At 52.7% G+C, this 57,021-nt stretch carries 55 protein-coding genes, 1 tRNA gene and 1 other RNA gene (2 of these 57 running past the window's edge); 43 read left to right on the top strand and 14 right to left on the bottom strand.

Annotation, left to right across the window (positions count from 1 at the left end):
• From hfq to E3U44_RS03045, 6 genes are all read left to right on the top strand, one after another.
• Positions 1 to 230, top strand: the 3' portion of a protein-coding gene (hfq, locus tag E3U44_RS03070) for an RNA chaperone Hfq (protein ID WP_134356613.1). The gene continues 37 nt to the left of window position 1, outside the view; only the last 230 of its 267 coding nucleotides appear in the window; its start codon lies beyond the left edge, outside the window; the stop codon is at positions 228 to 230.
• 47 nt (positions 231 to 277) lie between these two features.
• Positions 278 to 1,429 (top strand): ribosome rescue GTPase HflX, encoded by a 1,152-nt coding sequence (gene hflX, locus E3U44_RS03065; protein WP_134356612.1) that lies wholly within the window; start codon positions 278 to 280, stop codon positions 1,427 to 1,429.
• 129 nt (positions 1,430 to 1,558) lie between these two features.
• Positions 1,559 to 2,809 carry an FtsH protease activity modulator HflK gene (hflK, locus tag E3U44_RS03060; protein ID WP_134356611.1) on the top strand — a complete coding sequence of 417 codons (1,251 nt, stop codon included), beginning with the start codon at positions 1,559 to 1,561 and terminating at the stop codon, positions 2,807 to 2,809.
• Complete coding sequence (hflC, locus tag E3U44_RS03055) at positions 2,809 to 3,723, top strand: protease modulator HflC (RefSeq protein WP_206054875.1); 915 nt, start codon at positions 2,809 to 2,811, stop codon at positions 3,721 to 3,723. Before hflK ends, hflC begins: the two co-directional genes overlap by 1 nt.
• 74 nt (positions 3,724 to 3,797) lie before the next feature.
• The gene (locus E3U44_RS03050; protein WP_134356609.1) at positions 3,798 to 4,991 is read left to right on the top strand and encodes an ATP phosphoribosyltransferase regulatory subunit; all 1,194 of its coding nucleotides are present in this window, start codon (positions 3,798 to 3,800) and stop codon (positions 4,989 to 4,991) included.
• Complete coding sequence (locus tag E3U44_RS03045; protein ID WP_134356608.1) at positions 4,984 to 6,276, top strand: adenylosuccinate synthase; 1,293 nt, start codon at positions 4,984 to 4,986, stop codon at positions 6,274 to 6,276. The genes E3U44_RS03050 and E3U44_RS03045 overlap by 8 nt, the downstream gene beginning before the upstream one ends.
• 23 nt (positions 6,277 to 6,299) lie before the next feature.
• Here the strand turns inward: E3U44_RS03045 and E3U44_RS03040 are convergent, their stop codons facing one another.
• From E3U44_RS03040 to trxA, 3 genes are all read right to left on the bottom strand, one after another.
• Positions 6,300 to 6,656, bottom strand: coding sequence for a Rap1a/Tai family immunity protein (locus tag E3U44_RS03040; protein WP_134356607.1), 357 nt, complete (start codon positions 6,654 to 6,656; stop codon positions 6,300 to 6,302).
• 110 nt (positions 6,657 to 6,766) lie between these two features.
• A complete protein-coding gene (locus tag E3U44_RS03035; RefSeq protein WP_134356606.1) occupies positions 6,767 to 7,237 on the bottom strand; it encodes an RT0821/Lpp0805 family surface protein in 471 nt (156 codons plus the stop codon).
• A gap of 71 nt (positions 7,238 to 7,308) precedes the next feature.
• Entirely contained in the window at positions 7,309 to 7,635 is a 327-nt protein-coding gene (trxA, locus tag E3U44_RS03030; protein WP_013034589.1) for a thioredoxin TrxA, read from the bottom strand.
• 228 nt (positions 7,636 to 7,863) lie between these two features.
• Here trxA and rhlB point away from each other — a divergent pair, with 228 nt between their 5' ends.
• Positions 7,864 to 9,159 carry an ATP-dependent RNA helicase RhlB gene (rhlB, locus tag E3U44_RS03025; RefSeq protein WP_134356605.1) on the top strand — a complete coding sequence of 432 codons (1,296 nt, stop codon included), beginning with the start codon at positions 7,864 to 7,866 and terminating at the stop codon, positions 9,157 to 9,159.
• Here rhlB and E3U44_RS03020 read toward each other — a convergent pair.
• The 4 genes from E3U44_RS03020 to E3U44_RS03005 are packed head-to-tail and all read right to left on the bottom strand — an operon-like array spanning position 9,156 to position 13,524.
• Positions 9,156 to 10,412 (bottom strand): UbiH/UbiF/VisC/COQ6 family ubiquinone biosynthesis hydroxylase, encoded by a 1,257-nt coding sequence (locus E3U44_RS03020; protein WP_134356604.1) that lies wholly within the window; start codon positions 10,410 to 10,412, stop codon positions 9,156 to 9,158. The two genes, rhlB and E3U44_RS03020, sit on opposite strands and share 4 nt — an antisense overlap.
• On the bottom strand, positions 10,409 to 11,635 hold the full coding sequence (ubiH, locus tag E3U44_RS03015; protein WP_134356603.1) for a 2-octaprenyl-6-methoxyphenyl hydroxylase: 1,227 nt from the start codon (positions 11,633 to 11,635) through the stop codon (positions 10,409 to 10,411). Before ubiH ends, E3U44_RS03020 begins: the two co-directional genes overlap by 4 nt.
• Positions 11,632 to 12,963: a Xaa-Pro aminopeptidase gene (gene pepP / locus E3U44_RS03010; RefSeq protein ID WP_134356602.1), complete on the bottom strand. Its 1,332-nt coding sequence runs from the start codon at positions 12,961 to 12,963 to the stop codon at positions 11,632 to 11,634. Before pepP ends, ubiH begins: the two co-directional genes overlap by 4 nt.
• 24 nt (positions 12,964 to 12,987) lie before the next feature.
• Positions 12,988 to 13,524: a UPF0149 family protein gene (locus E3U44_RS03005; RefSeq protein WP_134356601.1), complete on the bottom strand. Its 537-nt coding sequence runs from the start codon at positions 13,522 to 13,524 to the stop codon at positions 12,988 to 12,990.
• 134 nt (positions 13,525 to 13,658) lie between these two features.
• Between E3U44_RS03005 and E3U44_RS03000 the strand changes: the two genes are divergently transcribed.
• The 3 genes from E3U44_RS03000 (at position 13,659) to ssrS (ending at position 14,402) form a co-directional block, all read left to right on the top strand.
• Positions 13,659 to 13,868 (top strand): TIGR02449 family protein, encoded by a 210-nt coding sequence (locus E3U44_RS03000; RefSeq protein ID WP_134356600.1) that lies wholly within the window; start codon positions 13,659 to 13,661, stop codon positions 13,866 to 13,868.
• Positions 13,865 to 14,176 (top strand): cell division protein ZapA, encoded by a 312-nt coding sequence (locus E3U44_RS02995; RefSeq protein ID WP_134356599.1) that lies wholly within the window; start codon positions 13,865 to 13,867, stop codon positions 14,174 to 14,176. The genes E3U44_RS03000 and E3U44_RS02995 overlap by 4 nt, the downstream gene beginning before the upstream one ends.
• A gap of 40 nt (positions 14,177 to 14,216) precedes the next feature.
• Positions 14,217 to 14,402: non-coding RNA, 6S RNA (gene ssrS, locus E3U44_RS02990), on the top strand.
• Here the strand turns inward: ssrS and aroE are convergent.
• Positions 14,400 to 15,227, bottom strand: a complete 828-nt coding sequence (aroE, locus tag E3U44_RS02985) for a shikimate dehydrogenase (protein WP_134356598.1) — start codon at positions 15,225 to 15,227, stop codon at positions 14,400 to 14,402. The genes ssrS and aroE overlap by 3 nt on opposite strands.
• Before the next feature lie 11 nt (positions 15,228 to 15,238).
• The gene (gene hemB / locus E3U44_RS02980; protein WP_240761800.1) at positions 15,239 to 16,201 is read right to left on the bottom strand and encodes a porphobilinogen synthase; all 963 of its coding nucleotides are present in this window, start codon (positions 16,199 to 16,201) and stop codon (positions 15,239 to 15,241) included.
• 264 nt (positions 16,202 to 16,465) lie between these two features.
• Between hemB and carA the strand changes: the two genes are divergently transcribed.
• From carA to E3U44_RS02855, 25 genes are all read left to right on the top strand, one after another.
• The gene (gene carA, locus E3U44_RS02975; protein WP_134359645.1) at positions 16,466 to 17,605 is read left to right on the top strand and encodes a glutamine-hydrolyzing carbamoyl-phosphate synthase small subunit; all 1,140 of its coding nucleotides are present in this window, start codon (positions 16,466 to 16,468) and stop codon (positions 17,603 to 17,605) included.
• 80 nt (positions 17,606 to 17,685) lie between these two features.
• Positions 17,686 to 20,916 (top strand): carbamoyl-phosphate synthase large subunit, encoded by a 3,231-nt coding sequence (carB, locus tag E3U44_RS02970; RefSeq protein ID WP_134356596.1) that lies wholly within the window; start codon positions 17,686 to 17,688, stop codon positions 20,914 to 20,916.
• On the top strand, positions 20,913 to 21,389 hold the full coding sequence (greA, locus tag E3U44_RS02965) for a transcription elongation factor GreA (protein WP_134356595.1): 477 nt from the start codon (positions 20,913 to 20,915) through the stop codon (positions 21,387 to 21,389). The genes carB and greA overlap by 4 nt, the downstream gene beginning before the upstream one ends.
• Positions 21,390 to 21,620: 231 nt before the next feature.
• The gene (gene rlmE, locus E3U44_RS02960) at positions 21,621 to 22,259 is read left to right on the top strand and encodes a 23S rRNA (uridine(2552)-2'-O)-methyltransferase RlmE (RefSeq protein WP_134356594.1); all 639 of its coding nucleotides are present in this window, start codon (positions 21,621 to 21,623) and stop codon (positions 22,257 to 22,259) included.
• Positions 22,260 to 22,336: 77 nt separating this feature from the next.
• Positions 22,337 to 24,274 carry an ATP-dependent zinc metalloprotease FtsH gene (ftsH, locus tag E3U44_RS02955; protein WP_134356593.1) on the top strand — a complete coding sequence of 646 codons (1,938 nt, stop codon included), beginning with the start codon at positions 22,337 to 22,339 and terminating at the stop codon, positions 24,272 to 24,274.
• Between the two features lie 91 nt (positions 24,275 to 24,365).
• Positions 24,366 to 25,238 (top strand): dihydropteroate synthase, encoded by an 873-nt coding sequence (gene folP / locus E3U44_RS02950; protein WP_134356592.1) that lies wholly within the window; start codon positions 24,366 to 24,368, stop codon positions 25,236 to 25,238.
• A gap of 1 nt (position 25,239) precedes the next feature.
• Positions 25,240 to 26,595, top strand: a complete 1,356-nt coding sequence (glmM, locus tag E3U44_RS02945) for a phosphoglucosamine mutase (RefSeq protein WP_134356591.1) — start codon at positions 25,240 to 25,242, stop codon at positions 26,593 to 26,595.
• 107 nt (positions 26,596 to 26,702) lie between these two features.
• Positions 26,703 to 27,455 (top strand): triose-phosphate isomerase, encoded by a 753-nt coding sequence (gene tpiA / locus E3U44_RS02940; protein ID WP_134356590.1) that lies wholly within the window; start codon positions 26,703 to 26,705, stop codon positions 27,453 to 27,455.
• 9 nt (positions 27,456 to 27,464) lie between these two features.
• A complete protein-coding gene (secG, locus tag E3U44_RS02935) occupies positions 27,465 to 27,923 on the top strand; it encodes a preprotein translocase subunit SecG (RefSeq protein WP_134356589.1) in 459 nt (152 codons plus the stop codon).
• A gap of 13 nt (positions 27,924 to 27,936) precedes the next feature.
• Positions 27,937 to 28,021: transfer RNA gene (locus E3U44_RS02930), tRNA-Leu, on the top strand.
• Positions 28,022 to 28,137: 116 nt separating this feature from the next.
• Positions 28,138 to 28,494: an NADH-quinone oxidoreductase subunit A gene (locus E3U44_RS02925; RefSeq protein WP_134356588.1), complete on the top strand. Its 357-nt coding sequence runs from the start codon at positions 28,138 to 28,140 to the stop codon at positions 28,492 to 28,494.
• Positions 28,485 to 28,961 (top strand): NuoB/complex I 20 kDa subunit family protein, encoded by a 477-nt coding sequence (locus E3U44_RS02920; protein WP_134356587.1) that lies wholly within the window; start codon positions 28,485 to 28,487, stop codon positions 28,959 to 28,961. The genes E3U44_RS02925 and E3U44_RS02920 overlap by 10 nt, the downstream gene beginning before the upstream one ends.
• 20 nt (positions 28,962 to 28,981) lie before the next feature.
• On the top strand, positions 28,982 to 29,677 hold the full coding sequence (locus E3U44_RS02915) for an NADH-quinone oxidoreductase subunit C (RefSeq protein WP_134356586.1): 696 nt from the start codon (positions 28,982 to 28,984) through the stop codon (positions 29,675 to 29,677).
• Positions 29,670 to 30,923, top strand: coding sequence for an NADH-quinone oxidoreductase subunit D (locus E3U44_RS02910; RefSeq protein WP_134356585.1), 1,254 nt, complete (start codon positions 29,670 to 29,672; stop codon positions 30,921 to 30,923). Before E3U44_RS02915 ends, E3U44_RS02910 begins: the two co-directional genes overlap by 8 nt.
• Complete coding sequence (nuoE, locus tag E3U44_RS02905) at positions 30,920 to 31,450, top strand: NADH-quinone oxidoreductase subunit NuoE (RefSeq protein WP_206054874.1); 531 nt, start codon at positions 30,920 to 30,922, stop codon at positions 31,448 to 31,450. The genes E3U44_RS02910 and nuoE overlap by 4 nt, the downstream gene beginning before the upstream one ends.
• Positions 31,447 to 32,730, top strand: coding sequence for an NADH-quinone oxidoreductase subunit NuoF (gene nuoF / locus E3U44_RS02900; RefSeq protein WP_134356584.1), 1,284 nt, complete (start codon positions 31,447 to 31,449; stop codon positions 32,728 to 32,730). The genes nuoE and nuoF overlap by 4 nt, the downstream gene beginning before the upstream one ends.
• A gap of 15 nt (positions 32,731 to 32,745) precedes the next feature.
• A complete protein-coding gene (gene nuoG / locus E3U44_RS02895; RefSeq protein WP_134356583.1) occupies positions 32,746 to 35,133 on the top strand; it encodes an NADH-quinone oxidoreductase subunit NuoG in 2,388 nt (795 codons plus the stop codon).
• A gap of 4 nt (positions 35,134 to 35,137) precedes the next feature.
• Positions 35,138 to 36,151: an NADH-quinone oxidoreductase subunit NuoH gene (nuoH, locus tag E3U44_RS02890; RefSeq protein ID WP_134356582.1), complete on the top strand. Its 1,014-nt coding sequence runs from the start codon at positions 35,138 to 35,140 to the stop codon at positions 36,149 to 36,151.
• 12 nt (positions 36,152 to 36,163) lie between these two features.
• Entirely contained in the window at positions 36,164 to 36,652 is a 489-nt protein-coding gene (gene nuoI, locus E3U44_RS02885; RefSeq protein WP_134356581.1) for an NADH-quinone oxidoreductase subunit NuoI, read from the top strand.
• 25 nt (positions 36,653 to 36,677) lie between these two features.
• Positions 36,678 to 37,283, top strand: coding sequence for an NADH-quinone oxidoreductase subunit J (locus E3U44_RS02880; RefSeq protein ID WP_134356580.1), 606 nt, complete (start codon positions 36,678 to 36,680; stop codon positions 37,281 to 37,283).
• A gap of 7 nt (positions 37,284 to 37,290) precedes the next feature.
• Positions 37,291 to 37,596 (top strand): NADH-quinone oxidoreductase subunit NuoK, encoded by a 306-nt coding sequence (nuoK, locus tag E3U44_RS02875; protein WP_134356579.1) that lies wholly within the window; start codon positions 37,291 to 37,293, stop codon positions 37,594 to 37,596.
• 5 nt (positions 37,597 to 37,601) lie between these two features.
• Positions 37,602 to 39,554 carry an NADH-quinone oxidoreductase subunit L gene (nuoL, locus tag E3U44_RS02870; RefSeq protein ID WP_134359643.1) on the top strand — a complete coding sequence of 651 codons (1,953 nt, stop codon included), beginning with the start codon at positions 37,602 to 37,604 and terminating at the stop codon, positions 39,552 to 39,554.
• Positions 39,555 to 39,557: 3 nt separating this feature from the next.
• Positions 39,558 to 41,072, top strand: a complete 1,515-nt coding sequence (locus E3U44_RS02865; RefSeq protein WP_134356578.1) for an NADH-quinone oxidoreductase subunit M — start codon at positions 39,558 to 39,560, stop codon at positions 41,070 to 41,072.
• A 49-nt stretch (positions 41,073 to 41,121) separates the two neighbouring features.
• A complete protein-coding gene (nuoN, locus tag E3U44_RS02860) occupies positions 41,122 to 42,561 on the top strand; it encodes an NADH-quinone oxidoreductase subunit NuoN (RefSeq protein WP_134356577.1) in 1,440 nt (479 codons plus the stop codon).
• A gap of 4 nt (positions 42,562 to 42,565) precedes the next feature.
• Entirely contained in the window at positions 42,566 to 43,564 is a 999-nt protein-coding gene (locus E3U44_RS02855; protein ID WP_134356576.1) for a zinc-dependent alcohol dehydrogenase family protein, read from the top strand.
• 49 nt (positions 43,565 to 43,613) lie between these two features.
• Here E3U44_RS02855 and rluD read toward each other — a convergent pair whose 3' ends face one another.
• Positions 43,614 to 44,576, bottom strand: a complete 963-nt coding sequence (gene rluD, locus E3U44_RS02850; protein ID WP_134356575.1) for a 23S rRNA pseudouridine(1911/1915/1917) synthase RluD — start codon at positions 44,574 to 44,576, stop codon at positions 43,614 to 43,616.
• 432 nt (positions 44,577 to 45,008) lie between these two features.
• Between rluD and E3U44_RS02845 the strand changes: the two genes are divergently transcribed.
• A complete protein-coding gene (locus E3U44_RS02845; protein WP_134356574.1) occupies positions 45,009 to 47,093 on the top strand; it encodes a thioredoxin domain-containing protein in 2,085 nt (694 codons plus the stop codon).
• Here E3U44_RS02845 and E3U44_RS02840 read toward each other — a convergent pair.
• The 4 genes from E3U44_RS02840 to E3U44_RS02825 all read right to left on the bottom strand — a co-directional run bounded on the left by E3U44_RS02840 (position 47,081) and on the right by E3U44_RS02825 (position 51,351).
• Positions 47,081 to 48,013: a carbohydrate kinase family protein gene (locus tag E3U44_RS02840; RefSeq protein ID WP_134356573.1), complete on the bottom strand. Its 933-nt coding sequence runs from the start codon at positions 48,011 to 48,013 to the stop codon at positions 47,081 to 47,083. The two genes, E3U44_RS02845 and E3U44_RS02840, sit on opposite strands and share 13 nt — an antisense overlap.
• Positions 48,014 to 48,213: 200 nt before the next feature.
• A complete protein-coding gene (locus tag E3U44_RS02835) occupies positions 48,214 to 48,579 on the bottom strand; it encodes a diacylglycerol kinase (protein WP_240761704.1) in 366 nt (121 codons plus the stop codon).
• Positions 48,572 to 50,029 (bottom strand): aminomethyl-transferring glycine dehydrogenase subunit GcvPB, encoded by a 1,458-nt coding sequence (gcvPB, locus tag E3U44_RS02830; RefSeq protein WP_134356572.1) that lies wholly within the window; start codon positions 50,027 to 50,029, stop codon positions 48,572 to 48,574. The genes E3U44_RS02835 and gcvPB overlap by 8 nt, the downstream gene beginning before the upstream one ends.
• A 1,139-nt stretch (positions 50,030 to 51,168) precedes the next feature.
• Entirely contained in the window at positions 51,169 to 51,351 is a 183-nt protein-coding gene (locus tag E3U44_RS02825; RefSeq protein ID WP_134356571.1) for a hypothetical protein, read from the bottom strand.
• Between E3U44_RS02825 and E3U44_RS02820 the strand changes: the two genes are divergently transcribed.
• From E3U44_RS02820 to E3U44_RS02790, 7 genes are all read left to right on the top strand, one after another.
• A complete protein-coding gene (locus tag E3U44_RS02820) occupies positions 51,325 to 52,638 on the top strand; it encodes a hypothetical protein (protein ID WP_134356570.1) in 1,314 nt (437 codons plus the stop codon). The two genes, E3U44_RS02825 and E3U44_RS02820, sit on opposite strands and share 27 nt — an antisense overlap.
• A gap of 121 nt (positions 52,639 to 52,759) precedes the next feature.
• Positions 52,760 to 53,680, top strand: coding sequence for a peptidylprolyl isomerase (locus E3U44_RS02815; RefSeq protein WP_134356569.1), 921 nt, complete (start codon positions 52,760 to 52,762; stop codon positions 53,678 to 53,680).
• 76 nt (positions 53,681 to 53,756) lie between these two features.
• Positions 53,757 to 54,209: a nuclear transport factor 2 family protein gene (locus E3U44_RS02810; protein WP_134356568.1), complete on the top strand. Its 453-nt coding sequence runs from the start codon at positions 53,757 to 53,759 to the stop codon at positions 54,207 to 54,209.
• Between the two features lie 35 nt (positions 54,210 to 54,244).
• Complete coding sequence (locus tag E3U44_RS02805) at positions 54,245 to 54,994, top strand: sulfotransferase domain-containing protein (RefSeq protein ID WP_134356567.1); 750 nt, start codon at positions 54,245 to 54,247, stop codon at positions 54,992 to 54,994.
• Positions 54,995 to 55,193: 199 nt separating this feature from the next.
• A complete protein-coding gene (locus E3U44_RS02800) occupies positions 55,194 to 55,907 on the top strand; it encodes a sulfotransferase family protein (RefSeq protein WP_134356566.1) in 714 nt (237 codons plus the stop codon).
• Positions 55,880 to 56,821 carry a glycosyltransferase family A protein gene (locus tag E3U44_RS02795; protein ID WP_134356565.1) on the top strand — a complete coding sequence of 314 codons (942 nt, stop codon included), beginning with the start codon at positions 55,880 to 55,882 and terminating at the stop codon, positions 56,819 to 56,821. Before E3U44_RS02800 ends, E3U44_RS02795 begins: the two co-directional genes overlap by 28 nt.
• A 61-nt stretch (positions 56,822 to 56,882) precedes the next feature.
• Positions 56,883 to 57,021 carry the 5' portion of a glycosyltransferase family 2 protein gene (locus E3U44_RS02790; RefSeq protein WP_166804987.1) on the top strand. Its footprint extends 938 nt past the window's final position, so only the first 139 of its 1,077 coding nucleotides appear in the window; its start codon is at positions 56,883 to 56,885; its stop codon lies beyond the right edge, outside the window.

The raw sequence follows: 57,021 nt of genomic DNA, 5'->3' as shown, positions 1-57,021 counted from the left end.
ATGCTTTGCGTAAGGAGCGGGTTCCAGTTTCGATCTATCTTGTTAATGGGATCAAATTGCAAGGGCAGATAGAATCTTTTGACCAATTTGTTGTTTTGCTGAAAAATTCTGTCAGTCAGATGGTATACAAACATGCCATCTCTACGGTCGTGCCTGCACGCAATGTTAAATTATCTAATAGCGAAGGAGGGAATATCCATCATATCGGAGGATCGCAATCTGCCGATTAGAGCGGCATTCTATCCCAGGTTAACTGAAAAATTCCAGGGGAATTGGATTGTTTGAGCATCCCAAGGGCGGTGGGAAATATAGCTATAGCGCTATTTTGGTCCATATCCACTTTCATGCCTCCGCTTATGCTTATCGTGAGGAGCAAGCAGAATTTAGGGAGCTTGTTTCTTCCACAGGCATAGAAGTCATCACGACCATCGCCGGGAGGCGCCATGCTCCCCATCCCAAGTATTTTATTGGCCGGGGTAAAGTCGATGAAATCCGTGGCTGGGTGGATGCCGAACAAGCAAATTTAGTCGTATTCAACCATAATCTGAGTCCAGCCCAAGCGCGTAACTTGGAGCAGTCTTTGCAATGCCGGGTATTGGATCGAACAGAGCTGATTCTTGATATTTTTTCTCAGCGGGCCCGCTCCCATGAAGGTAAGTTACAGGTCGAATTGGCCCAGCTACAGCATCTTTCCACTCGTTTAGTGCGTGGTTGGAGCCACTTGGAGCGACAAAAAGGAGGCATTGGTCTGCGGGGACCTGGTGAAACACAGCTAGAAACTGATCGCCGCTTAATCGGTAATCGTATCCGACAACTTCATAAGCGGTTGGGGCGAGTACGGAAACAGCGTGATCAGAGTCGGCGTTCACGGCACAAGGCGCAAGTGCCTACCGTTTCTCTGGTGGGTTATACTAATGCTGGTAAGTCTACTTTATTTAATCGCTTAACAACGGCCCAGGTTCTGGCGGATAACAGGCTATTTGCGACTCTAGATCCCATGTTACGGCGCTTGCGGCTGGCAATGGTACAGCCTCTCGTATTGGCGGATACCGTAGGTTTCATTCGCAATTTGCCTCATGATTTGGTAGAAGCCTTTCGCTCTACCTTAGAGGAGACCCGCGATGCGGCCTTATTGCTTCATGTCGTCGATGCTTCTTCGGAAGAGCGTCAGGTGCTTATTGCCCAGGTGAACAGAGTCCTTCAAACAATCGGTGCAGAGGAGGTTCCTCAACTGGAAATTTATAATAAAATTGATCAGATAGAGAGTTGCCAGCCGCGACTGGAAAGGGATGCTTCCGGTCGAATCTGCCGAGTGTGGTTGTCGGCTGCTAGCGGAGAGGGTATTGAATTGTTGCGGCAAGCGTTGGCCGAATATTTCCCGGCGAAGGAAACCATTGTGAACCCTCAGCAGGCGATTCGAGCTTGCTAGGGGTGAAACTTGCCGGCTAGAGTTATCTCCCTGTAGAATGAATGTCAAGTTACTGTCAATATTCTCCTTGTGAACAACCTGCAGGTATTGATTATAGATGCCCGCACAACAGTTGGAGTAGGTAGATTAATGGCTTGGAATGAGCCGAACGAGAACAAAGACAAAGATAAAGATCCTTGGAGCAAAGAAGGGGATCAATGGGGTAAAGGTGGTGACCAACAAGGGCCACCCGACCTTGATGAAGTCATCCGTAACCTGAAAGCCAAGCTTAGTGGGCTGTTCGGTGGTAGGGGTGGTGGAGCGCCAGGCGGTGGTCGCCCGCCCTTAGGTCGCGGCGGTAGTGTTGTAGGCGTGGGTCTGTTGGTGTTGATCCTTGCTGTGGTGTGGCTGCTCTCGGGCATCTATATTGTCGCCCCTGCCGAGCGCGGTGTGGTGTTGCGTTTCGGCGAATACGTTACCACGACTGAGCCAGGACCTCACTGGCACATTCCTTATCCTATTGAGGAAGTGGAGCTGGTTGATGTTTCCCAAATCCGGAGCTACGAGATTGGTTACCGCTCTACGGGTAGGGGCCGGGCCGGATCGCCGGTACCCACCGAAGCACTGATGCTCACGCAAGATGAAAATATAGTGGATGTTCGGATTGCGGTCCAATACCGGGTCAAGGATGCGGCCAATTATGTATTTAATGTGCGTAATGCGGATATCAATCTGCGCCAGGTGGTCGAAAGCGCTCTTCGGGAAGTCGTGGGTAAGAACACCATGGACTTTGTGTTGACCGAAGGCCGCGCTGAGGTAATGCTACAGACGGAGAAATTAGCGCAGCAAGTTTTGGACCAATATAATGCAGGGCTAATTGTCACCAGTGTGAACATGCAGGATGCCCAGCCGCCGGAGCAAGTACAAGAGGCCTTTGCCGATGCTATCAAAGCGCGGGAAGACCAACAGAGGTTAAGGAATGAGGCCGAAGCATACGCCAACGATATTATTCCTAAGGCCCGCGGTGCCGCTTTCCGTAGGGTCCAGGAAGCGGAAGCCTACAAGAATGAGGCTGTTGCCCACGCTGAAGGTGAGACGGCTCGTTTTGCCCAGGTGTTAAAGGAGTACCTCGATGCGCCGCAAATTACCGAAGAGCGGCTTTATTTGGAAGCCATGGAGTCGGTGATGGACCGCAGCCGTAAGGTGTTGGTGGATGTCCCCGAAGGCACGAATGTCTTTTATCTGCCTCTTGACCGTATGGTGCAGGAGGGAAGATCGGAGGAGGAGCAGCGTGCGATTTCCCTGGATCAATTGTCCCCCTTCGGCAAAGGAGCCTTGGAGAGAGAGGCGCGCACGCGCCAGAGCAGTGCTGACGAAAGCCGGAGTCGGAGGGCGCGGTGATGAGTAAAAGCTTTAGTATCTTGGCTGGCCTCCTGGTTGTCTTGTTAATCATCGGCTCGCAGAGCGTTTTCATTGTCGATGAACGGGAGCGAGCGCTCTTGTTGTGGTTGGGTAAAATCGAGCGGGCGGATTTCGAGCCTGGCCTCCACTTCAAAGTGCCGTTTTTTAATTCAGTGCGTAAATTTGATGGCCGAGTGCTTACCCTGGACACGGAGGCTGAGCGCTATCTTACAGTTGAGAAGAAAAACGTCATCGTTGATGCCTTTATAATGTGGCGGATTAGCGATGTGGCCCAGTACTACCGGTCCATGACAGGAGATGAGAGCCGCGCTGCCTTGCGTCTATCTCAAATTATCAAGGACGGCCTGCGGAGTGAATTTGGCAGCCGATCCATCCAGGAGGTGGTTTCTGGTCAGCGTGCCCTTATCATGGAAACCATGGCAAGGCGGGCGAATAACCAGGCCAAAGAGTTTGGGATTACGATTGCGGATGTGCGCATCAAGCGCATTGATTTGCCAAAGGATGTCAGCGATTCGGTTTATGCTCGGATGGAGGCCGAGCGGCAGCGAGTGGCCAGTGAGCTGCGCTCCCAGGGGGCTGAGATTGCCGAACGTATCCGTTCGGAGGCGGACCGACAGCGTACTATTATCCTGGCGAACGCCAAAAAAGAGGCTGAAAATGTTCGCGGTGCAGGGGACGCAATGGCAACTAAGGTTTATGCAGAAACCTTTGGCCGAGATCCAGAATTCTATGCCCTTTATCGTAGCCTAACCGCGTATCGCAAGGTTTTCGCGCAAGGGGGGAACAATCTCCTGTTATTGGAACCGAAAGGGGAATTTTTTCGCTTCTTTAATCCTAAACCAGAATTTGGGTCGGAACCCGACTCAAGATTTGCCAAACCAGAACTTGAATGATGTGGGTTTAGTGTGCGGGTGCGAAGCAAAGCACCCGCCGCTTACCTTCTCTCCGCAAAGCCTAGTTTACAACAATGCCGATAACTGAACGTTGGCTCCTGCCTGAAGGAGTAGGCGAGCTCTTGCCTGCTGAGGCAGAGCAGCTAGAGTGCGCGCGACGTGTGCTTATTGATCTTTTCCACTCCTGGGGCTATGAGCTTGTGGTACCTCCCCTCATTGAGTATTTAGAATCCCTGCTTACTGGTGTGGGGACTGATTTAGAGTTGCAGACTTTTAAGCTCACTGATCAGCTTACCGGTCGGCTAATGGGAGTGCGTGCTGATATTACCCCTCAGGTAGCTCGAATTGCTGCCCATCGCATCAAACGAAAAGGTATTATTCGGCTATGTTATATAGGCAGCGTATTGCATACCTTACCCCAGGGGCTGGGTGGCGCCCGTAATCCCATTCAGGTGGGAGCTGAACTCTACGGGCATGGAGGCATTGAAAGTGATCTGGAAGTTCTGCGGTTGGCTTTGGAGGCTCTAGAGAGTGTAGGCATTAAGCAAGCTCATCTAGATCTTGGCCATGTAGGGATATTCCGAGATCTTGTATCCCAGGCAGGATTGTCATCTGAAGAAGAATATATTTTATTTGATGCTCTGCAGCGTAAGGCTCAAGATGAGATGGACTTAATACTGCAGAATAATGGCGTGAGTTCAAAGCTTCGGCATATGTTTACGGCTTTAACAAACCTCAATGGAGGCAGTGAAGTCCTTGCCGAAGCGGAACAGGTTCTGACGGGGAGCGGAGTGGAGCACGCATTAATGACCTTAAAGAAGGTAGCTGTGCTGGCTGATAAGTATTTACCTCAAGTGCCTATACATTTTGATTTAGGCGAACTCCGAGGCTACCGTTACCATACAGGTCTTGTTTTTGCCGTCTATATTCCAGGTCGGGGACAGGCCGTTGCTCAGGGTGGGCGTTACGACGACATTGGAAAAGTATTTGGGCGCGCCCAGCCAGCAACTGGTTTTAGTATAGATTTAAAAGAATTAGTGACACTTAGTAGTCATACTTCAGCTTCCTGTCGAGGGATTTACGCCCCTTGGTCAGAGGATCCCGCCTTTGAGCAGGAAGTGGCTCGTCTGCGTCAGCAAGGGGAGCAGGTTGTTTATGGGTTTCCTGGTATCGCCAATGACTTCGAGGAATTAGATTGTAATCGAGAGTTGGTACTAGAAAAGGGGCAATGGCAGGTTACAGAAATAAGGAAGCGAAGGCGTGGCTAAAAACGTCGTGGTGGTAGGTTGCCAGTGGGGTGACGAGGGCAAAGGGAAATTAGTTGATCTCCTGACTGATCGCGTGGAGGCGGTTGTCCGTTTTCAGGGGGGGCACAATGCAGGCCACACTTTAGTTATCAAAGGTGAGAAAACTGTCCTGCATTTGGTTCCTTCTGGGATCTTGCGGGACAATGTCTTGTGTATGATTGGCAATGGCGTAGTGCTCTCTCCAAGTGCCTTAATGGAGGAGACTAGAATGCTCGAGGAGCAGGGGGTACCCGCTCGGGAGCGCTTGAAGATTAGTTCTGCCTGTCCCCTTGTTTTGCCCTACCATGTTGCCCTTGATAAGGCACGGGAGATAGCCCGTGGGGAGCGAGCAATTGGAACGACTGGCCGTGGTATTGGCCCTGCCTATGAAGATAAAGTCGCACGCCGTACGCTAAGAGTGGGCGATTTATCTGATGAAAGTAGTTTCGCAGCTAACCTGGCTGAGATTATGGATTATCATAATTTTATTTTGCGGGAGTATTATCGGGCTGAGCCCGTTAGCTGTGAGCAGGTATTAGAGCAGGCCTTGGAGTTTAAGGCGAAATTTAGCCATTTAGTCGCCGATGTGCCAATGTTGTTAGCCCAACTCCGACTACAGGGGAAGAATATTCTGTTTGAAGGAGCTCAAGGGGCTTTTTTGGATATTGATCACGGCACTTATCCCTTTGTAACTTCCTCCAATACGACTGCCGGTGGTGCATCGACGGGAAGCGGGGTAGGGCCACGTGATTTGGATTATATTGTTGGCATTACTAAGGCTTATACAACGCGGGTCGGCTATGGTCCTTTCCCGACGGAATTAGGGGATGATATTGGCACCTATCTGGCTAAGCGGGGGCAGGAATTCGGCGCAACTACCCATCGCCCTCGGCGCTGCGGTTGGTTAGACTTAGTGGCATTGCGGCGCGCAGCTATTATTAATGGCGTCTCCGGCCTTTGTGTAACGAAGTTAGATGTGCTTGATGGCTTGGAAAGGTTGCGCCTCTGTGTGGCTTACCGCTCTAATGGAGAGCGTTCTGAAGCACCCCCTGATAGCGCAGCTCTCCTTCGCTGTGAGCCTGTTTACATAGAATTATCAGGGTGGCAAGCGTCAACGGTGGGAATAACAGAGTACGACCAGTTACCGGAAAATGCCCGCCTTTATCTTAAAAAAATAGAAGAGCTATGCGGTATTCCTATTGATATTATTTCCACCGGGGCAGATCGGGAACAAACCATTATTTTGCGGGATCCTTTCGCAGAATAATTAATTAAATCCCTCTATAAAAGTTAAGGAGTGCAAGGGAAAGCTTTGGCAAGGGCATGGGCAATGATATCAGAAGCCCCCTCGCTGCGGACTGAAGGGTGCTTCTTAAGCCAATTAATAGCAATCTCAACGATCTCTCCCTGAGTGGCATGGCTTGGGAGACAGGCACGCCATCCCCCAATTTCTCCGTCTCCTGTACCTAAGATATCTGCAATGGCGGCCACATAGCCTACACAATAGGCGTTGGCCTGAATATCATTTTTTGTAGTACAGTTCTTAAGTAGCTGATTTCCAGTCTGGAAATCACTCCAGGCTATCTGAGGTAGGAGTAAATACAACCACAGGCCCAAGGTTAAAGTTTTAAACTTGTGGTTTGCCATGCTTTTGCCCCCTATTCATAACCCTGCCACTTCATAACCCTGCCACCCATGCTCTCTATATTCGCAGCAAAAATGCGCTACAAAGCTTAATAAATTGGTAACTTCAGCCCTTATTGGACCAGTTTCCAGCTTCCATCCGGTTGCCGGCAGGCTGTTCCATAGAGCCGATCGCTTCTGCCGCCAATGGTCACTGTCTGCTGGAATTCCCGGCAATAATTGCCAGAGCTGGAGTGCCCCTCACGTACTGGCGTTACCGAGCCCTGGTGTCCACTAGGCGGGTTATTCCAAGTAATAGTTTCTCCAATAGGGGCGTGGGTGGCTTGCTCTAGGGCTTGGCGGGCCTTCATGCGATCAACCTCGTCCATGGTGCGACCAATATTACTCCCCGTTAGGGCGCCCAGCAGGGTACCTGCAGCTGTGGCTGCCAGTTGTCCGCTTCCTGAACCAAATTGTGATCCTAAAAGACCCCCGCCTGCGGCGCCAAGAACCGTGCCGATGGTCTCTTTTTCCCCTGTAGTACTAGCACAGCCGACAAAGAATACAGCCAGGACAATCGCAGCGGTAAGGGATCTGAATGTCATAAGTTTATCTCATTTATTAAGTCGCGGTGGCTTCTAAAATAATCGCTATAATCGCTGCCATGAGAATTTACCTATAAATTACTATCGATAAAGGCTGCCAGTTGTGATTTTGACAGGGCGCCAACCTTTGTAGCCTCTACATTCCCGTTTTTGAACAACATCAAAGTTGGGATACCGCGGATTCCGTAGCGAGGTGGAGTTGAAGGATTCTCATCAATGTTGAGTTTACAAATTTTGAGTTTGCCTTCATATTCTTTCGCAATCTCTTCCAGAATAGGTGCAACCATTTTACAGGGGCCACACCATTCAGCCCAATAGTCTACAAGCGCAGGCTGTTCTGACTTAATCACTTCTTCCTCAAAGGTAGCGTCGGTTACTGATATGATGCGATCACTCATTGTAAATATAACTCCAACTGTTGGATTAAAACTGCTTAGAAATTTTATACGTTATTGTTCTTGCTGTAAGATTCTTACATAAAATTGAATTGCCTTCTTTTACGATTTACGCATAGGTTACCCTATATAGTGAGATATAATAATGCATATATATATACGATTTCAGCGCAAATTACGCCCATTTTCAAGCTATAAGCATAAAACCGGGTCTTTGGGTACCCAAAATTGATGTCCAATCCTCACTTTTCTGAAATTTCATTTGACGCCTTAAATCTGGCTAAGCCCCTAGTACAGGGAATTCAGGATGCCGGGTTTACCGTTTGTACGCCGATCCAGGCATTGACATTGCCTTTACTACTGGCCGGCAAGGATATAGCGGGGCAGGCCCAGACGGGAACGGGCAAGACGGCTGCCTTTTTGCTGGCGACAATGCAATACTTGTTGAGAAATTCTGATACCGAACAAGGTCAACAGCAACAGCCCCGGGCGCTAATTCTGGCCCCCACTCGTGAATTGGCCATTCAGATAAATAAGGATGCCCAACTACTCGGCCGGCATACGGGTTTACGATGTATTGTGGTCTATGGTGGAGCTAATTACCGTAAACAACGCCGCCTCCTAGAGCAAGGCTGTGATATCTTGATTGGTACACCGGGACGCCTCATTGATTATTACAAACAGCAGATAGTCGGTTTTAAGAAGGTCCGAGTTGTCGTTTTAGACGAGGCCGATCGGATGTTTGATCTAGGTTTTATTCGGGACATTCGCTACATTTTGCGCCGCCTGCCGCCACCCGATAAACGACTTGGGATGTTGTTCTCGGCCACCCTTTCCCTGCGAGTGACGGAACTGGCTTATGAGCATATGAACAATCCTCGCTTGGTCCAAACAGAGTCGCAGAAGGTAACCGCAGATAAAATTAAAGAAAAAGTTTATTTTCCTGCTAATGAGGAAAAAATTCCTCTATTGCTTGCCCTCCTTAAACGCCTAGCGCCCCAGCACGCGATTGTATTTGTGAATACTAAGCATGTCGCTGAGCAAGTCTGGGGTTATTTGGAAGGTAATGGTTTTAAAGCTGCTTTGCTTTCTGGTGATGTTCCCCAGAGTAAACGTCAGCGCCTGCTCAAGGAATTCCAAGAGGGAAGTTATCCCATTTTGGTTGCCACGGATGTGGCGGCACGTGGTCTTCATATCCCCACAGTGACTCATGTGTTCAACTATGATTTACCTCAGGACCCGGAGGACTATGTGCATCGCATAGGTCGTACTGCGCGCGCTGGAGCGAGTGGTTCGGCAGTAAGTTTTGCCTGTGAGGATTACGCCTTTTCCTTGCCTGATATTGAGGAATATATTGGCCATAAGTTGGCTTCTTTTTCGGTAGACGATGAGGAATTGGCCACACCAAAACAACCGGTATTGTTATCCCCTAGGAGCCATAAAAATCCTCGAAAGGGGGAACGTCATTCCCGCCAGAAGAGGGGGTCCCGGAAAGGAAGTCGTTTAGCGGGCAGAAATCGCATTTAGCCTGCATACTCTCCAGGATCAATCGATTTTGGCTTAGCAATCAGGGGTAAGTCTCCCGTTAAACCAGAGGCCCGGCGCATAATTAAGCATTTGATGGGAGTTGCAGCATCAGTGGCTGTCAGGCCAAGGTTGCGAATGAGTCGAACTGGAAATAGGGTATTACCAAAAAGACGTTTAAAACCATCCATAACCAGTTGGGTGGCAAAGTTATCTCCTTTCCGCCACCGTTCAAAGCGCCGTAAGGTGGCAAGGGCGCCCAGGTCCTTCTTGCGCTTTTTGGCAGTCATTAATACTTCAGCTAGAACAGTGGCATCGAGTAAGCCTAAGTTAACGCCTTGTCCAGCTAGCGGGTGAATAGTGTGGGCAGCATCGCCAACCAGGGCCAACCGGGGCTTGGTATAAGTTTCCGCATGCCGCAGTCGTAAGGGGAAAGCGGCCCGAGGGCTCACTGCTTGGATGGCCCCTAAACGATACTCAAAAGCAGCAGCGAGTGCCGTAGCAAATTCCTGTTCCCCTAAGGCCAACAAGTCGGAAGCCTCATCGGGTGTAGTGCTCCAGACGATGGAGCAATGATAGGGATCGTCTAAGGGCAAAAAGGCCAGCGGCCCCTGGGGAAGAAAACATTGCCATGCCGTTTCCTGATGGGGTTTTTCAGTCTGCACTGTGGCGACTACCCCTTTTTGCTGATAATCCCAACCCCGGCTGCTAATGCCCATCCACTGTCTTATCTTGGAATTGGCCCCGTCTGCGCCAATGAGCAAGCGTGCTTCTAGGCAATGGCCTCCTTCCAGTTGCAGGTAAATTTTGCGATCGTCTTGGATTATTCCGCTAGGGTGAGCAGGAGCATACAGGTCGATATTATCCAAACCCTCACATTGCTTTAGGAGCGCCCCTTGAATCACTCGATTTTCAATGATATGCCCTAAGCAGGGTTCCCCGATCTCAGCACTGTCAAAATGGATTTCTCCGGCGCCTGTTCCGTCCCATACGTGCATTTCCCGAAAAGGGCTGATGCGTTGCGCCGCTATTTCTTGCCAGGTCCCCAAGTTTTTAAAAATATTTTCAGAGGCACGGGTAATGGCACTGACCCGAAGATCATAAGTATCTGGAGGAACGTCCTCTAGATTAGGCGGATTGGCTTCTACCAGGGCAATTCGGAGTTTGGGGGATTGTCCTAGCGCTAACGCCAAGCAAGAGCCCGTCATGCCGGCACCGACGATGAGAACATCATAGGGGGAATGAGGTGAGGTCATAGTGCTAATCCCCGGGCCAGTCGAGACTGCCGTCCTGCAAGTCCCATGGTTTGACGCATAAACTGCTGCTTGAGGGGAGGAAATAAATCTAAAGCTGCCAGACCTAAGCCTCGGGCTGGGCCGAGCAAAGGATAATCATTGGAAAATAGACGTACGAGGGTATCCGTCAATCCAGTCACTAGATGTTGATCCCCTTGGCGCCATTGGGCGTAAATGGATAAAGTCTCTGGCGCCCCAAGATCGTGGCCGGCCTTTTGGGCATCGGCAAGAGTCTGCGCTAAAACGGCCACATCCCGGAGGCCCAGATTAAAGCCTTGCCCGGCAACCGGGTGGAGGTTGTGGGCAGCATTACCAATGAGCACTGTCCGGGGTGCAACTTGTTGTTGCGCTCGAAGCAATTGAAGAGGGTAGGCATGGCGTTTACCAATCCGGGTAAAACGACCCAGACGCTGGCCGAAGCGCTGCTGCAGGCGAGCAAGAAAGGTTTCCTTGTCCACGGCGGTGAGATAAGGGGCTTGAATATTTTTCACTGTCCAGACCAGATTGCATCGTTTCTCATCCAGGGGCAGTAGTGCCAAGGGACCGGTATCGGTGAAGCGTTCGAAAGCCCGGTATTGGTGAGGGCGCTCGGTGGCTACATTGGCGATAATGGCTGTTTGCCCATAGTCTCTCTTTTGGGTCGGAATTTGCAGTAATTGCCGCACGAGGGAGTGTCCTCCATCGGCAGCCACGAGCAAACGGGTGGAGAGGGTGCGGATATGGTCATGGGAGGCAATTTGTACGTGGGTCTTGGTTGCCTCAGAGGCGATGTTGACGACCTTGGCGGGGCAAATAAGCTCAATCTGGGGAAAGTCTTGAAGTCTTTGATAGACAATTTGACCCAGAATACGTACCTCTACCACATAGCCTAATGCAGGCAGGGAAGCCTGGGAAGCATCTAAGCGAGTGACCCCAAAGTGGCCCCGATCGGAGACATGGATATGGCGGATGGGGGTCGTATCAGGGGCAATGGCGGACCAGCAGCCTATGCCCTCAAAAATACGGCGGGAGCCGAAGGCTAAAGCAATGGCCCGGGAATCGAAGCTGGGTTGTTCTTGAGTGTTTGGGGGGACCGCTTCGATAATACCAATGCGTAAGGGTTGGGAGGCCAAGGCTAAGGCCAAGCTGCTGCCAATAAGGCCACCCCCAACAATAAGTAAATCATAGTCGGCAGGCAGGGTCATTGTGTGGGTACCCGTATCTGTGAGGAAGCCATCAGGGCCTCAACCTCGGCTACAGTTTTAGGGACTGCTGCACTTAGGACTTCACCGCCCTCTTTGGTCACAAGCACATCATCCTCAATCCTGATCCCGATATTCCACCATTTTTTGGCTACTCTCTGACTATTGGCAGGGATATACAATCCCGGTTCTACGGTCAGGGTCATGCCAGGTTCAAAAACCCGCCATTCGCCGTCGACTTTATAATCCCCGACGTCATGGACATCCATACCAAGCCAGTGCCCTGTACGATGCATATAAAAGCGGCGGTAATGTTCTTTTTTAATCAAAGTGCTCACCCGTCCTTTGAGTAGGCCGAGGGCCACCAGACCCTCTGTTAGTACTCGCACTGCCGCTTCGTGGGGTTCGTTCCAGTGATTGCCGGGGCGGATCTCAGCGATAGCTGCCAGTTGCGCTTCCAGGACCAGCTCATAAATTGCTTTTTGGGTGGGGGAAAAGCGGCCGCTGGTGGGAAATGTCCGGGTAATGTCCGCCGCATAATAGTCATACTCGGCACCGGCGTCCACCAAAAGCAAATCCCCTCTCCTGAGGCGGGCGTTATTGTCAGTGTAGTGGAGGACACAACCATTGCCACCGCCGCCTACGATAGGGGGGTAGGCCGGGGCTCGGCAACCCTGGCTAACGAAATGGTGAAGGTATTCCGCCTCTATTTGGTATTCCATCATGCTAGGGTGGCAGAGCTGCATGGCCCGGATATGCGCTTCGGCCGAAATCCGGATAGCTTCACGCAGGGTTTTGATTTCTTGTGCGCTTTTGATAAGACGCATTTCATAAAGCAGATGATCCAGCGCAATGAACTCTCCTGGCGGACGTTTGCCAGCGCGAGATGCCTGCCGGATCAAGTTAACCCACCCCACCATACGTTGGTCAAAGGCGGGATAATAGCCCATGGCATAGTAAACTCGGGCTTTATCTTCCATTAACCCAGGAAGAATGTCATCAATATCGGTAATGGGGAAGGCGTCATCAGCGCCATAATTTTTGCAAGCGCCGTTAGTGCCGGCACGGCGTCCCTCCCAGACCTCTTTTTCCGGATCCTGCTCCCGGCAAAACAAGAGATATTCCCCATGGCTACGGCCAGGGACAAGGACGGCCACTGCCTCAGGTTCGGGGAAACCCGTTAAGTAGTAAAAATTGCTATCGGCACGAAAGGGAAAGGTCACATCGCGGTTACGGGGGTAAGTGCTCGCTGTAGGCAGGATAGCAATGCTGTCTTCCCCCATCATTTGTAATAATTGTTTACGTCGGCGCGCGAATTCTTTGGATTCCATAAGTTAAGGTGTGATGCCTTAAAGTTAGTTTTTGGGGGGTGAACCTCTCTCGCTGGGGTGGAGGTCTTCGTATACCAACAATAGCCCCATACGGAGATATTCAACGAGATCACTATAGGCAACTTCATCCTCATGGGTGTCAGTGTTGGTATAATGGGCCGCTTTCGCAATCTTTGCGACATCTGTTAGGAATTCCTGGGTATCGTCATCCAGGGCAGCCTCTTTCTCTAAGCCACCAATGCCTAAGCCGTACAGGAGCCCCCGAGACCAGCTGGCAAGGGCCTCGGTTCTTTCACTAAGGGGGGCGCTATCATCAGGGAGTAAGAGGCGCACATTCAAATCGGGGCTGTTAAGTTGCTGCTCAGTAAATTCAAATAGAGCCGCCAGCTTTTCTTTATCGTCGCGGCTGGCCTGGGGGGCGATTTCCTCTATCCAGGCCTCAGCGGTTTGTTTTTGTCGGGCACAAAGAAAACCGCACAAAGACCCGTGAATTTCATAGGGATTTGCCCACGTCTCAATATTGCAGAGAGCTTCTAAAAGATGAGAATAAATTTCAGCCATTTTTTAATGCTAAAGGATAATATTCATCGTAACATTAATGATAACTTTAAGGTACCTTTGTGCCAATTCGGCTACTGCCGTTGACCCGCCTTTGCTGCCACTCTATATTGGGTAAAAACAAGAGGCTACCAAGCATGGTAGAGAATACGGTTAAACAATTAGAGCGGCGGATCGATGAGTTGATCGAGCTGTGCAATTGCCTAAGGGAAGAAAACCAAGCTTTGCGTGGTCAGAACGCTGAGCTCACTTCTGAGCGGGCGAAGCTTATTGAACAAACTGAGCTTGCGCGAAGTCGGGTCGAGGCGATGATTACACGCCTAAAGTCTATGGAGCAGGCATCATGAATGATGAAGCCCAGCCGGTAGTGTTGCATATATTGGGTAAAGAATATCGGGTGGCCTGTCCACCTGATGAAGAAGAAGCGCTATTAACAGCAGCCCGTTACCTTAACAAGAAGATGGAGGAAATCAAAGCGAGCGGTAAAATTATCGGTGTAGAACGGGTAGCGGTAATGACGGCTTTAAACATCACCCATGAGTTGCTTAAGGAGCAAAGCCGGAAGGAAGAGGAGCGCGAGTTAAGCAAACGAATTGAAACGCTTCGACATAAGGTTGAGGCAGCACTGGAAGAGTGTCGTCAGGTTGATCCATAAAACAGGCGGCTGGATTCTGTGACAAATTAGAGTACAATAAGAGTCCCTGCGGTGTACGCCAGTGGATTGGATACTACTTGAGCCTATACTACTCGCTAGGGGGCAGGATTCGATGATACCAATGTGCATGTCCGCCAAGTAGTGGAAAGCCTACGGTATCACGCGGAGCTCCCACTTGAACTTTTCGGTTCAAGAGCGATATTCACAGCGGCACCGCGGGGTTTTAACCTGCCATCTCCTGTCTTAATTGCGCAATGACGGGCGCTGTTTGAGGCCGTAGCTTGCGCCAAATAAAAAATGCTTCCGCGGCTTGTTCCACTAACATGCCCAATCCATCCAAGGCTTGCGCCGCTCCTTGAGTTTGGCCCCACCTCATGAAAACGGTAGGCTCATTGCCATACATCATGTCGTAAACCCAGCCGCCAGGGTGCAATATCCCTTGGGGAAGGGGAGGGAGTTCCCCTTGAAGGCTACTGGCAGTAGCATTGATGATGAGATTAAAGGTGCCGCTTGCAAGCAATTCATAGCCGCCGCCGGTTACAGTACCCAATGGGCTAAATCGGGCTGCCAGTTCAATGGCCTTGGTGGAAGTACGGTTAACCACCACAAGGTGGGCGGGTTTTTCGCCCAATAGGGCTTCGATAACGCCAGCAGCTGCGCCACCGGCCCCTAGCAGTAAGAGCCGTTGATCGCTGATGTGGCCGCCGTGATTCTCTTTAAGATCCTGCACCAGTCCTATGCCATCAGTGTTATCGCCTCGGAGTGAGCCATCTTCCGCGAGGGTAAGGGTATTCACTGCCCTGGCGCGCTGGGCTCGAGGGCTGCAATTATCAACTCGTTCCCAGGCTTCAGTTTTCAAAGGAATGGTAATATTTAATCCTTTACCCTTTTGGTTTTGAAAGGCAGTAATAGCCTCTTTTAGCTTCCCCTTTTCTACTTGGATTGCGGTATAGGTTAGATCTTGCTCCGTTTGCTGGGCAAAGGCGGTATGAATTTGGGGCGATTTACTGTGGGCGATAGGATTGCCCATAACAGCGTAGCGGTCCGGCATGCTATCCCCCTTTACTGATTATGTAGCCAGCGCGCGGCGTCTTTGGCAAAATAGGTCAAGATGGCATCGGCCCCGGCCCGTTTCATGGAAATGAGCGATTCCATCACGACCGCTTGCCGCTCTAGCCAACCGTTCTGGGCAGCAGCAGTTAGCATGGCATACTCGCCACTGACCTGATATACCAAGGTGGGAATGCCAAAGGTGGTTTTGACCCGTTGGACGATATCGAGATAAGGCATTCCCGGCTTGACCATGACCATATCTGCGCCCTCTTCCAAATCTAAAGCAATTTCTTGTAGCGCTTCATCGCTGTTAGCCGGATCCATTTGGTAGGTATACTTGTCACCACTACCCAGGTTATCTGCCGAGCCTACCGCATCTCGGAAAGGCCCATAAAAGCTGGAGGCGTATTTAGCCGAGTAAGCAAGAATCCGGGTATTAGAGTATCCACCACTTTCCAGCGCCTGACGAATAGCACCAATACGGCCGTCCATCATGTCAGAGGGGGCGACAATATCAGCCCCAGCTTCTGCATGGGAAAGGGCTTGCTTTACTAGAACCTCGACTGTTTCATCATTGATGACATAGCCTTGGGCATTAACAAGGCCGTCTTGGCCATGGCTCGTAAAAGGGTCTAGGGCCACATCCGTAATTACCCCCAACTGGGGAAGGTGCTGCTTCAAAGCCCGTACTGCCTGTTGAGCGAGACCTTCTGGATTATAGGCTTCGCGCGCATCGTCCGATTTTCGCTCTGGTGGGGTTACAGGGAACAGGGCGATGGCAGGAATGCCAAGTGTGATGAGCTCTTCTGCTTCATCCAGTAAAGCATCAATGGTGACCCGCTCAATGCCCGGCATAGAAGGGACCGCTTCGCGGCGGCTGCGGCCATCGAGGACAAATACCGGATAGATAAGATCGTCACAGCTTAAATGGCCTTCCCGCATCAACCGCCGAGAGAAATCATCCCGCCGCATACGGCGGGGGCGCGCGCGGGGAAAAGATCGGCTATTCCAAAGGCGTGTCGACAAGACTAAAATCCTCCTATTATATCCAGTGGAAAATAAATCATCCCATAGGAAGCGGTAGCTGTCATGTACCACGCTTGCGCATGGACACCTACGGGTTGGTAAAGTAAAATTGAGGGAGAACATCGCGGATGGTAGTTTACTATCCTCGCTATCAGGCGAGCGGGACGAGTGGAGCTGTGTCCCGCTTTTTTGTATCTGTTGGAGGTTGACTTGCGTCCTGACGCCCTACTTGCGCTCGAAGATGGCAGTATATTTCGAGGCACCGCTATTGGCTGCCCCGGGCAGACGGTGGGTGAAGTCGTATTTAACACGGCGATGACAGGATATCAAGAAATCCTGACTGACCCTTCCTATTGCCGGCAAATCGTCACCCTGACCTATCCTCATATTGGCAATGTGGGGACCAATAGGGAAGACCGGGAATCCAGTCGAGTTCATGCCAGCGGCTTGGTTATCCGTGATTACCCTGCCACTTTCAGTAATTGGCGGGCGCAAGAACCGCTGGATGCTTTTTTAGCACGAAATCAGGTGGTCGCCATTGCAGATATTGATACCCGTAGACTGACCCGCTGCCTGCGTGAACATGGCGCCCTCAATGGCTGCATCATGGCCGGTGAGGGCATTGATGAGGCAGAGGCGATAGCGCAGGCACGGGCATTCCCGGGCCTTAAGGGCATGGACCTTGCCCAAGTCGTCACGACGGACACTCTCTATGGCTGGTCTGAGGGAAGTTGGCGTCTGGAGAAGAGTGATTCTGTCTCCAATGAGAAGGCCCCAGGCCGCTTTCATGTGGTGGTCTATGATTTTGGTGTCAAACATAATATTTTGCGCCTGCTTGTGGATAAGGGATGCCGGGTAACAGTCGTGCCCGCCAGGACTTCAGCTGATGAAGTATTGACTTTATCCCCCGATGGAATACTGCTCTCTAATGGGCCTGGAGACCCGGAGCCGTGCGATTATGCGATTGGGGCGATCCGGCAATTCCTGACCCAATCCATACCGCTCTTTGGTATCTGTCTAGGTCATCAATTATTAGCCCTTGCTAGCGGGGCCACTACAGTGAAGATGAAGTTTGGTCACCATGGAGCCAACCACCCGGTCCAGGATTTGGCTACTGGAGAGGTGTTTATTACCAGCCAAAATCATGGCTTTGCGGTTAATGAGAACACTTTACCCGCGAGCCTAAAACCTACCCACCGTTCTCTGTTTGATGGGACCTTGCAAGGCATTCAACACACGGATAAGCTAGCATTTAGTTTTCAAGGACATCCTGAGGCTAGCCCTGGCCCTCGTGATATTACCCCCTTATTCGATCGTTTTATTGCCCTCATGCAAGCAGCCCATACCTAGTGATAGGTTCTTTTAGCCCTTGATACGGTGTATGAGTGTCCATCCAAGGCAGATATTGGCCCGCTGAGAACAGATTACCTATGCCTAAACGCAGCGACATCAAAAGTATACTTATCTTGGGTGCCGGACCGATTGTTATTGGTCAGGCCTGTGAGTTTGATTATTCTGGTGCCCAAGCCTGTAAGTCCCTTAAAGCGGAAGGTTACCGGGTGATTCTGGTGAATTCTAACCCGGCTACCATCATGACCGATCCCGAGATGGCTGATGCCACTTACATTGAGCCGATTACCTGGAAAACCGTGGCCCGAATCCTTGAAAAGGAACGTCCTGATGCTTTACTGCCCACCATGGGCGGCCAAACAGCCTTGAATTGCGCTTTGGATTTGGCTCGTGAAGGAGTCCTGGAGCATTATGGTGTAGAGATGATCGGCGCGAGCCAGGACGCCATTAATAAAGCTGAAGACCGGGATCTCTTCCGGCTGGCGATGGGCAAGATTGGACTCGATGTCCCCCGTTCAGCGATTGCCTACAGCCTTGAGGAAGCCCAACAGGTTCAGAGAGATTTGGGCTTTCCGATTATTATTCGGCCCTCATTTACCCTGGGAGGGTCGGGAGGAGGTATTGCTTACAACCGGGAAGAATTTGTTGAAATTTGTGAACGTGGCCTGGATCTCAGTCCCAATTCGGAGCTTCTCATTGAGGAGTCGGTGTTGGGGTGGAAAGAATTCGAGATGGAGGTGGTGCGGGACTGTAAGGATAACTGCATCATTGTTTGTTCTATTGAGAATTTCGATCCTATGGGGGTACATACGGGTGATTCCATTACCGTAGCACCCGCTCAAACCCTCACGGATAAGGAATATCAGATAATGCGCGATGCAGCCATTGCGGTATTGCGCGAGATTGGGGTGGATACCGGTGGCTCCAATGTCCAGTTTGCCATTAATCCAGAAGATGGGCGATTGATTATTATCGAAATGAATCCCCGGGTGTCCCGTTCTTCGGCTTTAGCTTCCAAAGCCACGGGATTTCCTATTGCGAAGGTCGCTGCCAAACTAGCGGTGGGCTATACCTTGGACGAGCTTCAGAATGAGATTACCGGGGGTCTAACCCCGGCCTCCTTTGAGCCTAGTATCGATTATGTGGTCACAAAGATACCCCGTTTTACCTTTGAGAAGTTTCCTCAGGCCGATGCCCGTTTGACCACGCAGATGAAGTCAGTGGGTGAGGTGATGGCCATTGGCCGGAACTTCCAGGAATCTTTACAGAAGGCACTCAGGAGCTTAGAGACAGGTGCAGATGGTTTCAATGAAAAATTGGATTTAGAGGCAGCAGATACCACCGAGACCCTAGAGACCCTACGGTATCAACTGCGGGTGCCCTATGCAGATCGGATCTACTATCTTGCGGATGCCTTTCGTGCCGGTTTTTCCATGAGGGAGGTTTATGAGTTAAGCCATATTGATCCCTGGTTCTTGGCTCAGGTTCAAGAGCTAGTGCAGACTGAGCAGGGATTACGGGGGCTATCCCTGGAGCAATTGGATAAAGAAGCGCTTTATCATTTGAAACGTAAAGGCTTTTCAGACCGCCGTTTGGCCTTTCTTCTCGGGGTTAAAGAAGATGAAATGCGGCGGCGGCGGCATGCGCTTGGGGTACGTCCGGTTTATAAGCGGGTGGATACTTGTGGTGCCGAATTCGCCACCACCACGGCCTATCTTTATTCTACCTATGATGAAGAGTGTGAAGCAGCCCCTAGCCAGCGGAATAAAATCATGGTGTTAGGGGGAGGGCCCAACCGCATTGGCCAGGGCATCGAGTTTGATTACTGTTGTGTGCATGCCGCGCTGGCATTACGGGAAGATGGCTATGAGACTATCATGGTCAATTGTAATCCAGAGACGGTTTCCACCGACTATGATACCTCTGACCGGCTATACTTCGAACCATTGACACTGGAGGATGTTCTGGAAATCGTTGCCCTGGAGCAACCCCAGGGGGTGATTATTCAGTATGGCGGGCAAACTCCACTTAAGCTAGCGCGGGCTTTAGAAGCCGCAGGGGCACCGATTATTGGGACCTCTCCGGATTCTATTGATTTGGCTGAGGATCGGGAACGGTTTCAACGTCTCATTGAGCAGCTTGGCTTTAAGCAGCCTCCTAATCGCACTGCTCGCACCCAGGAAGAAGCGATCCGTTTGGCTGATGAAGTCGGCTACCCATTGGTGGTGAGGCCCTCCTATGTGCTTGGAGGTCGGGCCATGGAGATCGTCTACAACATGGATGAGTTAAATCGATATATGAGAGAAGCAGTCACGGTTTCTAATGATTCGCCAGTGCTGTTGGACCGTTTTTTAGATGAAGCCATTGAAGTCGATGTGGATGCCATCTGTGACGGGGAGCGAGTTATCGTGGGCGGGATTATGGAGCACATTGAACAGGCGGGTGTTCACTCTGGTGATTCCGCTTGTGCCTTGCCGCCTTTTAGCCTGAGTGCCGTGGTGCAGGACCAATTACGGGAGCAGGTCTATGCAATGGCTCGTGAGCTTAAGGTGGTGGGTCTAATGAATACCCAGTTTGCTATTCAAGCAAATGATGTCTATGTGCTTGAGGTTAATCCCCGCGCTTCCCGGACGGTGCCCTTTGTTTCCAAGGCTATTGGTATTCCCTTCGCCAAGGTCGCCGCCCGCTGCATGATGGGGCAGAGCCTAGTGAGTCAAGGGATAACGGAGGAAGTAATACCTCACTATTTTTCGGTAAAAGAAGCGGTTTTTCCCTTTATCAAGTTTTCGGGTGTCGATCCCATTTTAGGGCCAGAGATGAAATCAACAGGCGAGGTGATGGGAACTGGGCGCTGTTTTGGAGAAGCTTTCTATAAGGCGCTTCTTGGAGCAGGGGTGGTACTGCCCCAGGGGGGCAAGGTTTTTATTAGTGTCCGGGATGTAGATAAACAGCGGATTGTTCCCATCGCCCAGAAGCTTGCCCATTTGGGTTTCGAGCTTTTAGCGACTCGGGGGACTAGCGCAGTATTGGCGCAGGCAGGAGTTACTTGTACCCGAGTCAACAAGGTGCTTGAAGGGCAACCCCATATTGTGGATATGATAAAAAATGATGAGATCGCGCTTATTATCAATACCACTGAAGGTCGTAAAGCAGTTTCCGATTCTTATGCCATTCGCCGTTCGGCCTTACAGCACAAAGTGACCTATACCACAACTGTCGCGGGCGCCTGGGCGACTTGCGAAGCCCTGCGCGTGGGTACAATTGATTCGGTCTATGGATTACAAGATTTACAGCGGGAGAGGCAAAAATGAGTAAGGTACCCTTGACGGGAAAAGGGGCGCAGCAGTTGCGTGAAGAGCTGCAAGAGCTTAAGACCGTGGTCAGACCAAGGGTGGTGGCAGCTATTGCTGAAGCTCGCGCCCATGGTGATCTTAAAGAGAACGCAGAGTACCATGCTGCCCGGGAAGAGCAGGGGTTTATTGAAGGGCGGATTAGGGATCTTGAGCACCAGCTTGCCCATGCCCAAATAATTGACGTCAGCAAGCTTCAAAAGGATGGTCGCGTGGTGTTTGGTGTGACCGTTGACTTGGTCAACATGGATACTGATGGAGAAGTGAGCTATCAAATCGTAGGCGATTTGGAAGCAGATATTAAAGAGAATAAAATCTCTATAAATTCTCCTATTGCCCGCGCCCTTATCGGCAAAAGAGAGGGAGATGAGGTGCAGGTGCAAGCCCCTAGTGGAGTCATTACTTATGAAATTGCTGCTGTATGCTATAAATAAAATAATTCCCTGGATAACGATTCCAGCCTGGCGTCGGTGGTCCAGTAATGATTCGTTGGCTTTTCTGCCGGGGTTTGCTTTTTACTTTTCTTTTATCGGCACCGCTCCCATTTAAAATTGTTTTGCTTACCCGATTGCAGAGACTTTAGCGGCACGCTCTAATGGATGGGATGGGTGCGCTTGGAACCGGGGTAGTGGTGACGGCAATATTAATTGATTCCCCCGTAAATTATGGCGAAACACAAGAGTCATAGCGCCCGTTGGTTACGGGAACATTTCCGAGATCCCTATGTCACAAAGGCTAAGGCGCAAGGATATCGATCGCGAGCTGTTTTTAAGCTACAAGGGATAGATACCCGAGAGCGTCTATTACGCCCAAGCATGGTGGTAGTAGATCTCGGCGCGGCTCCAGGAGGTTGGTCCCAGTGGGCAGTTGAACGGGTTGGAGCGCAGGGTCAAGTGATTGCCCTGGATATTCTTCCCATGGTTCCCCCCGCTGGGGTACAGTTCATCCAAGGAGATTTTTGCGAGGATAATGTTCTAGCTGAGTTACAGAATACCCTCGCAGGCCGTGTGGTAGATCTTGTAATGTCGGATATGGCTCCTAATATGAGCGGTATGGCGGCAATAGATCAACCCCGCGCCATTTACCTTGGGGAATTGGCACTCGCCTTTGCCCAAGAGCATTTAGGGCCGGAGGGCTCATTTTTACTTAAAACCTTCCAAGGTGAGGGATTTGAGGCATTTTATGAGGCAATACGTCAGAGCTTTTCTGGAGTGCGGATTAATAAGCCGTCCGCCTCACGAGGGCGTAGCCGCGAGGTCTATATCGTCGCCAGGCGGCCACGGAGGAACAATGGCGCGGGATGAGGCTGGTAGCTGCAGGGATTTGCAAGCATTATCAGTAGTCAGGAACCTAACGTACGAGGCATAACAGATTGAGCGACATGGCAAAAAATATCATTTTGTGGGTAGTTATTGCCCTAGTACTGATGTCGGTTTTTAATAGCTTCGGGCCTCGTCAGGTGAACGGCCATCAGATTGACTACTCTCGGTTCATTGCCGATGTTACAAGTGGGCAGGTGAACAAGGTGGTGATTGACGGGCGTACCATCAGTGGCGAGACAACTGAGGGAAAACACTTTACGACCTATAGTCCGGGTGATGATCCAGGTTTGATCGGTGACCTTCTGGACAACGGAGTTGTGATTGAGGCTAAACCGGAAGAGGGTACTGGGCTTCTGATGCAGGTATTTATCTCCTGGTTCCCGATGTTACTGCTGATTGCAGTGTGGATTTTTTTCATGCGGCAGATGCAGGGGGGCGCTGGAGGTCGTGGAGCTCTGTCGTTCGGTAAGAGTCGTGCTCGTATGCTGAGCGAAGAGCAGGTAAAAGTTACCTTTGGAGATGTTGCCAGTTGTGACGAAGCAAAGGAGGAAGTCAAGGAATTGGTTGATTTTCTCCGTGATCCGGGCCGTTTCCAGAAATTAGGGGGTAAAATCCCTCGAGGTGTACTCATGGTAGGCCCTCCAGGAACCGGTAAGACCTTGCTGGCCAGAGCCATAGCGGGTGAGGCGAAGGTGCCCTTCTTCACTATTTCCGGTTCTGATTTCGTCGAGATGTTTGTCGGTGTGGGTGCTTCGCGGGTACGCGACATGTTTGAGAACGCCAAAAAGCATGCGCCTTGCATTATCTTCATCGACGAAATTGATGCCGTGGGGCGCCAGCGCGGTGCCGGTCTTGGCGGCGGCCATGACGAGCGGGAGCAAACCCTCAACCAGATGTTGGTGGAGATGGATGGGTTTGAAGGTAACGAGGGCGTTATTGTGATCGCGGCGACCAACCGTCCTGACGTCCTTGATCCAGCCTTGCTGCGGCCGGGCCGATTTGACCGGCAGGTGGTGGTCTCTCTACCGGATATTCGGGGACGGGAACAAATCCTTAAAGTTCACCTCCGTAAGGTGCCGGTGGCAGAGAATGTTGAGCCGGCTCTTATTGCGCGGGGTACTCCAGGATTTTCCGGAGCCGATCTTGCCAACTTGGTTAACGAGGCTGCCTTGTTTGCCGCCCGGGGTAACAAGCGCTTGGTCGATATGAATGACTTGGAGCGGGCCAAGGATAAGATCCTGATGGGGGTCGAACGGCGTTCATCGGTGATGAGCGAGGAGGATAAAAGACTCACCGCCTATCACGAAGGCGGGCACGCCATCATTGGCCGTTTAATGCCGGCCCACGATCCGGTGTATAAGGTGAGCATTATTCCTCGGGGTCGAGCCCTCGGGGTCACCATGTTCTTGCCGGAACAGGATCGTTACAGCCTGAGCAAATTGCAGATAGAAAGTCAGATTGCCAGCCTCTTTGGGGGGCGTTTGGCGGAAGAGTTAATCTTTGGTACGGAGTCGGTGACCACCGGAGCTTCTAACGATATCCAGCGCGCTACTGAGTTAGCCCGCAATATGGTGACCAAGTGGGGGTTATCGGAGAAGCTGGGGCCGTTGGCCTATGGTGAAGAGGAAGGCGAAGTCTTTCTCGGTCACTCTGTGACCCAACATAAGGGTATCGCGGATACCACGGCCACAGAAATTGATACTGAAGTCCGAGCGATTATTGATCGCAATTATTTTCGGGCGAAGAAGCTTTTAGAGGAAAACATGGAAAAGTTGCACCTCATGGCCGATGCGCTGATGAAATATGAAACCATCGATAAGGCACAAATTGATGATATTATGGCCGGTAGAGAACCACGGCCACCTCAAACAGGCGGGGGACCTTCTGATGTAGAACCGCCTAGTGGTAGTGGCGCCCCTGCTAAGGGCAAGGAAGAACGACCCCCAGAGGGATCGTCTATCCCTGCTGGTCAGCATCGAGTGACTTCTGACTTCTAATTATTGAAGGAAATAAGTAAGCAGCGCTCAGCGTGTCAGTGAGAACCTCACGCTGAGCGCTTCGTTTTTGGGTTGAAAGGCTCTGAAACCGATGGCATATTGCTCATCGCCCCTGCCGCTCTCTCTTGATTGTGGGGGCAAGGTTCTCGATCTTAATCGCCCCCAGGTTATGGGAATCCTCAATCTCACCCCTGACTCCTTTTCTGATGGTGGCAAGTATCTGCTTTTAGAACAGGCACTTCAGCGGGCACACCAGATGGTGGAAGAGGGGGCTGCGATTATTGACATCGGTGGTGAATCCACCCGCCCTGGCGCCACCCCTGTCCCCCTAGAAGAAGAATTGCGCCGGGTTATTCCTATTATTGAGGCACTTAGCCAAGCATTGCCTGTTCCCCTGTCCATTGATACCAGCAAACCCGAAGTGATGCGAGCCGCAGTTGCAGCGGGTGCAGGCTTAATCAATGATGTCAGCGCCCTGCAGGAAGAAGGGGCATTACCCGCTGCCAGTGAGCTGGGGGTACCCATTTGCTTGATGCATATGCAGGGCAAGCCCCAGACTATGCAACAAAATCCCGTCTATAGTGATGTGGTGAAGGAAGTATGTGGTTTTCTATTAGAGCGAGTGGTTGCTTGTGAACGGGCGGGTATTTCTCGGGAGCGCCTGATTCTTGATCCAGGCTTTGGTTTTGGGAAAAAATCTATCCATAACCTATTGCTCCTCAAGCACCTTAATCGCATTTGTGAGCTGGGTTTCCCCGTGCTAGTGGGGCTTTCCCGTAAGTCCCTCATTGGAGCAATGTTGAAAGTACCCGTAGAAGAGCGCCTCTATGGTAGCTTGGCTGTGGCTGCCCTTGCTGTTTGGCAGGGGGCTGTTATAGTGCGAACCCATGATGTTCGGGCAACGGCGCAAGCATTGATTCTCTGCGATAGCGTCAGAAAGGCAGGGGATAAGGGGAGTCTTTAGGATGAAAAAAAAATACTTTGGTACCGATGGGATACGAGGGAGAGTGGGGGAATGCCCTATTACTGCAGACTTTGTCCTCCACTTAGGGTGGGCTGTGGGAAGGGTTTTGGCTCGGGGGCGGCAAAGTAAGGTTCTGATTGGCAAGGATACACGGATTTCCGGCTATATGTTTGAATCGGCGCTCCAGGCGGGGCTTTCAGCCGCCGGCGTGGATATTCGTTTGCTGGGGCCGATGCCAACACCGGCGATTGCTTATCTTACCCGGACTCTTCATGCTGAAGCAGGGATTGTCATCAGTGCCTCCCATAATCCCTATTATGATAACGGCATTAAATTTTTCTCAAGCGCCGGGACTAAACTACTGGATGAAATTGAGCTTGCCATCGAAAAGGAACTTGAAGGACCGATGCAGACAGTTGACTCCTCTCGCTTGGGTAAGGCAGAGCGGGTGGTGGATGCAGCCGGTCGTTATATCGAGTTCTGCAAGGGGACAGGGCCGGCAAGCGTCGACCTTTCGGGGTTACGGTTGGTCGTCGATTGTGCCCACGGGGCGACCTATCATGTGGCGTCTGAGGTCTTTGCAGAAATGGGCGCAGACGTTACTGCCATTGGTATTTCTCCCAATGGCTTAAACATTAACGAAGGTTGTGGTTCGATTGCCCCTGAAGCCCTCCAACGCAAAGTGCTTGAGTGTAAAGCAGATGTGGGGGTTGCTTTAGATGGGGACGGAGATCGGGTCATCATGGTTGATCACCGGGGCGAGATCGTCGATGGCGATGAGATACTTTATACTATTGCCAGGGCCCGCCAGCGAACCGAGCGGATGATTGAGGGGGTGGTGGGCACCTTAATGAGCAATCTAGGGTTAGAGAAAGCGCTAGCTGCTTTAGGTATTCCCTTAATGCGGGCCCAAGTGGGAGACCGCTATGTCCTAGAGATGTTGCAGTCCAATGGATACTCTCTTGGAGGAGAGTCTTCAGGACATATTATCTGCCTCGATCGGACTACCACGGGGGATGGTATTGTTTCCGCGCTGCAGGTCTTGGTCGAGATGGTGGCTACGGGTTGCTCCCTCCATGAGCTTAAGTCTGCGATGACCAAATATCCCCAGTGTCTCATCAATGTCCGAGTCGAACGGCGCATCGATCTGCATGGCAATGGGGGAGTTGCTCGTGCCGTGAAGGAGATAGAAAACCAGTTAGGGGAAGAAGGGCGGGTTTTGCTGCGGCCATCGGGAACTGAGCCGGTGGTGCGGGTCATGGTGGAGGGTCGAGATGCATCCCAGGTGAATACCTTGGCCCAGCAACTTGCCCAAGAGGTGGCTTTCCAATTGGGAGATTCCCCCCAGAACTCCTGAGTAAATTTAAATAAATTTAGCAACCCTGCTCAGATGAAATTGCTTTTTGCAATTTTCTACAGTAGACTACCGGGCCGTTTTAAATCAACGCTTACATGAGGTGCTAGGTGCGTAAACCCCTAGTCGTTGGTAATTGGAAGATGAATGGTTTGCGGGCGACCAATCGTCCCCTGTTGGACTCTGTGCGTGAGGGAGTAGAAGCTGGGGTAGCTGCAGAAGTGGCGGTTTGCCCGCCTTTTGTGTATCTTGCTGATGCGGCGTCCGCGCTCCAAGGGTCGGCTGTGAGCTGGGGGGCTCAAAATTTATCCCAGCACGAAGCGGGAGCCTATACTGGGGAAGTTGCCCCTTCTATGCTGAGGGATTTAGGGTGTCGTTTCGTCATCGTCGGCCATTCTGAACGGCGCACTTTGTATGGGGAAACCGATAGCCTTGTGGCTGAAAAAGTGATCGCCGCCCAGGGGGCAGAGCTTACCCCTATCCTCTGCGTTGGGGAATCCTTGGAAGAGCGCGAACAGGATGTTACCGAGCAGGTAGTGAAACGTCAGCTAGATGCTGTTTTGGAGCGGATCGGCGTCAGTGCTTTGAGTAAAGCCGTTATCGCCTATGAGCCCATATGGGCTATTGGTACTGGCCGTACCGCAACCCCCGAGCAAGCCCAAGAGGTTCATGGACTTATCCGTTCCCATGTGGCCGCACAGAGTTCCAGCGTAGCTGAGGAATTACTTATCCTCTATGGTGGCAGTGTTAAGGGGAACAATGCGACGCAATTATTGTCAATGCCCGATATCGATGGGGGTTTGATTGGCGGGGCCTCATTGAATGCCGAGGAATTCTTGACAATCTGCCAAGCGGCAGGCTAAGTAGAGATCATGCATAGCGTATTATTGGTTTTTCATATTTTAGTCGCCATAGCGTTAGTCAGCTTAGTGCTTATACAGCATGGCAAAGGGGCTGACGCGGGTGCTGCTTTTGGTAGTGGCGCTTCGGCCACAGTCTTCGGAGCGCGTGGCTCGGCCAATTTTCTTACCCGAGCCAGTGGTATATTGGCAGCAGTATTCTTTATTACAAGCTTATCTTTGGCCTATTTTTCTGTACGAGAGCCGCAAACAGCCAGTGTGACGCAAACTGTAGAGCCAAGGATTGTAGCTGATGAGGATATGGTGATTCCCCCTTTGCCTAAAGATGAGGCGGCTGAAGATAAATTCTCTGAAGGTGCTCAGCAATCAGAAGCTGACCAAAAAGAGAAAAAGAAGGCTGAATCCTCTGAGGCTCCAGCAGCATCAGATGTTCCCGCGCTGCCACTTGAGCCCGCACCGTCTGAGCAATAGAAGTTACCGCATCGCCGATGTGGTGGAATTGGTAGACACGCTGTCTTGAGGGGGCAGTGGGGAAACCCGTGCCGGTTCGACTCCGGCCATCGGCACCATATTCTGATACACTGATACAGAGCGCGGTTCTCGTAATAAATCCATGATCATGGAAAGTAGAACCGATGAGATGGTCTTTCGCGCCGCTGTAACGGCACTCCGCACAGTCTAAATTATGCTTGAGAATTATATTCCTGTTTTAATATTTATTATTGTTGGCTTAGTCATGGGCGGTGTCATGATGTTTCTCGGGTTTAGCTTAGCGCCGCACCGCCCCGACCGCGAGAAGCTCTCCCCTTATGAATGTGGATTTGAGGCATTCGAAGATGCGCGCATGAAATTCGATGTCCGTTACTATCTGGTGGCGATCCTATTTATTATTTTCGATCTGGAAATTGCTTTTCTCTTTCCATGGGCCGTGGTTCTAGATGATATCGGCCTGTTTGGCTTCTTCTCAATGGTTGTTTTTTTAGCCATTTTGGTGGCCGGGTTTGTCTATGAATGGAAAAAGGGGGCCTTGGAATGGGAATAGAGGGTGTACTAGAGCGTGGGGTCGTGACCACTACTGCCGACAAGCTTGTCAACTGGGCTCGAACCGGTTCCCTTTGGCCGATGACTTTTGGGCTTGCTTGTTGTGCGGTGGAGATGATGCATGCGGGAGCCTCCCGCTATGATTTGGACCGCTTTGGCGTTGTTTTTCGCCCTAGTCCGCGCCAGTCTGATGTCATGATTGTCGCTGGTACCCTGGTGAATAAAATGGCGCCTGCCCTGAGAAAGGTGTATGACCAAATGTCAGAGCCCCGCTGGGTGATTTCTATGGGGTCTTGTGCCAACGGCGGTGGCTATTATCATTACTCCTATTCTGTAGTTCGGGGCTGTGACCGTATTGTGCCGGTTGATATTTATGTTCCCGGTTGTCCTCCGACTGCTGAGGCTTTGCTCTACGGTATTATCCAACTACAGAAAAAGATAAAACGTAATTATACGATTGCCCGATAAGTGTAGGAACTTAAATAGTTATGGCTACCGGCGTGATGGAATTACGGGAGCGTATTGAACGCCGCTTCGAAGGTGAAATAAGCTCCTGTCGCCTTGATCGTGGGGAACTCACGGTTCAGGTCCCTCGTGAATCCTATTTTGCTGTCTGCAAAGCACTGCGGGATGAAGATGACTTTGCCTTTGAGCAGTTAATTGACTTGTGTGGCGTGGACTACCTGGAGTATGGCCTTAGCGATTGGGAGACGAAGAGGGCCACGAACCAGGGTTTTGGCCGTGCTGTAGAGCGCAGGCAACACCAGGAGCATACTTGGAACGGGCGGCGTTTTGCCGTCATCACTCATCTCCTTTCCATTCACTATAATTGGCGCCTGCGGGTGCGAACCTTTGTGGAAGAGGAGGTTCCGGTTGCTCCTTCGGTGAGCGAACTTTGGGCGTCGGCCAACTGGTTTGAGCGTGAGGCCTTCGATCTTTTTGGGATTTTATTTGATGGTCATCCTGATCTACGCCGTATTTTGACGGATTACGGTTTTATTGGCCATCCTTTCCGCAAGGACTTCCCTCTAATTGGTAACGTGGAGATGCGTTACGATCTAGAGCAGCAGCGAGTCATTTACGAGCCTGTAAGTATCGCACCTCGAGTGCTAGTCCCTCGGGTTATTCGTGACGATCACCGTTATCAAGTGAAGGCTACTGAGGGCGAGGGCGAACATGGCTGAGATCCGAAATTTCACCCTTAATTTTGGCCCGCAACATCCGGCGGCCCATGGGGTTTTGCGGTTAGTGCTAGAGATGGATGGAGAGGTCATCCAGCGAGCTGATCCCCATGTGGGTCTGTTGCATCGAGCTACGGAAAAGCTGGCCGAAAGCAAGCCATTTAATCAGAGTATCGGTTATATGGACCGACTGGACTATGTGTCCATGATGTGCAACGAGCACGGCTATGTGAGCGCTATTGAAAAGCTCCTTGGAATCGAGCCGCCGTTGCGGGCCCAGTATATTCGGGTGATGTTTGATGAGATCACCCGTATTCTTAACCATCTCATGTGGTTAGGGGCTCACGGGCTAGATATTGGCGCCATGACCGTATTTTTATACTGTTTTCGTGAGCGGGAAGACCTCATGGATTGCTATGAAGCCGTTTCGGGGGCCCGCATGCATGCGACTTATTACCGCCCCGGCGGGGTCTATCGTGACTTGCCGGAGACGATGCCCCAATATCAGCCTTCCAAGTGGCATGATGAAAAAGAAATAGCGGCGCTTAATCAGAATCGGCGGGGTTCATTGCTTGATTTTATTGAGGATTTTAGTGCTCGTTTTCCTACCTATGTGGATGAGTACGAAACCCTGCTGACGGATAACCGAATTTGGAAACAGCGTACCGTGGGCATTGGCGTGGTAGAGCCTGAGCGGGCCCTCCAGTTGGGGTTTACAGGTCCCATGCTGCGGGGTTCGGGGGTAGAGTGGGACTTACGGAAAAAGCAGCCCTACGCCGTCTATGATCAGCTGGATTTTGATATTCCCGTGGGAGTCAATGGGGATTGTTATGACCGCTATTTAGTACGGGTGGAAGAAATGCGCCAATCCAATCGCATTATCCAGCAGTGCGTGGATTGGCTGCGAAAAAATCCAGGTCCGGTCATGGTGGGCAACTATAAAGTCGCCCCCCCTCCGCGGGAGGAGATGAAAGATGATATGGAGGCGTTGATTCACCACTTTAAGTTGTTTACTGAAGGGTATTGTGTCCCGGAAGGTGAAGTGTATGCGGCGGTAGAAGCGCCTAAAGGTGAATTTGGGGTCTATCTCATCTCGGATGGGGCCAATAAACCTTACCGGCTTAAAGTTCGAGCGCCGGGGTTTGCCCATTTAGCAGCCATGGATGAAATGGTGCAGGGCCACATGCTTGCCGACGTAGTCGCCATTATTGGAACGATGGATATTGTTTTTGGGGAGATTGATCGGTGAGCCTAGGGCAACTGGAAAAGGAGAATTTGAAAAAATTGGAAGAAGAGGAGAACCTTCTCTCCGCAGAGGTACGCCAACAAATCAATCATTGGATTGCGAAATACCCCCCTGGACAGAAACAATCTGCGGTCATTCCGGCGTTGCATATTGTTCAAGCGGCTAATGGGGGTTATTTAACCAATGAACTCGTGGGTGCGGTCGCCGAATATTTGGAAATGCCTGCTATCAGTGTTTGTGAGGTGGCAACCTTCTATTCCATGTTTGAGTTAAAGCCTGTTGGACGTCATAAACTCTCTGTTTGCACCAATATTTCTTGTCAGCTTTGCGGTTCTGATCAAGTGATAGCTCATTTGCGGAAGCGGTTGGGGATTGGTTTCGGAGAAACAACCCCAGATCGGCGCTTCACGATTAAAGAAGTGGAATGCCTAGGCGCCTGTGGCGGCGCCCCTATGATGATGGTGGGGCGGACCTACCATGAAAATCTGACTCCGGAAAAGATCGATCAAATCCTTGAGGCCCTGAAATGATCGCTCTCAATCAAGTCTGTTTTCGCACCCTGGATCTTGATCCTCCCTGGGGATTGGAAAACTATCTCAAAGTGGGGGGATATAAAGTTTGGAGGCGGATCCTGAAAGAAAAGACTCCACCTTCCAAAATCATTGAAGAAGTCAAGGCTTCTGGTCTTCGAGGTCGCGGCGGGGCAGGCTTCCCAACGGGGCTGAAATGGAGTTTTATGCCCCAGAATTTATCCGGCATCAAGTATCTCCTTTGTAATTCGGATGAGGGGGAACCAGGTACATTCAAAGACCGGGATATCATGCGTTACAATCCTCACCAATTGATTGAAGGGATGGCCATCGCCGGCTATGCCATTGGCGCAACAGTCGGTTACAACTATATCCGGGGTGAGTTTGCCGAGCCCATCGAACGCTGTGAAGCTGCCTTAGAAGAAGCCTATGAGGCCGGCTTGTTAGGCAAGAATATTTTGGGTTCGGGGATCGACTTTGATCTCTACACCCATCCCGGTGCCGGCGCTTATATCTGTGGCGAAGAGACGGCTTTGATGGAATCCCTAGAGGGGAAGAAAGGCATGCCCCGCTATAAGCCGCCGTTTCCTGCTGGCTTCGGTCTTTATGGTCGGCCTACGACCATTAATAATACCGAGAGTTTGGCTTCGGTGCCGGTAATTTTGGAGAAGGGAAGCCAGTGGTTTTTGAAGTTAGGGACACCGACCAGCGGCGGCACCAAAATCTTTAGCGTTTCCGGTCATGTGAACCGACCGGGTAATTACGAAGTGCCCATGGGAACGCCCTTCAAAGATTTATTGGAACTGGCAGGCGGGATGCGTAATGGGAATGCCCTGAAGGCGGTTATTCCAGGGGGGACCTCGGTACCGGTAATGCCTGCAGAAGCTATCATGGCGGCGAATATGGATTACGATTCCCTCGCTAAGGCTGGCTCCCTGTTGGGTGCAGGCTCAGTCATCATCATGGATGAGACCACTTGCATGGTGCGGGCCCTAGAGCGGATCTCGGCTTTTTATTATGAAGAATCCTGTGGCCAATGCACGCCTTGTCGGGAAGGCACAGGTTGGTTGTATCGGGTGGTCCGCCGCATTGAGCGCGGCCAGGGGACACAAGAGGATTTGGACAAATTGGTCAATGTAGCCCAGAACATTGATGGTCATACCATTTGTGCTTTGGGGGATGCTGCGGCAGCGCCGGTCATAAGCTTTATCCAACACTTCCGAGATGAGTTTCAATATCACATCGACCATAAGCGGTGTTTAGTCGGAAGCGTGTCTTAGGAGATGAAACCGGGAATGGTCAAGATTGAGATTGATGGCACTGAGTTCCACGTAGAAGCCGGGAAGATGGTCATCCAGGCGGCTGATGAGGCTGGCATTTACATCCCTCGGTTCTGCTATCACAAAAAGTTGTCGATCGCTGCCAATTGTCGGATGTGTTTGGTAGAGGTCGAGAAAGCTAGAAAGCCTATGCCTGCTTGCGCTACCCCAGTGGCGGATGGGATGAAGGTATTTACCGATTCACCCCGCGCCATTGCGGCGCAGAAGGGAGTGATGGAGTTCTTGTTGATTAACCATCCTTTGGATTGTCCTATCTGTGATCAAGGGGGCGAGTGCGAGTTACAAGATCTGGCCATGGACTATGGCAATGATATCTCCCGCTTTACCGAGCGTAAGCGGGTGGTGAAAGACAAGGACATTGGCCCGCTGATTCAAACCGACTTAACGCGCTGTATTCACTGCACCCGCTGTGTTCGCTTCGGTCAAGAGGTTGCCGGTATTAAGGAACTGGGAGCGACGGGCCGTGGTGAGCACATGGAGATTGGCACTTATATTGAGCACAGCTTGGTATCGGAATTGTCAGGGAATGTGATTGACCTCTGCCCCGTGGGAGCGCTGACAGACAAGCCTTTTCGCTACCGGGCACGGGCTTGGGAAATGATTGGGCACCCTGCTATTTCCCCCCATGATAGTGTGGGCACCAACATTGAGCTGCATGTACGGCGCAATGAAGTGATGCGTGTTGTTCCGCGGGATAACGAAGCGGTCAATGAAACCTGGATTGCCGATCGGGATCGCTATAGCTGCCACGGACTAGCCCATAAAGAGCGGTTACACCGGCCGCTGGTTAAGCGGGAGGGTCAGTGGCAGGAAAGTGACTGGGAAGAAGCCCTGGAAGCAGCCGCCAAGGGGCTTCAGCGGGTTGCTGAAGATGCGGGGAGTACTCAATTAGGGGGCCTTGCCTCTCCCTGCGCGACCGTGGAGGAACTCTATCTATTTCAGAGATTGATGCGGGGTCTGCATAGTAATAATGTTGATCATCGCCTGCGCCGACAAGATTTTCGTGACCAGGAATCTGAACCACAGACTGCACCTCTGGGCTGCACTATTGAAGAAATGGAGCAGTCGGACTGCATTCTAATCGTGGGGGCCAACGTTCAAAAAGAACAACCTTTATTTGGGGTGCGCTTTCGCAAAGCAGCCCTTCAGGGCGCGGCCCTGATGTTTATTAATCCCGTGGATTATCCAATGCATTTCCCCGTCGCGGAGAAGGTGATTACAGGACCTGAGGGTATGGTTCGTGCCCTGGCGGGCATTGCTAAGAGCTTGGCGGAGAGCCGGGGGGAGGCCTTGGAGGCCGGGTGGGCTTCTCTATTGGCCGATATTCAGCCTTCGGAGACGGAGCAGGCAATGGCCGATCAGTTGGCTAATGCTTTGCGCGGACGGGTTTTCCTAGGGGGATTGGCAGAAGGGCATCCTGATTTGTCCGTGCTGCGAGCCTTGGCGGGTTTGGTCGGTGAGCTGAGTGGATGCCAATTGGGGTTTTTCCCCTCTGGGGGTAATGGGGTAGGGGCGGCTTTGGCCGGTGCCCTTCCCCATCGCGGGCCCGGTGGCGGTCGTTTGCCGGTGCGAGGGCTCCATGGGCAGGCCATGTTGGAAAGGGATCTCCGCGGTTTTCTACTGTTGGCCGTTGAGCCTGAATTCGACTGTGCCAACCCGCTGTTGGCTCAGAAGGCCTTGGGGAATGCGGACTTTGTGGTTTCCTTAACGGCTTTTCGCAGCCCTGCCATGCTTGAGTACGCCGATGTGTTATTGCCTATCGGAACCTTTGTTGAGACCTCGGGAGCTTATGTCAATGCGGAAGGTCGCTGGCAGAGTTTTTCTGGAGCAGTCAGCCCACCGGGAGAGGCGCGCCCCGCTTGGAAAGTGTTGCGAGTCCTTGCCAATATATTGCAGATCCCAGGATTCGATTACCTTTCCTCTGAAGAGATCCATGATGAGCTGCGTGGTCAAATCGAGAATGCCATCAAGCCCCCGGGGATAAGCCCGTGGCGTCCAGAATCCCTTGACTTTGGGCATACCAAGGATAACGGTGAGCTAGTGCGGATCGCGGAAGTGGCTATTTATGGCACGGACGGATTGGTTCGGCGCAGCCAAGTATTGCAGGAAACTCCGGATGGCCTGGCCGCTCGGCGAGCTTATATGCATAGTGCCGACGCCTCTCGACTCGGTCTAAGTGGCGCTAAGCGGGTTCGAGTTAGCCAGGGGGGTGCGCAAGTCACTTTGCCCCTTGTGATTGATGACTCCGTGGCAGAGGGATGTCTGCGCTTAGCCGCCGGTTTTGCAGAGGCCGCCGCTTTGGGGGCGTCATTTGCGCCGATTAAGGTCTCTGGGACGGAGTAGGGGTATGATGGACTCTGTATTTTCGATTCTCATGAAAATCACGGCTATCGTGACGCCGTTGATATTAACGGTCGCTTGGTTGACTTTTGCTGAGCGGAAAATCATTGGCTATATGCAAGTTCGGGTGGGACCGAATCGCGTTGGCCCCCGCGGTTGGCTGCAGCCTATTGCGGATACCGTTAAGCTCCTTCTTAAGGAAATTATTATTCCGGCAAGCGCCAATCGGTTTCTATTTTTGTTGGCGCCGGTGCTGGCTATTGCTCCTGCCCTTGCCGTTTGGGCGGTGATCCCCTTTGACGCCCATCTAGTGCTGGCGGATATCAATGCTGGCCTGCTTTATATTCTCGCCATTGGTTCTATGAGTGTGTATGGTGTGATTTTGGCGGGTTGGGCTTCTAATTCTAAGTATGCTTTTCTGGGAGCCATGCGTTCTGCGGCTCAAGTCGTCGCCTATGAAATCGCCATGGGCTTTGCCCTGGTGGGGGTACTGATCGCCGGTGGCAGCCTTAATCTTGGCGAGATTGTCCAGGCCCAGGAGGGCGGTTTATGGCACTGGTTCTGGCTACCTTTATTCCCCTTGCTTCTAATTTATTTTATTTCGGGGGTAGCCGAGACCAATCGGGCTCCTTTCGATGTTGCAGAGGGGGAATCGGAGATCGTCGCCGGTTTCCATGTAGAATATTCCGGCATGGCTTTTGCCTTGTTTTTCCTTGCTGAATACATCGAGATGATCCTGATATCGGCGCTCGCCTCTTTGATGTTTTTAGGTGGATGGCTGTCCCCCTTTCAGGGAACCCCGCTGGAAGCCGCCTTTGAAGGGGTGCCCGGTATTGTCTGGTTCCTAATCAAGACGGCGATATTCTTATTCTTTTATCTTTGGATGCGGGCCACTTTCCCTCGTTACCGATACGATCAAATCATGCGTCTCGGTTGGAAGGTATTTATTCCTATTACTATTGTTTGGTTGCTGGTAGTAGGAGGTGCGCGGGTCGCTCAGTTAGGCCCCTGGTTTGCGTAAAGAGTAATCATTATGAATACCCTGCGTTCGTATTTTAAAAGTTTTCTACTTTGGGAATTGTTGCTTGGTCTTAAGTTGACGGGGCGTTATTTGTTCTCAAGAAAAGTAACGGTCCAATTCCCGGAGGAACGGACGCCTCAATCACCCCGATTTCGTGGTCTCCATGCGTTGCGTCGTTATCCCAATGGCGAAGAGCGTTGTATCGCTTGTAAGCTCTGTGAAGCGGTTTGTCCTGCTTTAGCCATCACCATTGATTCCGAACAGCGGGAAGATGGGACTCGGCGTACGACGCTTTATGATATTGATCTTTTCAAGTGCATTTATTGCGGCTTTTGCGAGGAATCTTGCCCAGTTGATTCTATTGTGGAGACTCGGGTTCTTGATTTTCATTTTGAAGAGCGGGGCGAGCACATCCTCCATAAAGAGCAGTTATTGGCGCTTGGTGACAAGTACGAAGCCCAGATTGCTGCCGATAGGGCCGCTGATGCACCCTACCGTTAACCTAGTGTAGAGTCCCGAGCTACCCATGGAAAAGATCCTATTCTACAGCTTCGCCGCCATTTTGCTGTTTGCGGCGACCATGGTTATCACTGTCCGCAATCCTGTGCGAGCAGCCTTGTTTTTAGTCTTGGCTTTTTTTACCAGTGCCGCTATCTGGCTTTTGCTCGAAGCCGAGTTTCTAGCCATTGTCCTGGTGCTGGTTTATATTGGCGCGGTAATGGTGTTGTTCTTGTTCGTGGTCATGATGTTGGACATCAATCTTGCCCCCCTGCGGGAGGGTTTTGCCCGATACTTGCCGGTAGGGTTTCTAGTGGCAGCGCTAATTGCCTTTGAAATGGTGGCGGTACTGGGGGCAGAAAATTTTGGCCTTGAACAGTTCACTTCACCTCCCCCCCAGGGGCCTGACTACAGCAATACGAAAGAGCTAGGTAATCTGCTTTATACCGTTTACGTTTACCCCTTCGAATTGGCTTCGGTCATCCTCTTGGTGGCTATTGTTGCGGCTATTGCGCTAACTTTACGGCGTCGTACCAGCAAGGCTCAGGACCCAGTACAGCAGATACGGGTACGGCGTCAAGATCGAGTTAGATTGGTCAAGATGGCTGCCGAAAAGACCCAAAAAACAAATTAAACCAAAAATGATTGCATTATCAGATTTTTTGATTTTAGGGGCATTATTGTTTTGCCTCTCTGTCGCGGGAATTTTTCTCAATCGGAAAAATATCATCATTCTTTTGATGTCCATTGAACTCATGCTACTGGCGGTTAACATGAACTTTGTGGCCTTCTCTCATTTTTTAGAAGATATGGCCGGTCAAGTTTTTGTCTTTTTCATACTGACAGTCGCTGCGGCAGAGAGCGCTATTGGTTTGGCGATCCTGGTGGTCTTATTCCGCAATCGACAGACCATTAATGTGGGTGATTTGGATAATTTGAAGGGCTAAGCATGATGGAAGCCCAAACTCTTGGAATTGTGCTTGCGCCTTTAATCGGCAGTGTCACTGCCGGTTTATTTGGGAAAAAAATTGGGCGCCGTTGGTCCCATCGGGTCACGATTGCCGGTGTGGCGATTGCGTTCCTGTTATCCTTGATGGTGTTTAAGCAGGTGGTTGTGGATGGGGTCACCTATAATGAAGCCGTCTACACTTGGGCTGCCATTGGCGAGCTGCGCTTGGAAGTTGGTTTCCTGATTGATCGCCTAAGCGCCTTAATGATGGTGGTGGTGACTTTTGTCTCTTTAATGGTGCACATCTATACCATCGGCTACATGGCGGATGATCCGGGCTATCAGCGCTTTTTTAGCTATATTGCCCTGTTCACCTTTTCCATGCTCATGCTGGTCATGGCGAACAATTTCCTCCAGCTCTTTTTTGGATGGGAAGCGGTGGGGTTGGTGTCCTATCTGTTGATAGGTTTTTGGTATAAGCGGGAATCTGCTATTTACGCCAACCTTAAAGCCTTTTTGGTGAACCGGGTGGGGGATTTTGGCTTTTTGCTGGGGATTGCCTGCGTGCTGATGTATACGGGCAGCTTGGCTTACACGGAAGTATTCGCCGCGGTTCCTACGCTGGCGGCGGAAACCATTGCTCTCTGGCCGGATGCTGCCTGGTCGGTGCTTACCGTAATAGGCATTTTGCTGTTCATTGGCGCCATGGGGAAATCGGCACAGGTCCCCTTGCATGTCTGGTTGCCTGATTCCATGGAAGGCCCTACCCCCATTTCGGCGCTTATCCATGCGGCGACCATGGTGACCGCGGGTATTTTTATGGTCGCCCGGATGTCGCCGATCTACGAAATGTCCGAGACCGCACTGAGCGTGATTCTCATCATTGGGGCCATTACCGCCTTTTTCATGGGGCTGATAGGTATTGTTCAGAATGACATCAAGCGGGTGATCGCTTACTCCACTTTGTCGCAGCTAGGATATATGACGGTCGCCCTGGGTGTTTCCGCTTACGCGGCGGGGATGTTTCATCTCATGACTCACGCCTTTTTTAAGGCGTTGCTCTTCCTGGGGGCAGGTTCCGTTATTATTGCCATGCACCACGAGCAGGATATGCGCAAAATGGGTGGGCTTAAAAAATATATGCCCATTACCTATTGGACCTCCATGTTGGGGGCGTTGGCGCTGATCGGCTTTCCAGGTTTTTCTGGGTTTTTCTCCAAGGATTCCATTATTGAAGCCGTCCATGCTTCCGAGCTTCCGGGAGCTGGTTTTGCTTACGTGATGGTGCTTTCCGGCGTATTTATCACCGCCTTTTATACCTTTCGGATGCTGTTTCTCACCTTTCATGGTAAGGAACGGATGGATCACCATACCCAAGAACACTTAAAAGAATCCCCGGCCGTAGTCACCGCTCCCCTGATATTGTTGGCCATACCCTCGGTGGTTGCAGGCTTTTATATTGAGCCGATCTTGTTTGGCGGCTTTTTTGCTGAGGCAGTTGTGGTTTCACCGGCACACGATGTACTGGCGGCGGTAGGGGCTGAATTTCATGGGGCAATGGCTTTTGCCCTCCATGGCTTTCAGGGGGCTCCCTTTGCCCTAGCCATGGCTGGCGTGGTGGCGGCTTGGTATTTGTATCTCGTTCGGCCCCAACTGCCGGAGCAACTGCAGGCGCGCTTGGGCCTGATTTATTGGGCCTTAAACAATAAATATGGTTTTGATCGCTTTAATGAAATTGTCTTTGCAGGTGGAGCGCGCCGTACCGGTTCGATGCTTTACCAGTTTGGAGACCGAGTATTGATTGACGGCTTGATCGTCAATGGAACGGCGCGAATGGTGGGAGCTATAGCCAAGATAGTTCGTTATGTGCAATCCGGTTACCTATTCCATTATGCCTTTGCCATGATTTTAGGATTGCTTCTTTTTATCGGCGGTTTTGTTATTTACGGGGGCTAGGGAATGTTTTCTGGATTGCCACTTCTCTCCCTGGTTATCTGGATGCCCATTCTAGGAGGCCTCCTAGTATTGGCCATGGGTAACCGGGTAGATCGTGTTCGTTGGCTGGCACTATGGGTTTCAGGATTGAGCTTTGTGGTGAGCTGGTCGTTATACACGGGCTTTGATACCACCACGGCTGCCATGCAATTTCAAGAGAAGGCTGCTTGGATTGAAACCTTCAAGGTGTATTACCATCTCGGGGTGGATGGCATTTCTATGCCGCTCATCATCCTGACCACCTTTTCCACCGTACTGGTAGTGATAGCCGGTTGGCAGGTTATCCAGCACAAGCTGGCGCAATATATGGCTGCCTTCCTGATAATGGAAGGGCTCATGAATGGTGTTTTTGCGGCCCTAGATGGGGTGCTGTTTTATGTCTTTTTTGAGGGGATGTTAATTCCCTTATTTTTGATTATTGGAATTTGGGGGGGGCCAAACCGAATCTATGCGACCCTTAAGTTCTTTCTTTATACTTTTTTAGGCTCTGTTTTTCTCCTGCTGGCGCTGCTCTATTTGCGCAGTGTTACCGATGGCTTTTCCATATTGGAATTTCATCAGGCACCCTTGGGAATGCAGGCTCAAGTCGCGCTATTTTTGGCTTTTTTGCTTGCCTTCGCGGTGAAGGTGCCCATGTGGCCGGTGCATACTTGGTTGCCCGATGCCCACGTGGAAGCACCGACGGGGGGATCGGTGATATTGGCCGCGATTACTTTGAAAATAGGCGCCTATGGCTTTATGCGGTTTAGCTTGCCAATTGCCCCCGATGCGAGCCTGGCGTTGAATTGGCTCATTATTGCCCTCTCCCTCATTGCGGTGGTGTATATCGGTTTGGTGGCGATGGTGCAGGAAGATCTCAAGAAACTTATCGCCTACTCCAGTATCGCCCATATGGGGTTTGTAACCCTGGGACTATTTATTGCTTTTGTTATTTTTGCTCGGGGTGTTGAAGGTGAAGGAGCCGTTATGGGTCTAGAGGGGGCGTTGGTACAGATGATCTCCCATGGCCTCGTTTCTGCGGCGATGTTTTTGTGTGTTGGGGTTTTATATGACCGGATGCACACCCGAATGATTAAGGATTATGGCGGTGTGGTCAATACCATGCCGGTCTTTGCCTCCTTTATGGTTTTGTTTGCCATGGCCAATGCCGGTTTGCCAGGGACCTCCGGTTTTGTCGGTGAGTTCTTGGTTATTCTGGGTGCTTTTCAGGCCGATTTTTGGTATGCCTTCTTGGCATCAATGACGCTTATCTTGGGTGCTGCCTATAGCCTTTGGATGGTGAAGCGGGTGGTCTTCGGCGAGGTCGCTAATGATAATGTGGCGGCTTTGAAGGACCTTAACTCACGGGAATTTCTGGTGTTGGGATCGTTGGCCGCAGCGGTGTTGTTGCTGGGCGTGTGGCCCCAACCCCTGCTGGAAGTGATGCATGCTTCCATAGAACATCTGCTGTCCCAGATGGCGGCATCAAAACTGGTTTAATAGTGGGCTGCGATTTTCGCTTCCCCTTGTATTTGAAAGAAGTGACACGATGAATTTCGATATACCGGCTTTTCTGCCTGCGTTACCAGAGATATTTGTCCTTATCATGGGCTGCGTACTTTTGTTAGCCGTGGCTTATAGTGGTGAGCAAAGTGGCAAAATCGCCTATAGACTGACTCAATTAACTCTTATCATCGTTGCGCTACTGACCTTTTATTATTCAGATTTTTCCTCCCAAAGTATCACTTTTAGTGGCAGCTACATTAAGGATCCCCTGAGCGATACCTTAAAACTATTTATTTATTTAATTGTTTTCGCGGTATTTCTCTATTCCCGCAGCTATCTACAGGCGAGAGACCTGGATAAGGGCGAATACTATGTGCTGGGCCTTTTTGGGATGTTGGGAATGATGGTCCTCGCTTCGGCCCACCACTTTTTGGTCCTTTATTTAGGTTTGGAGCTGCTTTCCCTCAGTCAGTACGCCATGGTGGCTTTGCGCCGGGATAACAGTTGGGCCACCGAAGCGGCCATGAAATATTTTGTGTTGGGTGCTTTGGCTTCAGGCATGTTGTTATACGGCATGTCGATGATCTACGGCGCCACCGGCGATCTCCATGTGGCCGCTGTGGCGGAGACCATCCGGGAAGGAGGCGGCAGTAGCCAAGTGTTGGTCTTTGGGGTTGTTTTCATCGTGGTCGGTCTCGCGTTTAAATTTGGCGCCGTGCCTTTCCACATGTGGTTGCCGGATGTTTATCATGGGGCGCCCACGGCAGTGACCCTCTATCTTGGTACGGCCCCCAAAATCGCGGCCTTTGCCATGTTCATGCGCCTATTGGTGGAAGCCCTGGGCGGGGTGCAGGCCCACTGGCAGGATATGCTGATCATTCTTGCCGTGCTTTCCATGGCCCTGGGTAACCTTGTCGCCATTGCCCAAAGCAACCTCAAACGCATGCTGGCCTATTCCACCATTTCCCATGTGGGTTTTCTCTTCCTAGGCATTTTGGCAGGTACGGGTGAAGGCTACGCTTCAGCCATGTTTTATGTTCTGGTCTATGCTTTAATGAGTCTAGGGGGATTTGGCATGATTATCCTTCTCTCCCGGGCGGGTTTTGAAGCGGATCGGCTAGAGGATTTCAAAGGGTTGAACGAGCGCAGCCCCTGGTTTGCCTTCATGATGCTTATTCTGATGTTCTCCATGGCCGGTGTTCCGCCTACCGTAGGCTTTTATGCCAAATGGGCAGTCATTATGGCCATTGTGAATGAGGGCTTGATTTGGCTAGCGGTGGCGGCGGTGCTGTTTTCCGTGATTGGGGCTTTCTATTATCTTCGGGTAGTGAAGTTCATGTACTTCGATAGCCCCACGGAAACTGCTTCCCTAGAAGGCGGGGCCGGTCTGCGTTGGGGCATGAGCGCCAATGGCCTGGCCTTACTGGGGTTGGGCATCTTTCCCGGCGCTTTAATGGGGCTATGCATGGCGGTATTAGGTTAGAAAAATGAAAGGAATAGTGATGACGGCAGCGGGCGGACCGGAAGTCTTGCAATTGCAAGAATTGCCAAAGCCCGCCATCCAGCGGCCCGATGAGGTTCTGGTTCGCCTCAAAGGGGCGGGAATTAATCCTGTGGATGCCAAGTTGCGCACTCGCGGTACTTTCTACCCAGACCGCTCTCCCACCATTCTCGGCTGTGATGGAGCGGGAACGGTGGAAGCTGTGGGGGCGGAAGTTAAAAATTTCAAAGAAGGAGATGAGGTTTATTTCTGCTTCGGGGGAATTGGTGGTCCACAAGGAAATTATGCAGAATATGTCACCGTAAGCTATCGCTCCATCACCAAAAAACCAAAATCCCTATCCTTCCTTGAAGCGGCGGCGGCTCCGCTGGTATTAATTACCGCTTGGGAGGCGTTGCACGATCGCGCCCGCATCCAGCCGGAACACACGGTGCTGGTTCACGGCGGCGCGGGAGGCGTAGGTCATGTGGCCATTCAATTGGCCAAACGGGCCGGTGCTCGGGTCTGTACCACCGTGGGTTCCGAAGAGAAAGGGGAGTTCGTTCGCTCTCTGGGAGCGGACTATGTTATCAATTATCGCGAAACGGATTTTGTGGAAGCCATTATGGAATGGACTGAGGGCAAAGGGATCGAGGTAGCGTTTGATACCGTGGGAGGAGGGACCTTTGAAAAAAGCTGCGAAGCGGTGGCCATTTATGGGGATTTAGTGACCACTTTACAGCCAAGCGCCGATATGAATTGGAGTACGGCGCGAACGCGCAATCTTCGTTTTAGCTTGGAATTGATGCTTACCCCCATGCATCTGGGCCTTGCTTCTGCCTTGGAACATCAGGCGGATATCCTGCGCTGCTGTGCTGAGCTGTTCGATTCCGAGCATCTATCTCTCCACCTCCGCCAGACCTTTCCCTTGGAGGAGGCGGCGGCGGCCCACCGTTTGCTGGAGCAAGGGGGGATGATAGGCAAATTAGCCCTTGAGGTGGGTTAGCCTGGATAATTCATGAGATCACCACAAAGGCACTAAGCTCACAAAGAAATCAATGGGCATGGCGTTGCCGATCCTGTTCAAGCAAGGCCAGAAGTGTGCTCATATCCTCGGGCAGGGGGGCTTCCCAGCTCATTGCCTGCTTCCTTTGCGGATGAAGCAAACCCAAGCGGGCGGCATGCAGGGCTTGACGCTTGAAATGACGCAAGGCCGTGGTCAGTTCTTCTCCGCTCTCCCTAGGAATATGCAGACGTTTCCCATAGGCGGGGTCCCCCAGTAGAGGATAGCCACTATGGGCCAAATGGACTCGGATTTGATGAGTCCGGCCTGTTTCCAGGCGACATGCCACATCCGTATGGGCCCGGAAACGGGCCCATACCCGGTAGTGAGTGATGGCGGGTTTTCCTGTGGGGACTACCGCCATTCGTTTGCGGTCCACTGGGTGACGGTGAATAGGGGCTTTGATGGTTCCCCCTCCGGTCATGACCCCGACCACAATGGCGCGGTATTGACGGGTGACCTGGCGCGCATGTAATTGCTGCACCAGCCCATGATGGGCGGCAAGGGTCCGGGCGACCACCAGTAGGCCGCTGGTATCTTTATCCAAGCGATGGACGATCCCCGCCCGCGGGATTTCTGCCAGCTCCGGGGCATGATTTAATAGGGCATTGACGAGGGTGCCGTCGCGATTACCCGCCGCCGGATGCACCACCAGGCCAGCAGGCTTGTTGACCACAATGATCGCTTCATCCTCGTAAACAATCTCCAGGGGCAGAGGTTGGGCTTGCCAAACCACTGCCGTCTCCGTTTCAGCAACGAGTACCACCCATTCCCCCCCTCGAACCGTATCTCGAGGGCGTGCCAGGGCATTATTCACCTTGACCTGCCCCTGTTTGATCCATTGTTGGAGGCGGCTACGGGAATAGGCGGGGAAAACGCAGGCCAGGGCCTGATCAAGACGTTTTCCCGCCAATTCGGGAGGAAGGGTGGTGTTCAGTTCTATGGTGTCCTGCACGGGATTTTAGGAACTCTCTCTGGACTTACGGGGTTTTAAGTATCTCAGTAAAAGTTTTGCAGTATTCCTGGAGCGAGCCGGTGGCGTGGAGCCAGGGGACAGGGAAGTCCCCACACCGATTCGCCGGGAGCGAATCGGGACATCCGGAGGAGGCCCCTCAGGGGGCGCGCCAGGGAGGGCGCGCATCCAACCCTTTTTTCAGGGAGAAAAAACGGGTTTGCGGAACACCTCCGGCTCGCTCCTAAAACACCTCATATTTTATTCATAGGTACTTAAGGCGGATTTTACCATTTAGGCAATATAGCGGTAACGCACGATGGCGCTTCGGAATTCTCCATCGACAGCTTTGATTGGGCGGCCGGTAGTTCACGAAACCTCATGCATAGCCTATAGTGGAGAGAATGACTCGGAATTTATGTGGGAATGTGTCCTATGCCAAATCCATCAGCTAAGAACCACTTACAGGGGGAAACCAGTCCCTATTTGCTGCAACACGCAGATAACCCTGTGGACTGGTATCCCTGGGGCGAAGAGGCGTTAGCACGGGCTCGCCGTGAGGATAAACCCATTGTGCTTTCCATTGGTTATTCTGCTTGTCATTGGTGCCATGTCATGGCCCATGAGTCTTTTGAAAGTCCTGAAATCGCGGCCGTGATGAATAAGCATTTCATCAACATTAAGGTTGACCGGGAGGAACGGCCGGATCTCGATCAGATTTATCAATTGGCCCAGCAAATGCTGACCGGCCGCCCCGGTGGCTGGCCCCTGACCATGTTCCTGGAACCGGATAATCAAATTCCCTTTTTCGGGGGTACTTATTTTCCCCCGGAAGGGCGACATGGCTTACCCAGTTTTAAGGATTTGCTGGAACGGATAGCCGAATATTTTCATGCCCACCGGGAGGAAATCCAATCCCAGAATAGCCGCTTGCTAGCCGCCTTTGAGGATCTGGATACGCGAACTTCAGCGGTAGAGGCCGATAGGCTGGGGCCGGCGCCCCTAAAGGCCGCCCAGCAACAATTAGTCCAATCCTTCGATCCCCGCTATGGCGGGTTTAAGGGGGCCCCTAAATTTCCCAATCCAAGTAGCATCGAGCGCTGCCTGCGCGACGCCCGGGGGGAACACTTGCCGGAGGAGGCGCGGCAAAAGGCTTTTGACTTGGCTCGTCTCACCCTTGAGCAAATGGCCCGGGGGGGAATCTACGATCACTTGGGGGGCGGGTTTTGCCGCTATGCGGTGGATAGCCAGTGGCGAATCCCCCATTTTGAGAAAATGTTGTACGACAATGGCCAATTGCTGGCCCTCTATGCCGACGCCTATGAGCTCTGGGGTAGTGAACGTTGCCGGCAGGCCTTGGAGGAGACCGGCCACTGGGCCATGGGTGAAATGCAGTCCCCTGAAGGGGGGTATTATTCCTCCCTGGATGCGGATTCTGAGGGTCAGGAGGGAAAATTCTATATTTGGACCCGGGAGCAGGTGCGATCATGCTTGGAAGAGGATGAATACCGGCTAGTGGCCCGCTATTTTGGCCTTGATCAACCGGCGAACTTTGAAGGTCATTGGCATTTATATGGGGCGACAACCCCCGAGGCTCTAGCCCAGGAGCTGAATTTATCGCCCCAGATCCTAGAAGAGAAGCTGGCCACTGCCAAGCAAAAGTTGTTTGCCGCCCGGGAAGAGCGCATCCGCCCGGGGCGGGACGATAAAATCCTGACCGCTTGGAATGGCCTGATGATCAAGGGCATGGCCGCTGCCGGGCAGGCGTTGGCGGAGCCCGCTTTCATTGCCTCTGCCGAGCGGGCCTTGGATTTTGTGCGTGGGCATCTGTGGCAGAACGGTCGCCTGCTGGTCAGTTACAAGGATGGGCGGGCCCAGCACCCAGGCTATCTAGACGATTATGCCTTTCTCCTGGATGCCCTGCTGGAATTACTCCAAGCCCGCTGGCGCGAGGGGGATTTGGCCTTTGCGGTTGAACTTGCCGAGGCGGCATTAGCCCATTTTGAGGACCCGGCCCAAGGGGGGTTTTATTTCACTGCCGATGATCATGAAACCCTCATCCACCGTCCCGTGCCCTTAATGGATAATGCCACCCCGGCGGGAAACGGGGTGCTCGCCTGGAGTTTGCAACGATTGGGGCATTTGCTGGGAGAAATGCGGTATTTGAAGGCGGCAGAGCGCACCCTAAAGGCTAGCTGGGCCAGTATTCAGCATACCCCCCATGCCCATTGCAGCTTACTCAAGGCCCTGGAAGAATGGCTCTATCCCCCCCAAGTGATCATTTTGCGGGGCCCTGAGGAAACCATGGGATCCTGGCAGGCCATCGCCACCGGGGAATACGCGCCCCGGCGGGTGAGCCTGGCGATTCCCACGGGAGCCCGGGATTTATTGGGACAATTGGGGGAATACCGCCCCCAGGGGGAGGGGGTGGCCGCTTATGTCTGTAGCGGCCACACTTGCTCGCCACCGCTGACCCGGCAGGCGGCTTTTGAAGCCCATTTGGCGGATCAGGGCCGGTAGCCGAAGTTTTCCTCGAAACGATGCCAAAATTCCGTGAGCTCGAAGCGATGGTTCTGGGTGCCATGGTGCTCGATTTTAATGGCGCCCATCAGGGAGGCAATACGGCCCGTTATCTCCCAGTCCATTTGTTGGGAAAGCCCGTAAAGCAAGCCAGCCCGGTAGGCATCCCCGCAACCGGTGGGATCGGCGAGGGTTGTGGCTTTAGCGGCGGGAATGTGGAGGCATTGCCCCTGGGTGTGGATGGTGGAGCCTTCTGCCCCTTGGGTAATGATCAAGGCATCGACCCGCTCGGCCAGTTGCTGGGCGGAAAGCCTCGTTCGTTCCTGAAACAGCTGGGCTTCGTAATCATTGAGGGTAATCCAAGTGGCCTGATGAGTGAATTTTAGCAACTCCTCCCCAGTGAACATGGGCAGTCCTTGTCCCGGATCGAAGATAAACGGGATTCCGGCCTCCTGGAATTGTTGCCCATGCTCAATCATCCCCTCACGGCCATCGGGGGCGACGATTCCGATGGTGACCCCGGCCGCATCCTGAACCCGGTTCTCATGGGCGAAGTTCATCGCCCCCGGATGAAAAGCGGTGATCTGGTTATCGTCCATATCCGTGGTGATGAAAGCCTGGGCGGTGTAAGTCTCTTCAATCAGGCGGATATGCCGGCGGGAAATACCCTCCTGGTCCAGCCATTTTTGATAAGGGCCAAAGTCGCCGCCTACCGTCCCCATGGGCAAAGGGTCCCCTTGGAGTAATTTTAAATTGTAGGCAATGTTGCCAGCGCAACCGCCAAACTCCCGCCGTAACTCCGGTACCAGAAAGGAAACATTGAGGATATGGACCTTGTCGGGGAGGATGTGGTTTTTAAATCGGTCATGGAACACCATAATGGTGTCGTAGGCGAAAGAACCGCAAATTAAAGCTGTCATTTTTTTCCCTTCTTCGTTGCATTGCTTGGAAAAGCGGGTATCCAGTTTTTTAAGCAGCGCCTCCTCGTGAGCACGGCGGCATGCGTCCCCCAAAGCCTCACCCACAACGATTGGCTGAGCGCCTCCTCGTGCGCACGGCGCACGCTACCCCGCGTAAAAAAGCCTACCAAGTAGCGTGCGCCATGCGCACGATAAACCACTCAGAGGAGAATGGAGAGCCACACGAAAGCGGCCAAAACCAGGCTGGTAAAGACGGCGGCGGAGCCTAAATCCTTGGCCCGCCCGGAAAGAATATGATGCTCATAGCTGACTCGGTTCACCACCGCCTCCACCGCAGAATTGAGCAGTTCGACAATCAGCACCAACAATAAGCTGCCGACCAGCAGGGCCCGTTCTATTCCGGTTTCACCGAGCCATAGGCCGAGGGGCCCCCCCACCAGCAATAGCAGCAATTCCTGGCGAAAAGCGGGTTCGTCGAGGGCTGCCCGAAAGCCTTTGAAAGAGTAGCCTGCCGCCAAAAACAAATGGCGGAGGCCTTCATCTTTCGGGGGCATTGGCTTAGTCATGGGGGGCGGGCTTCCAGATGAGATCCAGCTCCCGTGCGGCTCTGACTTCATCAAGGCGGCGTACCGGTAACTTGCGGGGGGCCTCCTTGAGCTGCTCTGGATCCTCTTGGGCTTCTTGGGCAATCTGCGCCATGGCCGCGACGAAAGCATCCAGGGTTTGCTTACTTTCCGTCTCCGCCGGCTCGATGAGCAGGCACTCTGGCACCAGGAGAGGAAAATAAACGGTCGGCGCGTGAAACCCCAAATCCAACAGGCGCTTGGCGAAATCCGTGGCGGTGACCCCTAGCTCTTTGGCTTGGCGCTTAAGGGTGACCACAAATTCATGGCCGGCACGGCGCTCCGGGTAAGCCAGATCAAACCCTGCCTCGGCCATCCGTTTGGCCAGGTAATTGGCATTGAGGGCGGAAAAATCCGCGACCCGTTGCATGCCTTCCAGGCCCAGCAAGCGGATATAAATATAGGCGCGCAGCAGGACGCCCGCATTCCCCATCCAGGCGGAAAGGGGGCCGATGGTTTGGGGGCAGTCTTCTTCGGTCAGCCAATGGAAGCGGCCATCCTCAGCCCGCTCCACCCGGGGAACGGGGAGGAAGGGCAGCAATTTATCGCCCACGCCCACCGGACCAGCCCCTGGGCCGCCACTGCCATGGGGGGTAGCGAAGGTTTTATGGAGATTAAGGTGGATGACATCAAACCCCATATCTCCCGGCTTGACCTTGCCGAGAATGGCGTTCAGATTGGCCCCGTCATAGTAAAGCAGCCCTCCCGCCTCATGGACGCTCTCGGCAATGGCTTTAATGTTGCGGTCAAATATCCCTAGGGTGGAGGGGTTAGTGAGCATGATTCCCGCTGTTTGGGGCCCCAAGGCCTTGCGTAACGCCTCCAAATCCACGTCCCCTGCCGCATTGGTGGGGATTTCCCGTACCCGAAAACCGCACATGGTGGCCGTGGCGGGGTTGGTCCCGTGGGCGGCATCGGGGACCAGCATCTCACACCGTGCTTGGTCGCCCCGGGCTTCATGGTAGGCGCGGATCATCGCGACCCCGCTAAATTCTCCCTGGGCCCCCGCCATGGGCGCCAAGCTCATGGTCTGCATTCCCGTCATCTTAGCGAGGATCGTTTGCAGCTCATAGAGGCACGCCAGAAAACCCTGACTCATGGCTTCCGGCGTGGCTGGATGCCGCTCCAGGAACCCCGGTAGGCTGGCCAGGGTGTGGCAGGCCCGGGGGTTGTATTTCATGGTGCAGGAGCCGAGGGGGTAAAAATGGGTGTCAATGGAAAAATTTTTCTGGGACAAGCGGGTATAGTGGCGCACCACATCCAATTCGGAGACCTCGGGCAATGCCGGGGGCTGCCGCCGCAGAAATTGCGCCGGTAAATCGGTGGGGGCAGCCGCCTTGGGGGCTTGGGTGCGAGGGTGGCGACCTGGACGTGAGGATTCAAAAATCAGCATGGCCAATTCACATTCTTAAATTAAAGTTACCGTTGGAAAATAGGGGTTTTCCTGCCGAGGCAAGAACGATAAAACCAATTATGCCAGTCTTGACAAGGATACTCTAGCAGAAAGCCATGTCGATTCGATGACCACAACGCTCCCTGATGGAATCCCGCCGCCTTGGGGTGGGCGGATATTCCGGGGGGCATTCGCCCCTTCCAGAAGCCACCATCCCCTCCTGTTTCAAATTTTTTCGGGTCACGCCCCAGCGCCTATTTTGTTCGTGGCGACAAACACCTAGGAGGCAATGGGCCCCGCCGTTCTCTCTCCAGAAGCATTTAAGTGCGCTCGGAGGGTTAAAGTTTTACCCGGTTATTGCCGTTTTAGTGGGTGATTTCTATTGCGCAGGATAAAACGGTGTTGAACTTCGCATTTGTGGCATCAATTTTTATGATTTTTACGCCTTACCGCTTTGAGTTGGGTGCTCGTTGTTAGAGTAAAAAATGTTGTTTTCTTCGTTGCTCATTGTTTTTAAGAACAAAATGGCGTTGACACGCTGCTTAGGTGGCTGTTACGTTACGTTCGAAAAAACGAAAAAAAGCAATATAAAAAAACAACATAAGAGCATCGCGGAGCGGTAAGGGTTAAGGTGAAGTTCAGTGTCCGCTTCGCAAGAAATACCGGCAGGGAGTTGTCTGGGATGATGCCATACCGCAGGTCCCTACCGGAGTGGTTTAACGTGATTTTGCATCATTTTTGAGTTTGTAATATGGAAAAGACAATACACTCTTTCGTAAGGGGGATTTACCATGAAATTATTTAACCTCAAACGCTCGGCCTTGGCCATTACGGCGGCGGTCGGCGGCGCCCTGCTGGCGCCCCAGGCCGGGGCGGTCAACATCGCCAGCGACGGGATTGGGGAAGTGGCCATCGCGCCCTATTATACGGTCCGGGACGGCTGGCTTAGCCTGATTAACGTCACCAACACTCGGGAAGAAGCCGTGGTGGTGAAAATTCGCCTCCACGAGGGGCGCAACAGCCGGGACGTGTTCGACATTAACGTCGCCCTGTCCCCCTTTGACGTGTTCACCGCGGTAATCAAGGATTCTCCCACCGGTCCCGTGTTCGAGGTCACCGACGTGGATGAGAACGGTAACCTAGATACCTGCGTCATTCCCCACCAAAAGACCTTCTCCCTGGGCGCCGGCGGACAACTGGCCTTTAGCGGCAACGACGACCGGGGCGAAAGCAACGAAGACGGCGGTCCCATTAACGTCGACCGCTTGCGGGAAGGGTATGTGGAATTCATCAGCATGGGGCATACGGTCAGCCCTAAGCATTCTGATACAACCCAAACTGTAACCGAGATCGGAAGGGCGATTGAAAATAACTGGTGTACCGCCGCCCAGGTGCCGGACGACGAACCAAGTACGACTCTGAGCGTGCAAGAGTACTTCACCAAGGCGAATATTCTTGAAGCGGCGCAGCAATTTGGCGAGCCTCTCAATAGCCTCAAGTATAACTACCGTCTCCTCAACCCGGGCCGTGGTGTGGAAGTGGCGGGTTCCGCAGTGACCTGGGCTAACTTCTACAATCCGGGTGCCCGGGGCTTAACGGTCCTCCCGGATGCTACAGTTGCTCCGGATGGCGAGTCGCTCCACGCTGATAATACTGATTGTGATATCACCCGTGGCGATGAGCGTGATGGGACAACCGAGTGGGAACCGGCTGGCGGCGTGGACCCGGATCTGAGTTGCATGAATTTGATTACCGCCCAGGCGCCCTTCGACTTCTTGGAGCCTTCCCTGAACGACGCCTACCCTGCGGTCGGGAACTGGTGGAATGACGGCACCAACGCGGCTGTTAGTCTCGTCGCTAACAGCGTAGATAGCTATCGTACAACTGGCGGTTCGCCGTCGATCCGCGGCGTTGATGCGGTTAGCGCCACTATCCAGCGGTCCGCCATGATCAACGAGTGGAGTAGCGAGGCCGCTTTGGGGGTCGTCACCGACTGGGTGGTCACCTTCCCCACCAAAGGGTTCTATGTGGACCAGGGGGCCGGGCGGCAGTTCGCTGTCATTGAGGGGGATCGGGACGAAGCCGTGTACACCGGATTTCAAGTGCCCTATCCGCCTTTTGCCGAGGCCTTCGGCCAGAAGGTGGAGGATGACCCCAGCTCAGCGGAGTCGTGCAATCAGGTCCGGTTTGCCCGCTATGACCGGCTGGAAAACACCATCAGCGTTACCGGGGATGTCATTCCCTCGCCGGCGCCGGTGCTTCCCGTGGATGACCTCTGCTACGAGTCCAATGTGGTCAGCTTCAACAGCGGCAGCGCCTTGGGCGCGGCCGATGCGCTGGTCATTGACACCACCCCCTTGCTTCCCTCGGAAGCCGGTTGGATGCGCTTGGAGCTGAATGTGGATGACGCCGCGGACGCAACGGGGACAGTCACTATGACCACCAGCGAGGGCCTCTCAGTGCCGGGGAATAATGGCGGCCTGGACGGCTGGTCAGGGCTTCCCGCCATTGGCTTCATGATCAAGCAGCGCACCTTTGAGGGCAATGTGAGCAAGAACTTCGCCAGCTCCATTGACCACGGCTTTGAGCGGAGCCAATCTATCCAATAAGATAGAGGATTTCTGATCAACGTTCTTAGGGTACACTTAAGAACAGCGTTCCAAAGGGCGCCATCGGGATGACCTGGATGGCGCCCATTTTATTGGTTATTGGTTTACTTAAGACAGCGTGATGAAAGCGAATCAACCTAATATCAATCTCCGAGCGGCCCTGGGGCGCTTTGCCTTCTTGGGGATCTTGGTCTCCACTGCCGTTTCCGCGACCGAGGGGGAAGTGATCAGCCGCTCTTCCCAAGGGCAACTGACGGCCGAGGACTATCGGGCCTATGCGCGTCTGTTCGATCCTGCGGCGCGGGAGCGTCTCGCAGCCCAAAAGGATCGGATGCTCGATTTCGCCCTCGACTTCCATTCCAACCAGGTGCTCGCACAGCAGGCGGAAGCGCAAGGGCTGGCGGAAGACCCTATCGTTCAGGCCCGCTTGGAAAAGGCCCGCCGGGAGGTGCTGGTCGGCGCCCTCATGGACCAGGTGGTGAAGAACATCGACTATCCGGATTTTGAAACCCTCAGCCGCCAGCGTTATGCGGCGGAGAAGGCCCACTACCGGCTACCGGAAAAGCGCAAGGTCGCCCATATTCTCATCCGCCCCAAAAATCCAGAGTGTGCCTGCGACCAGCGGGAGCCTGCCAAGATCGCCGCCACGATCATGGAGGAGCTTGAATCAGGGACGGACTTTGCTGAATTGGCGCGGCGTTATTCCGAAGATCGCGCCACCGCCAAGCAGGGGGGTCTCCTTGACCAATGGCTGGAAAAAGACAGCGGCAAGGTGGTGCCCGCGTTCGAGCAGGCGGCTTTTGCCCTGAGTCAACCCGGTGATTTCAGCCAGCCCTTCGAGACCCGCTTTGGGCGGCACGTGGTGCAACTGATTGAACTTGAGCCGGCGCGCCAGTTATCCTACGAAGAGGTGAAGGAGCGGCTCATCAACAAGCTCCGCGCCGAGTACCGGGATTCAGCCCTGTTGCAGCTTCGCGGGAAGACCTACCCGGACCCGGATAAGATCAATTATCCCACCCTCAAGGAGGTCCTGAGCCAATGAGCCAAGCCAGAGGTTGCCCCCCAGGGAAGTACCGCTGCGAGCGCGATTTTCCCGGTCACCACAGGAAAACACGACCATGAGAAATCCACTGACACTGTTGCGTCGGCTGCTGGGAACTGTCTTGCTCGCCCTATTGGCGGCCCTGCTTATTTCCTGCGCCGGCGGGACGGAACAGCCCCTGTCGGCAGCGGAGGAAAAGGAAGCCTTGAAGGCTCGCGTCCAGGCCCGTTGGGAGGCCGTCATTGCCGAAGATTTTGATAAGGCCTACGAGTTTACTACCCCCTCCTACCGCCAGGCCTATTCGAAGAACCATTTCTTCAGCCAATATGGGGGGCAGATTGACCAGGAAGGGGTGACCGTCCTGGAGGTGACGTTTCAAAATCCGGAGCGCACCGCCGCCGAGGTAAGCCTCAATGTGGATTTCAGCGCGGAGGGCGTGACGCCGGGCACCCTATTTCGTAATACCAGCTACTTAAAGGAGACCTGGGTCAAGGAGGAGGGTCAATGGTGGCGGGTGGAGCGGCGTTAATGACAGCCGCCGAGCCCTTTTCGGCGTGAGCCCTCATGCTGGACTTTCTCGGGATTGGCGCGCAGAAGGCCGGAACCACTTGGCTTTATTCCCAGCTCGCCAAGCATCCTCGGATTCGCTTTCCCAAAGGGAAGGAGGTGCATTACTGGGATTGGGTCCAGGCCGGCCGGCGCCCGGATGACATTTCCTGGTACCGCCAGGTGTTCGCGGACCCGGGGGGCTTTATTCAGGGCGACATTACTCCCGACTATGCTATCCTGGAGGAGCGCTATATCCGCCAGATCCATGCCCTCAATCCGGATTTGCGGATCTTTTTTATTTTGCGCAATCCCATTGAGCGGGCTTGGTCGGCGGCGCAGATGGGCCTTGCCAAACTACAGATGACCCGGGAGGAAGCGAGCGACCCGTGGTTTTTCGATGTTTTTCGCTCCCAAGCCTCCCTGGCCCGTGGCGATTATGAAGCGACTCTCCGCCGTTGGGGGGGGCTGTTTGGGAGCGAACAATTATTGCTCCTGTATTACCAGGACTTGCAGGAAAATCCCCGTAAGCTGCTGGTGGACGCCGCGCTCCATCTGGGAGTGGACGCCAGCTTCTTTGATACCGTGCCGGAAGGGGAACTGCGGCGCAGGGTCCATCCGGGTATGGGGTTTCACTTGCAAGCGAGACCTCCTCTGACCGAGTCCCTGGCTGCCGAGTTGCGCCGCCTTTATAGTGATAAAATCACCTCATTGTCCCGTTATCTCAAGAAAGATTTGTCCGGCTGGCTCAATGTGCCGATCGGCTAACCTGGATATGAGGTGTTTTAGGAGCGAGCCGGTGGTGTTCCGCCAACCCGTTTTTCCTCCCTGAAAAAAGGGTTGGCGGGGACTTCCCTGTCCCCTGGCTCCACGCCGCCGGCTCACTCCCGGAATACTTCAAAACTTTTACTGAGGTACTTAATTCATACGATCGCCACCAAGGCGCTAAGATCACAAAGAAATCAAAATGAAGGTGATTGCTATTTTAGGCATGCATCGGAGCGGGACTTCCTGCCTGACGGGCATGCTGGAAAATGCGGGTCTCCACTTAGGGGCCGTGTCCCGGCGAAATCCCTACAACAAAAAGGGAAACAATGAACACCCGCGGATTATGGCGCTCCACGAAGCGGTGCTTGCGACCAACCAGGGGAGCTGGAAGGTACCGCCGAGGGGGGGATGCTGCTGGGATGGGGAACATTTGATGGAGCTGCGCGGGTTACTGGAAGAACATTCCCACTTGGAGACCTGGGGCTTTAAGGATCCCCGAACCCTGTTCACCCTCGAGGGTTGGCTTGAGGTCGTCCCCGAGATTCAGTTCATTGGGAGTTTTCGGCATCCGGCTGCGGTTGCCCGCTCCCTGGTGGCCCGGGGCGGAGGGCCGCTGAGTCAACATTTGGAATTATGGTGGCTTTATAACCGCCGCCTGATCCACTTTCAGGATAGATTCGGTTTCGATCTGGTCTGTTTTGACGATTCCCCCGAGGTTTACGTCGAGCGAGTGGTGGAGGCGGCCAGGAACCTGGGGCTCAATCCCACTCGAAGCGCACTGACCTTCTTTGATAGAGGACTGCGCACCCACAGGGGGAGGGAAGATTTGCCGCTACCCGGGCATGTGGAGAATGTGTATCAGGAGCTATTATCGAGATCTTTGCCATGTTGGGATTCTTCCGCAAGCCGGTAGAGCTGTCTTTTATTGTGATTACCTACCATATGGAAAGGGAACTGCCCAGGACTTTGCAGTCGTTGAGCCGAAGCTATCAGCTCGGCAGTGCGGGGATCAATTACGAAGTTCTGGTGGTCGACAACGGTTCACGTCCTCCCTTTGGGAAGGAGCGGGTAGAGGCCTACGGTGAGAATTTTCGCTATCTGTATCTGGAAAATGCGCCCTCCTCACCCGCCTATGCCTTAAATCAGGGGGTGGAAAACTCCCGCGGCGCCATTGTCTGCTTGATGATTGATGGGGCCAGAATCGCTTCTCCGGGCCTGGTGCGTTGGGCCTCTGCGGCTTTCCGAATATTTGCCGATCCCACCGTGTCGGTGCTGGGATGGCACCTCGGCCCGGATTTGCAAAACCGCTCCATTACCGCAGGGTACAATCAGCAAAAGGAAGATGCCTTATTGGCGGAAATCGACTTTCCCCAGGACGGCTACCGATTATTTGAGACTTCCGTTTTCGCCGGTTCTTGCCAAGGGGGGTGGTTTTTGCCCATTGGGGAAAGCAATGCCATCTTTCTGCGCCGGGAGAGTTATTGGAGCATCAATGGCTATGATGAACGATTCGATGCGACCGGAGGGGGACTAGTCAATCTGGACTTTTATCGCCGGGCGGTATTAAGGGATAAGGCGGAGTTGGTGATTTTGCTCGGTGAAGGAGTCTTTCATCAAATCCATGGGGGCATTGCCACAAATGCCGGGGAAGAGCGGTTGAAACGGAATATTCAGTCATGGCGAGCACAATATAAAAAGATACGGGGAATAGATTTCGCACCGCCTAAAAAGAGACCCATTTATCTGGGCACCTTACCGGCGGCCGTTTTGCCCTCCGTGGAGGAATCCGCTCGGAAAGCAGCGGCAAACCCTGCTGCATGGGAATAAAGTTTATCCTCCCATGCTTAGCATGAAGGCGCCAGACGGGGCTTTTGCAGCCCCTCACAGGATGCCCGCGCCTGAAAAGACAGCGCCCAGCGTGTGCGCCGTTGTTCTCAACTGGAACCGGCCTGACCATACCCTAGAATGTCTAGCCTCCCTGCTCCCCTTGATCCAGGGGCGCCAACTGGCCCTGGTAGTCTGTGACA

The organism is Nitrosococcus wardiae (assembly GCF_004421105.1).
Taxonomy (GTDB): domain Bacteria; phylum Pseudomonadota; class Gammaproteobacteria; order Nitrosococcales; family Nitrosococcaceae; genus Nitrosococcus; species Nitrosococcus wardiae.
This window is presented reverse-complemented; position numbering and strand designations above follow the sequence as displayed.

Bases quoted from the DNA above. Each gene is read 5' to 3' on its own strand.
- pepP (WP_134356602.1), bottom strand. From the start codon at position 12,963: ATGGAATCCAAAGAATTCGCGCGCCGACGTAAACAATTATTACAAATG.
- E3U44_RS03005 (WP_134356601.1), bottom strand. From the start codon at position 13,524: ATGGCTGAAATTTATTCTCATCTTTTAGAAGCTCTCTGCAATATTGAG.
- nuoG (WP_134356583.1), top strand. From the start codon at position 32,746: ATGGTCAAGATTGAGATTGATGGCACTGAGTTCCACGTAGAAGCCGGG.
- carB (WP_134356596.1), top strand. From the start codon at position 17,686: ATGCCTAAACGCAGCGACATCAAAAGTATACTTATCTTGGGTGCCGGA.
- E3U44_RS02995 (WP_134356599.1), top strand. From the start codon at position 13,865: ATGAATGATGAAGCCCAGCCGGTAGTGTTGCATATATTGGGTAAAGAA.
- E3U44_RS02825 (WP_134356571.1), bottom strand. From the start codon at position 51,351: ATGCTTAGGGCTGACCGTATGCCCCATGCTGATGAATTCCACATACCC.
- nuoN (WP_134356577.1), top strand. From the start codon at position 41,122: ATGAATTTCGATATACCGGCTTTTCTGCCTGCGTTACCAGAGATATTT.
- E3U44_RS03040 (WP_134356607.1), bottom strand. From the start codon at position 6,656: ATGGCAAACCACAAGTTTAAAACTTTAACCTTGGGCCTGTGGTTGTAT.
- hemB (WP_240761800.1), bottom strand. From the start codon at position 16,201: ATGCGGCGGGATGATTTCTCTCGGCGGTTGATGCGGGAAGGCCATTTA.
- E3U44_RS02910 (WP_134356585.1), top strand. From the start codon at position 29,670: ATGGCTGAGATCCGAAATTTCACCCTTAATTTTGGCCCGCAACATCCG.
- E3U44_RS02840 (WP_134356573.1), bottom strand. From the start codon at position 48,013: ATGACAGCTTTAATTTGCGGTTCTTTCGCCTACGACACCATTATGGTG.
- glmM (WP_134356591.1), top strand. From the start codon at position 25,240: ATGAAAAAAAAATACTTTGGTACCGATGGGATACGAGGGAGAGTGGGG.
- E3U44_RS02810 (WP_134356568.1), top strand. From the start codon at position 53,757: ATGAGAAATCCACTGACACTGTTGCGTCGGCTGCTGGGAACTGTCTTG.
- nuoK (WP_134356579.1), top strand. From the start codon at position 37,291: ATGATTGCATTATCAGATTTTTTGATTTTAGGGGCATTATTGTTTTGC.
- nuoL (WP_134359643.1), top strand. From the start codon at position 37,602: ATGGAAGCCCAAACTCTTGGAATTGTGCTTGCGCCTTTAATCGGCAGT.
- ftsH (WP_134356593.1), top strand. From the start codon at position 22,337: ATGGCAAAAAATATCATTTTGTGGGTAGTTATTGCCCTAGTACTGATG.
- secG (WP_134356589.1), top strand. From the start codon at position 27,465: ATGCATAGCGTATTATTGGTTTTTCATATTTTAGTCGCCATAGCGTTA.
- nuoI (WP_134356581.1), top strand. From the start codon at position 36,164: ATGAATACCCTGCGTTCGTATTTTAAAAGTTTTCTACTTTGGGAATTG.
- nuoF (WP_134356584.1), top strand. From the start codon at position 31,447: ATGATCGCTCTCAATCAAGTCTGTTTTCGCACCCTGGATCTTGATCCT.
- gcvPB (WP_134356572.1), bottom strand. From the start codon at position 50,029: ATGCTGATTTTTGAATCCTCACGTCCAGGTCGCCACCCTCGCACCCAA.
- E3U44_RS02925 (WP_134356588.1), top strand. From the start codon at position 28,138: ATGCTTGAGAATTATATTCCTGTTTTAATATTTATTATTGTTGGCTTA.
- E3U44_RS03050 (WP_134356609.1), top strand. From the start codon at position 3,798: ATGCCGATAACTGAACGTTGGCTCCTGCCTGAAGGAGTAGGCGAGCTC.
- E3U44_RS03035 (WP_134356606.1), bottom strand. From the start codon at position 7,237: ATGACATTCAGATCCCTTACCGCTGCGATTGTCCTGGCTGTATTCTTT.
- E3U44_RS02795 (WP_134356565.1), top strand. From the start codon at position 55,880: ATGTTGGGATTCTTCCGCAAGCCGGTAGAGCTGTCTTTTATTGTGATT.
- E3U44_RS02855 (WP_134356576.1), top strand. From the start codon at position 42,566: ATGAAAGGAATAGTGATGACGGCAGCGGGCGGACCGGAAGTCTTGCAA.
- E3U44_RS03000 (WP_134356600.1), top strand. From the start codon at position 13,659: ATGGTAGAGAATACGGTTAAACAATTAGAGCGGCGGATCGATGAGTTG.
- folP (WP_134356592.1), top strand. From the start codon at position 24,366: ATGGCATATTGCTCATCGCCCCTGCCGCTCTCTCTTGATTGTGGGGGC.
- rlmE (WP_134356594.1), top strand. From the start codon at position 21,621: ATGGCGAAACACAAGAGTCATAGCGCCCGTTGGTTACGGGAACATTTC.
- ubiH (WP_134356603.1), bottom strand. From the start codon at position 11,635: ATGACCCTGCCTGCCGACTATGATTTACTTATTGTTGGGGGTGGCCTT.
- E3U44_RS03020 (WP_134356604.1), bottom strand. From the start codon at position 10,412: ATGACCTCACCTCATTCCCCCTATGATGTTCTCATCGTCGGTGCCGGC.
- nuoH (WP_134356582.1), top strand. From the start codon at position 35,138: ATGATGGACTCTGTATTTTCGATTCTCATGAAAATCACGGCTATCGTG.
- E3U44_RS02820 (WP_134356570.1), top strand. From the start codon at position 51,325: ATGGGGCATACGGTCAGCCCTAAGCATTCTGATACAACCCAAACTGTA.
- E3U44_RS02915 (WP_134356586.1), top strand. From the start codon at position 28,982: ATGGCTACCGGCGTGATGGAATTACGGGAGCGTATTGAACGCCGCTTC.
- E3U44_RS02845 (WP_134356574.1), top strand. From the start codon at position 45,009: ATGCCAAATCCATCAGCTAAGAACCACTTACAGGGGGAAACCAGTCCC.
- hflK (WP_134356611.1), top strand. From the start codon at position 1,559: ATGGCTTGGAATGAGCCGAACGAGAACAAAGACAAAGATAAAGATCCT.
- E3U44_RS02800 (WP_134356566.1), top strand. From the start codon at position 55,194: ATGAAGGTGATTGCTATTTTAGGCATGCATCGGAGCGGGACTTCCTGC.
- rhlB (WP_134356605.1), top strand. From the start codon at position 7,864: ATGTCCAATCCTCACTTTTCTGAAATTTCATTTGACGCCTTAAATCTG.
- hflC (WP_206054875.1), top strand. From the start codon at position 2,809: ATGAGTAAAAGCTTTAGTATCTTGGCTGGCCTCCTGGTTGTCTTGTTA.
- aroE (WP_134356598.1), bottom strand. From the start codon at position 15,227: ATGCCGGACCGCTACGCTGTTATGGGCAATCCTATCGCCCACAGTAAA.
- trxA (WP_013034589.1), bottom strand. From the start codon at position 7,635: ATGAGTGATCGCATCATATCAGTAACCGACGCTACCTTTGAGGAAGAA.
- E3U44_RS02865 (WP_134356578.1), top strand. From the start codon at position 39,558: ATGTTTTCTGGATTGCCACTTCTCTCCCTGGTTATCTGGATGCCCATT.
- E3U44_RS02880 (WP_134356580.1), top strand. From the start codon at position 36,678: ATGGAAAAGATCCTATTCTACAGCTTCGCCGCCATTTTGCTGTTTGCG.
- E3U44_RS02835 (WP_240761704.1), bottom strand. From the start codon at position 48,579: ATGACTAAGCCAATGCCCCCGAAAGATGAAGGCCTCCGCCATTTGTTT.
- E3U44_RS02815 (WP_134356569.1), top strand. From the start codon at position 52,760: ATGAAAGCGAATCAACCTAATATCAATCTCCGAGCGGCCCTGGGGCGC.
- E3U44_RS02920 (WP_134356587.1), top strand. From the start codon at position 28,485: ATGGGAATAGAGGGTGTACTAGAGCGTGGGGTCGTGACCACTACTGCC.
- E3U44_RS02805 (WP_134356567.1), top strand. From the start codon at position 54,245: ATGCTGGACTTTCTCGGGATTGGCGCGCAGAAGGCCGGAACCACTTGG.
- greA (WP_134356595.1), top strand. From the start codon at position 20,913: ATGAGTAAGGTACCCTTGACGGGAAAAGGGGCGCAGCAGTTGCGTGAA.